The 47,944-nt window shown below is 47.4% G+C and carries 41 protein-coding genes, 16 tRNA genes, 1 rRNA gene and 2 riboswitches (1 of these 60 running past the window's edge); of the genes, 14 read left to right on the plus strand and 44 right to left on the minus strand.

The annotated features are described in order from the left end of the window. Positions 1 to 928, plus strand: partial view of an NCS2 family permease gene (locus tag RBB45_RS08225; protein ID WP_009795035.1) — the 3' portion only. 374 nt of this gene lie to the left of the window's left edge; the window shows 928 of its 1,302 coding nt (coding positions 375–1,302); the start codon falls outside the window, past its left edge; its stop codon occupies positions 926 to 928. A 418-nt stretch (positions 929 to 1,346) separates the two neighbouring features. Here RBB45_RS08225 and RBB45_RS08230 read toward each other — a convergent pair whose 3' ends face one another. Beyond that, entirely contained in the window at positions 1,347 to 2,102 is a 756-nt protein-coding gene (locus tag RBB45_RS08230) for a SurA N-terminal domain-containing protein (protein ID WP_009795034.1), read from the minus strand. A gap of 356 nt (positions 2,103 to 2,458) precedes the next feature. Between RBB45_RS08230 and RBB45_RS08235 the strand changes: the two genes are divergently transcribed. Then, positions 2,459 to 3,028 (plus strand): YitT family protein, encoded by a 570-nt coding sequence (locus tag RBB45_RS08235; RefSeq protein WP_224949857.1) that lies wholly within the window; start codon positions 2,459 to 2,461, stop codon positions 3,026 to 3,028. Positions 3,029 to 3,057: 29 nt separating this feature from the next. On the opposite strand, the gene RBB45_RS08240 is transcribed toward RBB45_RS08235, so the two are convergent. The 8 genes from RBB45_RS08240 to RBB45_RS08275 all read right to left on the minus strand — a co-directional run bounded on the left by RBB45_RS08240 (position 3,058) and on the right by RBB45_RS08275 (position 16,119). Then, a complete protein-coding gene (locus RBB45_RS08240) occupies positions 3,058 to 3,798 on the minus strand; it encodes a class I SAM-dependent methyltransferase (RefSeq protein WP_035403173.1) in 741 nt (246 codons plus the stop codon). Positions 3,799 to 3,908: 110 nt separating this feature from the next. Beyond that, positions 3,909 to 5,297 (minus strand): L-cystine transporter, encoded by a 1,389-nt coding sequence (locus RBB45_RS08245; RefSeq protein ID WP_306009415.1) that lies wholly within the window; start codon positions 5,295 to 5,297, stop codon positions 3,909 to 3,911. A 268-nt stretch (positions 5,298 to 5,565) separates the two neighbouring features. After that, positions 5,566 to 8,436, minus strand: coding sequence for a hybrid sensor histidine kinase/response regulator (locus RBB45_RS08250; RefSeq protein ID WP_306009416.1), 2,871 nt, complete (start codon positions 8,434 to 8,436; stop codon positions 5,566 to 5,568). Then, complete coding sequence (locus RBB45_RS08255) at positions 8,423 to 8,794, minus strand: response regulator transcription factor (protein ID WP_009795029.1); 372 nt, start codon at positions 8,792 to 8,794, stop codon at positions 8,423 to 8,425. The genes RBB45_RS08250 and RBB45_RS08255 overlap by 14 nt, the downstream gene beginning before the upstream one ends. Beyond that, positions 8,791 to 12,045 (minus strand): hypothetical protein, encoded by a 3,255-nt coding sequence (locus RBB45_RS08260; RefSeq protein ID WP_306009417.1) that lies wholly within the window; start codon positions 12,043 to 12,045, stop codon positions 8,791 to 8,793. The genes RBB45_RS08255 and RBB45_RS08260 overlap by 4 nt, the downstream gene beginning before the upstream one ends. Then, positions 12,042 to 13,454 carry a glycosyltransferase family 2 protein gene (locus RBB45_RS08265; protein WP_306009418.1) on the minus strand — a complete coding sequence of 471 codons (1,413 nt, stop codon included), beginning with the start codon at positions 13,452 to 13,454 and terminating at the stop codon, positions 12,042 to 12,044. The genes RBB45_RS08260 and RBB45_RS08265 overlap by 4 nt, the downstream gene beginning before the upstream one ends. Further along, positions 13,454 to 14,500, minus strand: a complete 1,047-nt coding sequence (locus RBB45_RS08270; RefSeq protein ID WP_306009419.1) for a HEAT repeat domain-containing protein — start codon at positions 14,498 to 14,500, stop codon at positions 13,454 to 13,456. The genes RBB45_RS08265 and RBB45_RS08270 overlap by 1 nt, the downstream gene beginning before the upstream one ends. After that, the gene (locus RBB45_RS08275; RefSeq protein ID WP_306009420.1) at positions 14,500 to 16,119 is read right to left on the minus strand and encodes a diguanylate cyclase; all 1,620 of its coding nucleotides are present in this window, start codon (positions 16,117 to 16,119) and stop codon (positions 14,500 to 14,502) included. Before RBB45_RS08275 ends, RBB45_RS08270 begins: the two co-directional genes overlap by 1 nt. A 72-nt stretch (positions 16,120 to 16,191) precedes the next feature. Beyond that, positions 16,192 to 16,274, minus strand: a riboswitch (cyclic di-GMP riboswitch). 292 nt (positions 16,275 to 16,566) lie between these two features. On the opposite strand from RBB45_RS08275, the gene RBB45_RS08280 reads away from it, so the two are divergent. Beyond that, positions 16,567 to 17,835, plus strand: a complete 1,269-nt coding sequence (locus RBB45_RS08280; protein WP_306009421.1) for an ATP-binding protein — start codon at positions 16,567 to 16,569, stop codon at positions 17,833 to 17,835. Between the two features lie 9 nt (positions 17,836 to 17,844). Here RBB45_RS08280 and RBB45_RS08285 read toward each other — a convergent pair whose 3' ends face one another. Then, positions 17,845 to 18,357: a GNAT family N-acetyltransferase gene (locus RBB45_RS08285; protein ID WP_306009422.1), complete on the minus strand. Its 513-nt coding sequence runs from the start codon at positions 18,355 to 18,357 to the stop codon at positions 17,845 to 17,847. A gap of 2 nt (positions 18,358 to 18,359) precedes the next feature. Then, the gene (gene proC / locus RBB45_RS08290; protein WP_306009423.1) at positions 18,360 to 19,178 is read right to left on the minus strand and encodes a pyrroline-5-carboxylate reductase; all 819 of its coding nucleotides are present in this window, start codon (positions 19,176 to 19,178) and stop codon (positions 18,360 to 18,362) included. Positions 19,179 to 19,344: 166 nt separating this feature from the next. Between proC and RBB45_RS08295 the strand changes: the two genes are divergently transcribed. From RBB45_RS08295 to RBB45_RS08340, 10 genes are all read left to right on the plus strand, one after another. Then, entirely contained in the window at positions 19,345 to 19,947 is a 603-nt protein-coding gene (locus RBB45_RS08295) for a DNA-3-methyladenine glycosylase (protein WP_306009424.1), read from the plus strand. Positions 19,948 to 20,078: 131 nt separating this feature from the next. After that, complete coding sequence (locus RBB45_RS08300; protein ID WP_009795020.1) at positions 20,079 to 20,726, plus strand: spore coat protein; 648 nt, start codon at positions 20,079 to 20,081, stop codon at positions 20,724 to 20,726. A gap of 157 nt (positions 20,727 to 20,883) precedes the next feature. Continuing rightward, positions 20,884 to 21,576, plus strand: coding sequence for a DUF1538 domain-containing protein (locus tag RBB45_RS08305; protein ID WP_306009425.1), 693 nt, complete (start codon positions 20,884 to 20,886; stop codon positions 21,574 to 21,576). Next, on the plus strand, positions 21,573 to 22,298 hold the full coding sequence (locus tag RBB45_RS08310) for a DUF1538 domain-containing protein (protein ID WP_306009426.1): 726 nt from the start codon (positions 21,573 to 21,575) through the stop codon (positions 22,296 to 22,298). The genes RBB45_RS08305 and RBB45_RS08310 overlap by 4 nt, the downstream gene beginning before the upstream one ends. Beyond that, positions 22,299 to 22,967: a P-II family nitrogen regulator gene (locus RBB45_RS08315; protein WP_009795017.1), complete on the plus strand. Its 669-nt coding sequence runs from the start codon at positions 22,299 to 22,301 to the stop codon at positions 22,965 to 22,967. 80 nt (positions 22,968 to 23,047) lie between these two features. Further along, positions 23,048 to 23,878: an aldo/keto reductase gene (locus tag RBB45_RS08320; protein ID WP_306009427.1), complete on the plus strand. Its 831-nt coding sequence runs from the start codon at positions 23,048 to 23,050 to the stop codon at positions 23,876 to 23,878. A 361-nt stretch (positions 23,879 to 24,239) separates the two neighbouring features. Further along, positions 24,240 to 24,455 (plus strand): hypothetical protein, encoded by a 216-nt coding sequence (locus tag RBB45_RS08325; RefSeq protein WP_094768379.1) that lies wholly within the window; start codon positions 24,240 to 24,242, stop codon positions 24,453 to 24,455. Positions 24,456 to 24,679: 224 nt separating this feature from the next. Further along, the gene (locus tag RBB45_RS08330) at positions 24,680 to 26,119 is read left to right on the plus strand and encodes a TerD family protein (RefSeq protein ID WP_148950909.1); all 1,440 of its coding nucleotides are present in this window, start codon (positions 24,680 to 24,682) and stop codon (positions 26,117 to 26,119) included. 142 nt (positions 26,120 to 26,261) lie between these two features. Beyond that, positions 26,262 to 26,349, plus strand: a riboswitch (cyclic di-GMP riboswitch). A 79-nt stretch (positions 26,350 to 26,428) separates the two neighbouring features. Beyond that, positions 26,429 to 26,641 carry a hypothetical protein gene (locus RBB45_RS08335; RefSeq protein WP_094768381.1) on the plus strand — a complete coding sequence of 71 codons (213 nt, stop codon included), beginning with the start codon at positions 26,429 to 26,431 and terminating at the stop codon, positions 26,639 to 26,641. A gap of 158 nt (positions 26,642 to 26,799) precedes the next feature. Next, positions 26,800 to 26,937, plus strand: a complete 138-nt coding sequence (locus tag RBB45_RS08340) for a hypothetical protein (RefSeq protein WP_022543523.1) — start codon at positions 26,800 to 26,802, stop codon at positions 26,935 to 26,937. 104 nt (positions 26,938 to 27,041) lie between these two features. Here RBB45_RS08340 and yhbH read toward each other — a convergent pair whose 3' ends face one another. The 8 genes from yhbH to queG form a co-directional block, all read right to left on the minus strand. After that, positions 27,042 to 28,211: a sporulation protein YhbH gene (yhbH, locus tag RBB45_RS08345; RefSeq protein WP_009795010.1), complete on the minus strand. Its 1,170-nt coding sequence runs from the start codon at positions 28,209 to 28,211 to the stop codon at positions 27,042 to 27,044. Between the two features lie 184 nt (positions 28,212 to 28,395). Beyond that, positions 28,396 to 29,523 (minus strand): polysaccharide deacetylase family protein, encoded by a 1,128-nt coding sequence (locus tag RBB45_RS08350; RefSeq protein WP_224949846.1) that lies wholly within the window; start codon positions 29,521 to 29,523, stop codon positions 28,396 to 28,398. Positions 29,524 to 29,637: 114 nt separating this feature from the next. Further along, positions 29,638 to 29,811, minus strand: coding sequence for a hypothetical protein (locus tag RBB45_RS08355; RefSeq protein ID WP_009795008.1), 174 nt, complete (start codon positions 29,809 to 29,811; stop codon positions 29,638 to 29,640). 186 nt (positions 29,812 to 29,997) lie between these two features. Then, entirely contained in the window at positions 29,998 to 31,893 is a 1,896-nt protein-coding gene (locus tag RBB45_RS08360) for a PrkA family serine protein kinase (RefSeq protein ID WP_009795007.1), read from the minus strand. A 795-nt stretch (positions 31,894 to 32,688) separates the two neighbouring features. Then, positions 32,689 to 33,438 carry an oxygen-insensitive NADPH nitroreductase gene (gene nfsA / locus RBB45_RS08365; protein ID WP_306009428.1) on the minus strand — a complete coding sequence of 250 codons (750 nt, stop codon included), beginning with the start codon at positions 33,436 to 33,438 and terminating at the stop codon, positions 32,689 to 32,691. A gap of 135 nt (positions 33,439 to 33,573) precedes the next feature. Continuing rightward, positions 33,574 to 34,047, minus strand: a complete 474-nt coding sequence (gene trmL / locus RBB45_RS08370) for a tRNA (uridine(34)/cytosine(34)/5-carboxymethylaminomethyluridine(34)-2'-O)-methyltransferase TrmL (protein WP_022543522.1) — start codon at positions 34,045 to 34,047, stop codon at positions 33,574 to 33,576. Positions 34,048 to 34,154: 107 nt separating this feature from the next. Next, positions 34,155 to 35,036 (minus strand): amidase domain-containing protein, encoded by an 882-nt coding sequence (locus RBB45_RS08375; protein ID WP_022543521.1) that lies wholly within the window; start codon positions 35,034 to 35,036, stop codon positions 34,155 to 34,157. Between the two features lie 127 nt (positions 35,037 to 35,163). After that, positions 35,164 to 36,294, minus strand: coding sequence for a tRNA epoxyqueuosine(34) reductase QueG (queG, locus tag RBB45_RS08380; protein WP_009795002.1), 1,131 nt, complete (start codon positions 36,292 to 36,294; stop codon positions 35,164 to 35,166). A gap of 115 nt (positions 36,295 to 36,409) precedes the next feature. On the opposite strand from queG, the gene RBB45_RS08385 reads away from it, so the two are divergent. Continuing rightward, positions 36,410 to 37,075, plus strand: coding sequence for a B3/B4 domain-containing protein (locus RBB45_RS08385; RefSeq protein ID WP_094770015.1), 666 nt, complete (start codon positions 36,410 to 36,412; stop codon positions 37,073 to 37,075). Positions 37,076 to 37,168: 93 nt separating this feature from the next. Here RBB45_RS08385 and RBB45_RS08390 read toward each other — a convergent pair whose 3' ends face one another. From RBB45_RS08390 to rrf, 25 genes are all read right to left on the minus strand, one after another. Further along, positions 37,169 to 38,209, minus strand: a complete 1,041-nt coding sequence (locus tag RBB45_RS08390) for a Gfo/Idh/MocA family protein (RefSeq protein ID WP_101551114.1) — start codon at positions 38,207 to 38,209, stop codon at positions 37,169 to 37,171. 11 nt (positions 38,210 to 38,220) lie between these two features. Continuing rightward, the gene (locus RBB45_RS08395; RefSeq protein ID WP_224949838.1) at positions 38,221 to 39,249 is read right to left on the minus strand and encodes a Gfo/Idh/MocA family protein; all 1,029 of its coding nucleotides are present in this window, start codon (positions 39,247 to 39,249) and stop codon (positions 38,221 to 38,223) included. A gap of 2 nt (positions 39,250 to 39,251) precedes the next feature. Continuing rightward, entirely contained in the window at positions 39,252 to 39,986 is a 735-nt protein-coding gene (locus tag RBB45_RS08400; protein WP_009794998.1) for a ThuA domain-containing protein, read from the minus strand. Positions 39,987 to 39,997: 11 nt separating this feature from the next. Next, positions 39,998 to 40,753, minus strand: coding sequence for a response regulator transcription factor (locus tag RBB45_RS08405; protein ID WP_306009429.1), 756 nt, complete (start codon positions 40,751 to 40,753; stop codon positions 39,998 to 40,000). Beyond that, on the minus strand, positions 40,731 to 42,530 hold the full coding sequence (locus RBB45_RS08410) for a cache domain-containing sensor histidine kinase (protein ID WP_101551119.1): 1,800 nt from the start codon (positions 42,528 to 42,530) through the stop codon (positions 40,731 to 40,733). The genes RBB45_RS08405 and RBB45_RS08410 overlap by 23 nt, the downstream gene beginning before the upstream one ends. A 137-nt stretch (positions 42,531 to 42,667) precedes the next feature. After that, positions 42,668 to 43,951: an ABC transporter substrate-binding protein gene (locus RBB45_RS08415; RefSeq protein WP_306009430.1), complete on the minus strand. Its 1,284-nt coding sequence runs from the start codon at positions 43,949 to 43,951 to the stop codon at positions 42,668 to 42,670. Positions 43,952 to 44,025: 74 nt separating this feature from the next. Beyond that, complete coding sequence (locus RBB45_RS08420; protein ID WP_009794994.1) at positions 44,026 to 44,853, minus strand: carbohydrate ABC transporter permease; 828 nt, start codon at positions 44,851 to 44,853, stop codon at positions 44,026 to 44,028. Next, positions 44,853 to 45,794, minus strand: a complete 942-nt coding sequence (locus RBB45_RS08425; RefSeq protein ID WP_094770017.1) for a carbohydrate ABC transporter permease — start codon at positions 45,792 to 45,794, stop codon at positions 44,853 to 44,855. Before RBB45_RS08425 ends, RBB45_RS08420 begins: the two co-directional genes overlap by 1 nt. 234 nt (positions 45,795 to 46,028) lie before the next feature. Beyond that, positions 46,029 to 46,102 (minus strand) — tRNA-Gly (locus RBB45_RS08430). Positions 46,103 to 46,175: 73 nt separating this feature from the next. Beyond that, a tRNA-Leu gene (locus RBB45_RS08435) sits at positions 46,176 to 46,257 on the minus strand. 45 nt (positions 46,258 to 46,302) lie between these two features. Then, positions 46,303 to 46,376, minus strand: a tRNA-Cys gene (locus tag RBB45_RS08440). 8 nt (positions 46,377 to 46,384) lie between these two features. Next, positions 46,385 to 46,459 (minus strand) — tRNA-Gly (locus RBB45_RS08445). A 3-nt stretch (positions 46,460 to 46,462) separates the two neighbouring features. Continuing rightward, a tRNA-Gln gene (locus RBB45_RS08450) sits at positions 46,463 to 46,537 on the minus strand. Between the two features lie 41 nt (positions 46,538 to 46,578). Beyond that, positions 46,579 to 46,654: transfer RNA gene (locus RBB45_RS08455), tRNA-His, on the minus strand. Positions 46,655 to 46,665: 11 nt separating this feature from the next. After that, a tRNA-Trp gene (locus RBB45_RS08460) sits at positions 46,666 to 46,739 on the minus strand. A 7-nt stretch (positions 46,740 to 46,746) separates the two neighbouring features. Beyond that, positions 46,747 to 46,831, minus strand: a tRNA-Tyr gene (locus RBB45_RS08465). 9 nt (positions 46,832 to 46,840) lie between these two features. After that, a tRNA-Thr gene (locus RBB45_RS08470) sits at positions 46,841 to 46,916 on the minus strand. Positions 46,917 to 46,926: 10 nt separating this feature from the next. Continuing rightward, positions 46,927 to 47,002, minus strand: a tRNA-Phe gene (locus RBB45_RS08475). Positions 47,003 to 47,151: 149 nt separating this feature from the next. Beyond that, positions 47,152 to 47,227, minus strand: a tRNA-Asp gene (locus tag RBB45_RS08480). A 146-nt stretch (positions 47,228 to 47,373) separates the two neighbouring features. Further along, positions 47,374 to 47,447 (minus strand) — tRNA-Met (locus RBB45_RS08485). A gap of 17 nt (positions 47,448 to 47,464) precedes the next feature. Beyond that, positions 47,465 to 47,540: transfer RNA gene (locus RBB45_RS08490), tRNA-Val, on the minus strand. 4 nt (positions 47,541 to 47,544) lie between these two features. Continuing rightward, positions 47,545 to 47,619, minus strand: a tRNA-Glu gene (locus RBB45_RS08495). 15 nt (positions 47,620 to 47,634) lie between these two features. Further along, positions 47,635 to 47,727 (minus strand) — tRNA-Ser (locus RBB45_RS08500). A gap of 5 nt (positions 47,728 to 47,732) precedes the next feature. Continuing rightward, positions 47,733 to 47,807 (minus strand) — tRNA-Asn (locus RBB45_RS08505). A gap of 24 nt (positions 47,808 to 47,831) precedes the next feature. After that, positions 47,832 to 47,944: ribosomal RNA gene (gene rrf / locus RBB45_RS08510) — 5S ribosomal RNA — on the minus strand; the annotation flags it as partial.

The following is a 47,944-nucleotide window of genomic DNA, read 5'->3' on the forward strand; positions in this document are numbered from 1 at the left end:
TGAAAATCTGAAGCATGGCATCACGGCCGGGATCGGCTTGTTCATTGCCTTTATCGGACTGCGGCTTACGGGCATCATTACAAGCCATCCGACCAATCTGGTAGCACTTGGGGACCTTCATCAGCCATCTGCCGTGCTTGCGCTTATCGGCCTGGCCGTCACACTCGTCCTTATGGTATTGAATGTAAATGGCGCAATGTTTTTCGGAATGATCGCTACCGGACTGATTGCCTTTTTCACCGGCCAGCTCAGCTTTGAGCAAGGATTTGTTTCACTGCCGTCACTTCCTGATGGCCTGATCATTGCCAATCCGCTGTCAGCATTTGCGGAAGTCTTCCAGCATAGTCTGTATGCAGTCGTCTTCTCTTTCCTGCTTGTTACGATCTTCGATACAACAGGAACAATGATCGGCGTGGCCCAGCAGGCCGGGCTCATGAAAGGCAATACCATGCCGCGGGCGAGGGAGGCGCTTCTTTCTGACAGCATCGCTACCACAATCGGTGCAATGTTCGGTACAAGCCCGACCTCCGCATATATTGAATCTTCTTCAGGAGTAGCCGCAGGCGGCCGGACCGGCCTGACCTCCCTGACTGTAGCTGGTCTGTTTGTCCTTGCAGCCTTTTTCGGTCCGCTCGTAAGCGCGGTATCCGGACTTTCGGCCATCACTGCACCAGCACTGATCATTGTCGGCAGCCTGATGATGGGGAGCATTTCGCATATTAAATGGAATGAGCTGGATGAAGCATTCCCTGCCTTCCTGATCATCCTGAGCATGCCGCTGACATCAAGCATCGCAACAGGCATCGCACTTGGCTTCATCTCCTACCCGCTGATGAAAATCGTAAAAGGAAAATGGCGCGACGTCCACCCGCTTGTTTACCTTTTTGCCGTATTGTTCTTTTATCAGCTGGCGTTTTTGCCGCATTGACAGAAATGCGGAAAAGCCTTGCTCAGCCCCGACAAGCATAAGACGCGCCAGAATAAAAGGCGTTCTTTGCCTTTAATTCTGGCGTGGCTTATGACTCGAGGGGCTAGGCTTTGGAGCTGGACCAATAGAAATGCGGAGGCACTGTTCAGGTGCGACAAGCATAAGACGCTTTGGAATTGAAGGCGTTCTTTGCCTTCGGTTCCAAAGTGGCTTATGACTCGAGCACCTAGGAGCCGGAGCTGGACAAATCGAAATGCGGAAAAGCCTTGCTCAGCCCCGACAAGCATAAGACGCGCCAGAATAAAAGGCGTTCTTTGCCTTTAATTCTGGCGTGGCTTATGACTCGAGGGGCTAGGCTTTGGAGCTGGACCAATCGAAATGACAAAAAGAGCAGCTGCATATGCAGCTGCTCTTTCTTTTATATCAGTACTTCAACCTTGGCATCCTTTTTCAGATCTTCAACCTGTTTGACCAGTACTTCCTGTTTCTTTTGGTCGTTAAGCTGTTCCTGGATTTTTGTTTTTATTTCTTCGTATTCCGGAACTGATTGCCCTTCAGGTGTTGATGCTTTCACTTGATCATAATATGCTTTTACTTCTTCTTCTGTAGCGGCATCTGCTTTAATTTCTTTATCGATATACTTATTTGATACGATAGAATCGCTGATTTGCCCCTTCAGCTCTTCTTCAGTCAATCCCGCATCCTTTAGGGCAGCGGCAAATTTCTTGTCATCGCCTTCGTATTGTTTCTTTATTTCATCCAGCTGGCCCTGCACCTCTTCTTCTGAGGCCTTGTAGCCTTTTTCAGCGGCTTCCTGCATGATTAAGCTTTGTCCGACCAGGCTGTCTATTGTCTGCTGCTTAATTTGTTCTGAGGCTTCCTTGGTAGTTGGATCCTGTCCGCTCATCTGGTAGCTCATTTGAGCATTCTGGAGCATACCGTTAAAATCCTTGCCCAGAATTTTATCATCATTGACAACAGCAACGGTTTCTTTTTCATCGACTTTTTGCTTGTCCAGTTTTTCCTGCATTTCCTTCATGCTGGCCTCCTGGCTCTTCTCTTCCTGCTTGCTTGCATTCTTATCTTCTGATTGAGCATTGTCCTCGTTCCCGCCGCAAGCAGTTAAAACGGCAGCGGTCAAGACTGCCAGCATCGTCCATTTAATCTTCTTCATGATCCGTCCCCTTTCGCCCTCCTGATAAGGGCTATTTCTATAATTTTCTTATATAGTGGGCATTATAGCTGATATTTTCGCGAAAAGATACCAATCACCCATTACCAACTTTTGGAACATGGGCAGCAGCGCCCGACAAATATAGGAGTACGGGCTGTATCTTCCTGTTATTTTCCTCCCTCTTCTACTGAAAATTACTGCCTTGTCAGCAGCTGCAGGAGCAGGATTGAACAGAAGCCTTCCAGTCTCAGCTTTCAATTTATGACCCTTAAGGTGACGTTCTAAATGTACAATTCGCACATACTTTTCTTTATAGGACAGGACAAGATAAGGTGATGTGAGAGATGGTACATAAAATGACTGCTATCATAATGGGAAGCTTTCTAATGGGGATTGGCATCAATGGCTTCATCATTCCTCATCATCTGCTGGATGGCGGTTTTATCGGGCTTGGCCTGATTCTGCACTATTATTATGATTTCCCCCCGGGCCTGTCTTTGGTATGCCTCAGCATCCCTGTTTATACAGCGGCCTGGTTTTATCACCGCAAGTATTTCTTTTACAGTTTGTCCGGTCTGCTGGCTTCCTCTATTTTTATTGACCTCTTTGAACCTATCAAAGGAACCATGCCGCTGGGGATACTGCCAAGCGCTGTTATTGGAGGAATACTGGTCGGCTGCGGAATCGGACTCATGCTCCGGTATGACACAAGCACATGCGGCTCTGATCTGCTTGCACAGCTTCTCTCAAAAGCATTTTCTGTCAATGTGGGTCTGATCATCTTTATGATGGATGCGCTGATTATTTCATCAGGAATCAAAGCAGTCGGATGGACGCATTTTTTCTATTCGTTCCTGACCATCATCAGTGTGGCAATCCTGACGATCATGATGAATCGGGGCCGGCATTCAGCAGCAGGGGCATAGCCCCGGCAAACTGGCTGAAGGAGCCTGTATCAGGCTTCTTCAGCCAGTTTGCATACATAGACCAAGGATTCAGACCGGGCAGTCAGAGCCCTTTTGTCCCAGCCTCCATAGACCTGGATTATCTCCAGGCGGCAGCTTTCAAGCAGACGTTCCATTTCCTGCGGATATGTATATCTCAGAAAAATATTCTTTACTGTCTCTTCCAGATCGCTCCTTCGGATTGTCTGGTAATGCTGGATCTGTGTTAACTTGTCGTATTTGCTTATCGTAGAAACCTTTATTTGCTCCCCGCTTTTTCCAGTGATGGTTTTCCAATATTCCTCTCCTTCAGGCTGAAGCAATTCTTCTGCAGAAGGAAAACGGGTATCGAAGATAAACAGCCCGCTTTTGTCCAGATGGTTTACAACGGCTTCCAGCAGTCTGTTCTGGTCTTGATTGGTCAAAAAATGCTGAAAGGAATTGCCGGACATGTAAACTAGCCCAGACTTCAAATCCAGATCCACCGATCTTACATCCCCGCAGATCCATTTGATGGGAAGCCCTTTCGCTTTTTCAGCCGCCCTGCCGAGCATGCCTTTATGTATATCGACGCCTGTCACTTCAAAACCCTTTTCAGCCAGCGGGATAGCGAGCCTCCCTGTCCCGCATGCCAGGTCGATGACCGGCCCCCTTTTACCTTCCAAAAGCTCCAGCAGCAGATGCAGCTCCCCTGTCCAGCTGTTCTCAATATCATATAAAACAGGATCTTCATATTCTTCAAAGTTATCCATTTTCACGTCCGAACTCCTTTTTTTCCTTAATTGTAATGGGACATGCGTTCTTCTGCCACTCATTTCGTTTTTATACAGAAAAAGCCGAGGGAGCCCCCCGGCCTTTCCAATCAAGCTTCTGCTTCAATTTTATTAGCAGCATCATTATAAGCTGCAGTATCAATGTCCCCAGTCAAACGGCTTGTGAGAATGCCGGATGTCATGCTTCCGGATACATTGACCGCTGTCCGCCCCATATCAATGAGGGGCTCGATGGAAATGAGCAGGCCTGCAAGCCCTACCGGCAGATTGAGTGCTGAAAGGACAAGCAGTGCCGCAAAGGTAGCTCCGCCGCCTACGCCTGCTACGCCAAAAGAACTGATGGCGACGATGGCGATGACAGACAGCAGGAATGACGGTGAAAGAGGGTCGATCCCTACTGTAGGCGCAATCATGACTGCCAGCATCGCCGGATAAATTCCGGCACATCCGTTTTGGCCGATAGTAAGGCCGAATGAACCTGAGAAGTTGGCTATCCCTTCAGATACCCCGAGTGACCGCTGAGTTTTAATATTCAGCGGCAGTGCTCCAGCACTCGTCCTGGATGTGAAGGCAAAAGCCAGGACAGGGAAAGCTTTTTTCATGTAAGTGACAGGATTTAGGCCTGCCAATATCAGCAGCAGCAGGTGAATCAGGAACATAACAATGAGAGCTGCATAGGAAGCAACGACAAATTTGCCAAGATTCAGGATGCTATCAAGATCGCTGGTAGCCGCGGTCTTTGCCATGATGGCCAGAACCCCGTATGGCGTAAGGCGGAGAATCAATGTAACGACCCTCATGATAATGCTGTAAAAAGAATCTACTATTCTCGCAAAAAGCTCCGCATGCTCAGGTGATATCCGTTTTACGCCAAGATAGGCAATCCCCAGGAAGGCGGCAAATATAACAACAGAAATGGTGGACGTAGGCCGCGCACCTGTGAAATCCAGAAATGGATTGGCAGGCAGAAGATCCAGTATTTGCTGCGGGAAAGTGCGGTCCTGAATTTCCCCGTACCGCTGCTCAAGCTGTTCAGCCCTTGCAGATTCCGCTTCTCCCTGTGTAATCTGCACTGCCTCCAGATCAAAGCCAAGCGCGGCAGTGATGCCGACAGCAGCCGCAATTGCCGTGGTCCCAACCAGGATCCCAAGGATCAGGGTGCTGATTTTTCCAATATTATTGGTCAGCTTCAGTTTCGTAAAAGCAGCCAGGATTGAAATAAAGACGAGCGGCATGACAATCATTTGCAGAAATCTGACATATCCTCCCCCGGCAAGATTGAACCACTCAGCCGACTCGGCGATTACTTCCGAACCGGATCCGTAAATGAACTGCAGGGCAAAGCCGAATATAATCCCCGCTCCAAGTGCAGTGAATACACGCTTGGAGAACGATATATGTTTTTTCTGCATCACATATAGCCCATAAATCAATAAAAGCATAATGGCAATATTCACTATAATATATACCGCAGACATACTATCCCTCCTAATATTTTCTATAAACACACTTTATTTCATATATTCCCATCTGTCAAATCGGGATTGCCTGGATATCCTCCTTTCTTGCAATATATTTTAAAGCACTTCTTATATATGAGCTCTTGCGCAAATATATGCGCACTGCAGCTTGGTTAAGATTGCTTCTATCTAAGAGGACTACTATATAATAATGAGGCTGGGACAGCAAACAAGCACCCTCAATCTGCAGGCAGAACCTGCAGCCGGGGTGCTTGTTTGTCTGTTCTTATTTTTCAGGAATGAGAATCTGCCCAACCTTGCCGATTTTGAGGAGAGTCTGCATGATTGCCCTGGACAGCTGGCTCGGCTTGTAAGGCTTGACCAAATAATCATTCGCACCAAGCGAAAAGCCTTTTTCTTTTTCATCAAGAGCCGTGGAAACAATGATAGGTATGTTCTTAAGCCTGTCATTTTCCTTTATCTGCTCCATGATCCTCCAGCCATCCACCTGTTCTTCCTCCAGCATGATATCAAGCACGATCGCATCAGGTGTATGGCGGGCAAGAAAATCCAGGGCTTCCTGTCCCCTTTTATAATGAACTACCTGGAAACCGCTGTCAGACAGCTCCTGGATAATCAGCTCCGCCAGGCTTTGGTCATCTTCCACTACCATAACGCGGTAGCCTTCTGCAGAGGCTTTCGGCACTGATATAGCCCCTGGTTCCTCAGCAGTTTCAATCAGAGGAAATGAGAGTGTGAAGATGCTTCCTTTTCCATAACTTGAGGCAACGGAAATGCTGCCGCTGTGCGCCTTCATGATTTCCTGGACAATCGAGAGCCCGAGCCCTGTACCGCCGATCCTTCTCCTGTCGGAATTATCCACACGGTAGAATTTGGTGAACAGTTTATCCAGCGCATCCTCCGGTATACCGAGGCCCTTATCTTCCACTTCTGCCAGAACAGACTTATCTTCCTGATAGAGCCTGATGATTATATCCCCGCCGCCTGGAGAATATTTGACAGCATTGGAGATCAGATTGGTGAATACCTGCTCCACCTTGCTCTTATCTCCCAGGATCACATCATTTCCTATAGAACGGTCATCAATTTTTATCTTGTGGATATCTGTATTGATCTGCTGTTTTTCTATAACCTGCTCAATGATTGGCAGGAGCCTGAGATATTTCTTCTCATATGTCTGTTTTCCGGCTTCCATCCGCTGGACATCAAGGAAATCATTGATGAGGGAAGTCAGCCTCCTGGCTTCATTATAAATGGTCGTCAAATATTTTTTCTGCTTATCAGGCTTCAGCTCTCTGTTCAGCATCAGTTCGGTGAAGCCGAGGATGCTCGCGAGCGGTGTGCGCAGCTCATGGCTGACAGTGCTCACAAACTCAGATTTCATTTGATCGACTTCAAATTCTTTTGTTATGTCGCGATGCACCAGCACGGTGCCGATCCTTTCATCTTCCTGCCCGAGGCCTTCGCAGTACATTTTGATGACCTGCCCCGTTTGCTTCATTTGATAGATGATGCTCTCCATCTCACAGCTGTCACTATGAACCGCATTTTGAAGGAAAGCCAAAAATTCATCAGGCTGCTCAACCTTATTTGCCATTTCGGCCGACCAAATTTCCCATGGGAGATTTTCCAGCCTTCCGGCAGCACCCGGGCAGGTGAACATCTCTTCCAGCTGGCGGTTCGCCTGCAGGATGGCCCCTGAGCGGCTCACCATCTGGATGCCCTCCTGGACTGTATTCAGGATATCTTTGTTAAGCTTCCGTTCTTCCTCTGACTGGCTGTATAAGCTGATATTGTCCAGACTGATTCCTACCTGCCTGGATAATGCTTCATATTCATCCATCTGCTTCTCCGAGAATGGAGATCCGAAGCGGCTGAACAGCATCACTGCTATAACCTCGTCCTTTGAGGAAATGACTGGAAGATATAAATCATAGCTGTAGGACACTTCCTCATGATAACCCTTTTCTCCAGCCAGCAGCTCCCTCTTTATGGCAAAGGATTTTTTTGACTGGATCAGCCTTTCGTGAAGCCCGTTTTCAATGTGGTCCATAAACTGCTCCACACCTGATGCTGAAATGGCGTAAGCCGCTGCTGCCTTTGTGTTCAGGAGTCCGATCATCCCTCTATCGGCACTGATGATTCCGCACATATTGACCACAATGCTGTCAAGGATGCTTTGAAGGTCCAGGGAGCTGGAAATTCCATTCGTCAAGTCATTCCTCCGCTTCAGCTTCAGCTCGTTCTCGCGCAAAGCTTCGAGCATCTCCTCCAGCTCAGTCTGCTGGGCCTGGAGCTCATCCTGCTGGGCGAGCAGCTCCTCATTCTGGGCAGTCAGGTCCTGTTCTTTGTCCTGCACACTCCAGACCATTTTCTGGAATGCGACCGATAATGCGCCGAGTTCATCCTCTCTGCTGGATTCGACGGTTATCACTGCTTCGCGCCCTGCCGCAATCTCATTGGCGGCAGCTGCAAAGTCAGCAAGCGGCTGTCCGACTCTACGGAACATTACCCGGGTAATCCGTGCCAAAAGGACAAGGATGACAAAGCTGAATAAGACAAAGCCTATCTGGATATAAGATTGCTTCTCCATCAGGCCTTCCGCTTCTTCATTAAGCTGGTCATTTATTCCCTGCAGATATTTAAGCGAATCATCCTGGAAAGTATTTACCCTCGCAGTCGCTCCGGTGCTTGCCAATCTCTTGACCTCTTCTATTCTCCCGGTTTCAAAATAGTTTACCGTTGCAGGCAGTTTTTCAATAAAATAGTAATCAATAAACTCCCTTACTTCTCTCGCATATGCCTTATCATCCTGGGAGGCAGCAAGTTCATCCAGCTGCTTCCCCATCTTTCTCAGCTCCGGCTGCTTTGACTGTGCGCTGATCCTCATATCATCGTTGTCAAATGCCAAATAGCCTCTTACATCGAAGAATACACGATTGAAGGTACTGTCGATTTCCTGGACGAGCGCTTCCTTTTTAACGAGTTCAGCCCGCTTTTCATTATAAGAATCGCTGAGGTTCTGCTGCAGGATGACCAGCACAATCGTTCCGGCAATGAAAAAGAAAATAAAGACACCCATTAACCCGGCAAACTGCCTCGATAGGCTCTTTTTAAAATAATCATTGATTTTCATTCAGTATTTCCTCTACCTTTTCAAGGAGCTCCAGCGGGCTGAACGGCTTGGCCATAAAATAATCGGCCCCTGCTTCCAGCACCCTGTCCTGCTCAAACTGCTGGCTTTTTGCTGACAGCATGAGAATCTTGACATGATTTTTTTCACTATTGGCCCTTATCTTTTCGATGACCTCAAGCCCCGTGTATACAGGCATCATATAATCAATGATCAGGAGGCTGTAATCTCCTGACTGAAATAAATCCAGCGCCTCCTGTCCATCTGCTGCCTCATCCACTTCGAAATCGCCGTCTTCCAGCGTATCCACAATCAGCATTCTCAGTATATCTTCATCTTCTGCCAGTAAAATTCTGTTCATTTCGCTCCTCCTCCAGCAGCTGCTTTACTGAATGCATCTTTCATGATCCAGTAGGACTGCTTTAGCCTTTCATGGTGTTGCGGCTCCTCCCAGCTTTTCCAGGAATATTTGAAAGAATCTTCTTCCTTTATTACTCCATCAGTCATTGCCGGAGCGGTGCCTGCCAATTTTCCATTTTCTGTGACGGCTGCACCTATTGTGATAGACTCGATGATGCTGCTTCCGGATAGGCCGGATTGCCAAAGGTCTCCCTGTATTTCCCGGCTGCTTGGATCCTTTACATTCAGGAGCAGCCACGGAATCCTCAGCTCCAGCGTTTTCCTGTCATCACTTATACTTATATCGGTCAGGGAGTTGAAATCTTCACTTTCCGGATTGGCATTGCCGAACATAAGTTTTCCTGTTTCATAGGAAGAAAACGGAAGGGTTTTTCCGGTAGATGGAATCGTCAGTTCTTTATTCAAAGCCAATCTGATCGGATGGAAAATCCCATTATCCTTTTGAGCTGCATATGGTCTTTCCGGGAGCATATTCAGCAGCTCTCCGTACTGATAATAGAAAGTGTCATAATAGCTGTCTACCATCATATTCGATGTATCTTCCCCTGTAAGATTAATAGAATAATCGACCCCGAAATCGGCAGCAGCTTCAGCTTCGTTTCCAAGCGGGACAGTGCTCTGCCCCTGATCCTTGATAGTATCAAGCAGCAGATGCGTGCTGTCCCTTCCCCAATCCAGAGGCCTGCTGTAGTCGAGGCGGAGATAAAGGTATTCTTCATTTGATGCCGCATATAAAGCCTTTATTGCATCTTCTTTTTGGCTGCTTTTAAAGAGGGGCTCTGCACCAAGCTTATCCCAATCGCCTGTGAGACCATCCGGATAGATGCCAGCTTCATATTTGCCGGGCTCAAACGCCAGCAGCCCAAAGTGCTGCTCGTTCGTCTGCATATTGGACCAGAACGGCCGCCTGTCAGGATTGTCATAATCCATCGTATTCCAAGTCCGCTTGAACCACTCATCCTGCCAAGTAAATACAAGGCCGCCGGCGTAGCCTTCATCCATAATAGATTCGAAGAGGCGTTTGTTTATTTCCCCCTGCTCTTCTTCCGAATGATGCCCCTGGTCCATCCCGTCTACATTTTCATGGGTCATTCCCCTTGAAGCAGGAACGCCGAACTCAGCCACCAGGACTGGCATAGAGTGGACCTTTTTTAAATCATTCAGATATCCGGCATAGTTATTTTTTTCTCCCTGTGAATCTATATAATTCACATACTTCTTTTCATAATTAAGGAAATCGGGATAGTAAGGATAGATATGGTAGGAAGCAAACATCCCGGCTATAAATCCTTCCGCCGGCAGGATATGATTCGGATCCACCACTGCTTTGTCTTCATCCTCCGAAGGCTCGGCCGGATGGTCCAGAAGATCAGTGGTCACCCAGTTTGTAAAGCTCATTGTATGCTGCCATCCATATTGCCCTGATTCGTACTCTGCCGTATAATCCATCATCCGGGCGATCCAGCCTTCGAACGGGGAGGCATTTTCAGTCTGAAAATATTTCCCGGAAAAAGAGCCCTTCCCTTCATTGCCTGCATTTGTCTGTAAGACTGCTTCAGGATCCCACTCGATCCCGATCATGAATCCCAGCACATACTCCGATATATCATACTTATATTCCCCTGAAGCATGGCCCGGCCGTTCCGGCAGGCTTGCGTTTCCGTGGACAATATCCACCATATGCTTCAATTCAGTTTTAAAATCATCTGTTACAAGTCTGCTGTAGGCATTTTGTTCACTGACAAGATTCTCTTCGTTCACCCACGCTCCATGGAATAAATACAGCGGGTGTTCAGCAGTTTGATTATATTCATAAAAAGCTTCATAGAAACCTGGCGGATGGAGGGTATAAACACGTACGGCATTACTGTTCATGGCTCCTATTGCCTTGAACCAGCGGAGATATTCATCTTTCGTAATGGCCGTTTCCCCTGGAAAAGAGCCTGGCTTTGCTATGCCCATGTTAACGCCTTTAATCAGGAGATTTTCCCACTTGCCGCCTTTACGGACTTGAATATACTCGCTTCCGGTCCTGCTGTTCGTTATGATCCCGTTCTGCCCGGCAATTTCCGGCTTTTCCTGCTCATGATGCAGGCCGGTGCCTCTTTCCAGGATTGTTTTCATCAACGGGACATACGTATTCCAATAGAAAGAATCCCGCGAGCTGAATTTCCCTTTCCAGACATCGAGACCCTTTGTCTGATAAATACCGGGAACCTCCGCTTCATCCGCAAAGTCCCCTGCAGAATAATAGGAAGAATATTTTGCATTCACATGCTGGATGACAGCCGGGATGACGGATGGGATCCCGTATCCCTCCAGTTCTTTTTCTGCTTCCTTTTTAAGGGGAAGCTGATAGGTTGCCAGCACTTCCTCCTGGTTATTCGCTTCAACAATATCAAACCAGTATGAATAGCGGGACTCCCCCTCTGCACCCAGCTTCTCATCCCCTGCTTCGGTGTAGCTGAAAAGGGCACCTTCTCCCTCGAGGTCCTCTTCGCCGAATACCACAATATGATTGTCTTTGTTGACCAGTACAAGGCCAGGGCCTTCATAATCCCAGCTCTTTTCCTGTTCCTTCACCCAGACAGGGACTTCATCAGATGACAGGTCAGGAAAATATCTGCCTATCCAGCCGCTCCAGCTGATATTCAGGAGCGAGGTGATTTTCTCCCGGGCAGCATCATCTGTCGGGTCTGCAAATGTATTGAATTCAGCAATCAGCGTCTTTCCTTCTGAATGAATAAGGGCATCCCTTAGCCTGTCAGCCTCTTCAGCCTGAAGGCCACCATAGATGCTGTCCGATCTTTCGCCCAGACTGTTGCTGCCGAAAAATTCCTCTTCATACACACCGTATTGGTCAGCGAGATAAAAGACATCATATTTTTCAAGATTCTCCGGAAGCGGCTTTACTTTATATTCATCTTCCCCAAGCGGCTTAAACCCGCTGTAGTCGCTCTTTACCTCATAATGTTCGCCATTTCTTCTCTGCCATTTGCCATTGTTCAGAATCCAGACAAGGCCTTTATGCTCCCGGTAAGTTTCATCAGGCACGGTTTTATCAATGATCAATGCCTCTAGCGTCTTGTCCGGTGCGAGCTGCCACAGCCAGAAAGGACTTGTCAGGAGCAAAAGAATGCCGACGACCACACCGAATACGGCAGCCTGTGATTTCGTAAACATTTTTTTCATTCAGACACACCTTTTCGTTTCATTTCTCCCCAGCTCTTATCTCCCCTGATCAGCTTCCAGATGCCCTCGCACCTCCAAAATACTGTTAGAGGGCGATACCATAAGGTTTCTGTCAGAGAGTAGAAGAACAGCTTCAGCAAATCAGACACCTTCGGATACTTGCGCAGGCTCCATTCTTCAAGCAAAACCGCTGCCATTGAAAAAATAGAACCGTAGAGGCAGGAAAGCAGGAAGATCAGAATGGCAAACTCCAGATAAATCCCCCCAAGGAACAGTGACAGCACCACATAGGCATAGCCAAGCAGCTCGACAATCGGCCCGAAAAATTCGACAACCCAGAAATACGGGAAGGAGATGAACCCGATTGCCCCATATTTCGGATTAAAGGTCAGCTTCCGGTGAGTCCACAAACTTTCGAACAGCCCCCTGTGCCACCTGCCCCTCTGCTTCCTCAGGAAAGTCGCGCTTTCCGGCACTTCCGTCCAGCAGACCGGGTCGGGGACATAGACGATCCGCTTCTTCAGCCCTTTTTCTTTAATAAGCCGGTGCACCCTGACCACAAGCTCCATATCCTCGCCGACAGTATCCGTTCTGTACCCGCCTGCCTCCAGCACCCATCGTTTTGAAAAAACGCCAAATGCACCCGAAATGATCAGCAGCAGATTATGACGGCTCAGCCCGATGCGGCCCATCAGAAAAGCCCGCAGGTATTCAATGATCTGCATGATGACGAGCGGTTCCCTGGCAAGCCCTACCTTCAGCAGGTTTCCATCCTTGATTTCACAGCCATTCGCAATCCTGATGCTTCCTCCGGATGCAATCACCTCTTCATTCGAATCAATGATCGGCTTCATCACCTTAAGGAACGCATCATGCTCCAGGACAGAATCCCCGTCCAGGGAACAGATATAAGGATAATGGGAGATATTCAAGCCGGCGTTGAGCGCATCGGCTTTTCCTCCATTCTCCTTATCGATCAAGTATAAATTAGGCAGCAGGCGGGACTGGTAAATACCTTTAATCTCCTTTGTCTCCACCTGCTTTCTGACAGCCTTATCCACTTTTATCATTTCATAGTGCCCTATCATCTTTGCCAGTGTTCCATCCTTCGATCCGTCATTCACAACCAGAATCTCATACTCAGGATAGCTGATGCTCAAAAGAGACCTGACACTCTGGATGATCCCAGCTTCTTCATTATAGGCAGGGACAATGATGGAAACAGGCTTTGTATAAATCTCACTCATATATTCCTCATAGATCCGGTCGCGCTTAAGACGGTATTCCCTTCGCAGCTGAACCATCGAAATAGCAAGAACAACTGTGTAAAAAAAGATGACAATCACCATATAAACAGCGATGAACCAGCCAAAAAACAAAGCGGCATTCTCCCATAAAACTGCCAGCATCAGCGCCGCTCCCCTTTTTGCATCCATTCCCAAGCCATATCCCTGGCATAAGGATCATGCGAACTATCAATTACTTTCTGCAATATTTCTTTCCCCTTTGAAAAAGCCAAGATAGACTGGCCTGCCTGTGATCTTACATACCAGGATGAATCGTGCAGCATTTCTGCCAGCCTTGGGAGCAGCCCTTCGTCTTTTAAGCTGCCGAAAAGCTTGGCGGCAAGCATCCGTTCCTGCCAGCTGGAAGATTCAGCGAGTTCCTCATAAGGGGTTATATCCTCTGTATATCCTATTGAAGCTAATGCCTTCAATGCCCGGAGCCTCATTTCCCCCGCCTCGGACATGAACACCTCTTCCACAAAACGAAGATAACCAAGCTGCTTGTTGACAGCAATCACATCCAATACAGCAAACTGCAGTCTTTCCGGAGAAGTTCTAAAGCCTTCAACAAATCGGCCAAAACCTTTGTCATCAAGCCGGATTAGAATATTCCTGAGATCAAATTCCGAGAACGGCAAACTCCGGGAATCCAGCAGCATGAATAGATTCTCACTCTGGAAATCTGCCAGGATCTTGAAGGCCTGGACTTTTTCAGAAGTTGAGCTTCCCCCGCTTTCGGCAATCCGCAGTACTTCTCCCTCCAGACTTTTCAAATGGAAATCCTCTATATGATAAAGCGAATTTATCCGCGTACTCCACTTTCTGCTTTGAAGTCCTTTGGCATAATGGCCCCTAAGATAGGACTCTGCAAAAAAAGAAAGATTTTCTTTTTCCTGCTCCCCTTCAAGGATATCCGCATAATGACCGAGGAGCTCCTCAGCAGCCAGCAGGCTTGCCCGGTCAGCCAGGGCAGCTTCCTCCAGCTGCTTCCCTTCATATAAAAAAGAAAACAGCGGAAGGTTCAGTTTTTGCTTCCAATCTTCAACCTTCCGCCTTGCTGTTATTTCAAAAGCTTTTCTAATCACGAGATACACCAGTATGACTGTCAATATTCCTGTAATGGAAAGGGCCGCTGCAGCGAGAACAAACAGTTCCTGATCTAGTCTCATTATGACATCCTCTGGATCAGGCGATGAATTCTTGCCTGCAGCTCAGTGATGCTGAACGGCTTTGTCACATAATCATCTGCCCCCAGCTTCAGTGCCCTGGCAATATCGTATTCCGTTTTTCTGCCTGTCAGCATTAAAACATGGATGCGGCTTGCATTCCGATTTTCCTTCACCTTCTGGAGAACTTCCGTCCCATCCATTACAGGCATGATTCCGTCCAGAATAAGGAAATGCTCCCCTTTCTGCTCCATACGGCCGGATTGAAGGAACTTCTGTCCATCCTCATACACCTGGATATCCAGGCTGGTATGCTCGAATTCCATGGATTGCAGAATTTTCATCAGCATGGTCCTGATGATTGCATCATCATCAATGACAGATACATTCAGAACCTTCCTTGAATGGCCGCCGATCAATTTATTGGCACTTTCCACCCTGGCCCGGCCGTTCCGTTTTGCTTCATATAAAGCCTGATCAGCCGTCTTGATTGCTTCTGCCACAGTAGCAGAAGGATCATGGACCATATATACACCGGCCGAGAAGGTCATTTTCAATTCCGCCCCGCCCTCTATGAACGTTCGGCTTGAGAAGCCGGAAAGTAGCCTTGAGACGACCTCCTTGCTGTCATGGTCATTGGTGCGCGGAAGCAGCAGGATGAACTCCTCTCCTCCATAGCGGAACACTATATCTCCAATCCTGACATGATCCTTCAGATACTGGGCAAACTCCGACAGGATACGGTCTCCGGCCGGATGGCCGTACATATCATTCACCTGCTTGAAATGATCCAGATCAAGGACGGCAATAGAAAAATACTGATTGCTCCGTTCCAGCTCTTTTAAATACCGTTTAAGAGAATCCTGCAGGAACCTGCGGTTGTATACCTGCGTCAATTCATCGATCAGGACAGACTGGTCAAATATTTGTTTCCTGTCCAAATGCCGCTCTACCTTTATAAGGAATTCTTCCAGGTCAATAGGTTTGGAAATAAAATCATCCGCCCCCAGCCTGTAAGCCTTTATTCTCGTTTCTCTGTCATTCATTATGCTGATCATCAGCTTTGGTATAAACTTTTTATTCGTATGCTTCTGAATATCCTCAAGCACATGGAACCCGCTTTTGCCCGGAAGATTAACATCGATGATAAGGCAGTCGGGATTCATATCAAAGAATTGGTCGACAGCTTTTTCAGGCTCGGTATTTGCCATAACCATCCAGCCCTTGCTTTCCAGTGCATCTTTAAGGAGGATCAGCATGGATACATCATCATCAATCACCTGGATCAATGGCATATTTTCATCCCTTGGAAGACTCTGTTTCTCCTCTTCTCTTTGGAAATGTTCATATTCATAGCTCAGGCCCATCAGTTCATATAAAAAATCCCGCAGCTCCCGGTTTCCCCAGACTTTTTCGCTGCTCTTTTCCACCTGGTCCATCAGTTTGCCTGCCACCTGATGGAGTCCGACGAGCTGCAGAGTTCCTGCTGTCCCCTTGATGGAGTGAAGAAAACGGTAAACATCTTCGTTGTTCACAGGAGTTTCCGCTTCCTGTTCAAACCAAAGAGTCATTTGATTCTTAATCTTTTGAAACAATAAAGTTTTGTATTTATCAAGCTTCATTATATGCACCTCTTTCATCCTAAGCATCAGCCAGGAAGCAGAGGCCCCGGCCAAAATAAAAACCAGCCATCATAGATCATTGGCCGGCTGCACTAGTCACTCCAAGCGGTTTAAAGTGCAAATAAAAACCGCTCATCACAGTGTCCTATATTCTTAAAACACCCTTGCATTTTCTGTCGAAACAGACAATTGCAAGCCAATTAAAATATATGATTCCTGTCATATTAAGTCAATATATATTTTATTCACTTGCCTTGAGTATACCGAAAAAACCAACAAGATGCAGACGCCAATATGCCGCCTGGAAAAAATGGTATATTATTACCATTATTCTCCCTGTCCGAATATGTCGCTTAAAGCGGTTTTTTGTCAATAAGATGATATTGTCGATTTGGACTGGTATTTGTAAAATTAGGAATATATAACTAAATATTGGAGGACTAAGCAATGGAGCATATTAAAGACCTGCTGTTTAACCTGCTGATCATTCTTATCGTCATGCTTTCTTTCCAGCTCCTTTTTGCCAGCCGCCTTCAATCGCTTTTTCTGCGCCACCGCGAGTATATTATTGCCGGCATCAGCATCATAACTGCTTCCCTTTGCCTGATCTGTTCAGTCAAGATGAACAGCAGCTTTATTTTTGATCTGCGATGGATTCCATTCCTGCTGGGAGGATTATACGGAGGTCCCAGAGTCATCCTCGCCCTGCTCATTTTTGTCATCTTTATCCGCATTCCCCTCGGAGGGATCGGGGCGGCCTATAATATTCTCACCGGTTTGTTTGCCGGCTTTATTGTATATAAGCTTCACCCATCCTTCATCGCCATGGACACACGGAGAAAGCTGCTTACCGTTTCATTCCTGTCTTTTCTCTTATCTATCGCAGCTTTCCTGCTCTTGCTATTTAGAGCTGGCGTGGAGGAATGCCTGGAATTCGTTGTTATCTATACGGTCACTCAGACGGTCGGGGCATTTTTGGCAGCCTACACCATCGAGCTGATTGTACAGAACCAGCAGCTGAACCGGGCGGTAATGAAGACAGAAAAAATGGAGGTCGTTTCCCACTTGGCTGCCAGCATCAGCCATGAAGTAAGAAATCCCCTGACCGTAACGAAAGGATTTCTCCAGTTATTAAAAGAAGAGGAAGAAGAACCAGGCGGGGGAAAGCGTTCCTATTATTTAGACACAGCCCTTGAAGAGCTGAACAGGGCGGAAGTGATTATCAGTGACTATCTTACATTTGCCAAGCCGCACTGTGAAGCAAATTCGTGTTTTTCATTAGAAGGAGAAATCAGAAAAGCGGTTGAACTGATCACACCCTACGGGAATGCTCATTCTGTGGAGATCTATTGCGATACAGACGAAGAATTATATATAAAAGGTGAAGATGCAAAGGTTCAGCAATGCCTGCTCAATCTGTTCAAAAATGCCATTGAAGCCATGCCTGGCGGAGGGATCCTCTCTATATCGGCAAAGCTGCAGGACGACAAAGCGGAGCTCCTGATATCTGATACAGGCAAGGGGATGACCTCCGGGCAGCTCAGCAGGCTGGGGGAACCGTATTTTTCAACAAAAGAAGGGAAAGGGACGGGGCTTGGAATGATGGTGGTCTTTCGGATCATTGAGGGAATGGGCGGAAAAATAAAAGCAGAAAGCATGCTGAATAAAGGCACCTCCTTTACCATCCTGCTTCCTGCTGAAAAATGTCCTGATTAGCAGCTGTTCTTACACATGATCAAATGATGGCGGGTACTTTACCGTCCCGCTGATTCCAGTTAATGATCCCTCCTTAAATTCCATAACCATAAATACCTCTTCCGGTACAGGAAAAGGTGAAAAAATCCCAAAAACTGTGGAAGGCCGGAACCCAAACCTCGGATAATAATCGGGATGTCCCAATACAACGGCATGAGCAAAGCCCTGAAGTTCCGCCTGTTTCAAACCTTCTCTTATAAGAAGGGATCCTATCCCTTCATTTTGCCGCTGGGGCATGACAGCAACCGGGGCAAGCGCCAAGGTAGGCACTTCCCCTTCCCCTGTATCAATCACTGCCTTGCTGAACATGATATGGCCCACGATATCCTTTCCATCTGCCGCTGTTAGCGATAGTTCGGGAATATACTCCCCCGAGCTTCGGATGGCTCTGACAAGGGCACTTTCGTTTTCACGGCTGAAAGCAAGCCTGTGGACATGTTCTGATCTGCTATAATCAGCTTCCTGCTCTGTCCTGATAATCATGACTATTCCGCCTGTTTTTTTGCCAGCTGCCTTGATTTGTCGGTGCAGCTTTGCATGGCCGAAATGACCGAAGACCGAAAGCCCTGTTTTTCCAGCTCAGCTACTGCTTCAATAGTGGCTCCCCCAGGCGTGCATACCTGATCTTTCAATTCACCCGGATGCTTGCCTGTCTCAAGCACCATTTTGGCTGCGCCAAGCACTGCCTGGGCTGCCAGCCGGTACGAGGTTTCCCTTGGAAGCCCCTGAAGGACGCCGCCATCAGCAAGAGCCTCAATGAACATATAGACATAAGCAGGTGAAGATCCGCTGATGGCAGGGATGCTGTCCATCAGTTTTTCTTCAATAAACTCAGCTTTCCCAAAGCTTTCGAATAATTCTGCAGCCTCCAACCGTTCCTTTTCAGTCACCTGCCTGCTGGCAGCCAGGGCGCTCATCCCCTCCCCGACAAGCGATGGGGTATTGGGCATAGAACGGATCGCTTTTATTTCCCTGCCGAAAGCAGACTGTAGAAAGGCAAGGCTGATCCCTGCTGCTATGGTGATGATGATAGCATCTTCAGGAACGCTCCCGCTGATTTCCTCAATCACTTCCATATGAACATCAGGCTTTACTGCCAGAAATAAAAAATCAGCCTGTTCAGCTGCTCTCTTATTATCAAGGGTCACTTCAATATCATATGTATTTTTCACATAGGCAAGAGTACTCTCCGTCCTTGCACTTGCAACTATATCATCCGGCCGGGCGATCCCTGATTTCAGCATTCCCCCGATGATTGCCTGGGCCATCTTTCCGCACCCTATAAAACCGATTTTCTTATCCATTTTTCCACTTCCCTACATAAATTGCTCCCTATATTATACTTCCTCGCCTGCTTCAATTCCAACTTCCGGTTATATCAGGGTGTTAGAGGGTAAAATGGGAATGCTCCGCGCTTAACTGTGCGGAAAATTCTTTCTGCAGCAATACCTGAAGGAGCGTTGAATCATAATGGATAGGACACCACTTCCGGCCGAATTTTACACACAGCCGACCCTTGAACTTGCCAAGGCTCTTCTTGGCTGTCTTTTGATAAAGGAAACACCTGATGGTACAGCCGCTGGATATATTGTAGAAACAGAAGCCTATAAAGGCCCCGCAGACAGGGCTGCACATAGCTATAATAACCGCCGGACCAAGCGGACAGAAGTCATGTACGCCGGTCCGGGGTTCGCCTACACATACCTTATGCATACACACTGTTTGTTAAATGTCGTCAGCGCTGAAAAGGACAAACCGGAGGCTGTTCTCATCAGGGCCATAGAACCTGCTGAAGGAATTTCCCTGATGAAAGAGCGGAGAAAGATGGATAATCTGAAGAATTTGACCAACGGGCCAGGGAAGCTTACGAAAGCCCTTGGCGTCACTATGGAGGATTATGGACGCCTCTTTTCGGAGCCTCCCCTTATTCTTGCTGAAGGCTATACCCCTGCTGAGATAGCTAAAGGAAAAAGGATTGGAATTGATAATTCCGGCGAAGCAAAAGACTATCCGTGGCGCTTCTGGGTAAAAGGCAGCCCATATGTTTCCCGCCATCAGATAGAATCCTCATGATGGATGTTTATTCCTCTTTTAGCTGCAACTGCCCCGCATGATTGCTCTACGGAATAACCACAATAGTTATGTATGGTCTTCACCATCACAGCCCTTCATGAGGGGAAAAATTACAAACTGGGGGTAGTCAGATGCAGCAGTTTAACCAGCAAGGACAGTCAGGAATGAACACAAATGAACAGATCCCGGCACATATGAATCATGGCGGACACGAGATGCTGGACATGAAAGAGGTCCTTTCAAGCACCGTAGCAGCAATCGATCAATACCTTATGTTCAGCGGGCAAATCCAGGATCCGCAGCTTAAGGAAATTGCAAACCGCCAGAGGCAGTTTATGATCACCCAATACAACACCATGGTTGACTGCTTCACTACCGGCCAAAAGCCGGCTGTATCGACTACAACCTATATGATGGGCGAAACACATGACGTCATCTACGGACTACAGCCATCCCAGCCTGCTGCACCAAAACAGTCAGCTTCCGAGATTGGCGACCAATGCTATTCAGGCTACCTGCTTGCTTTAATGAAAGGTGCAGCCTCCCAGCTGTCAATGGCCGCATTGGAGTGCACAAACCCAGTCGTAAGGCGTGTGCTTGCTGATAGTGTTCCCAATTATGCAGAAATGGCTTACGAGCTGTTCCTCTACCAGAACCAGAAGCATTATTACCAGGTTCCCCAGCTTGCGCCGCAGGATACAGAACAGCTGCTTGGAAGCTATACCCAGGCAGGCGGACAGCAAATGATGAACCAGCCTAATATGAATACCCTTCAATAACCGCTGCAGGCGCCCCAATGGGGTGCCTGCTTTTTTTATCCGCCACCGCAATTAATTGGAAAATATTTTTTTCCCCAGGCTGTTACTGCAACTGTAAAACTGGGTAAAAAAGCAGAAATAAAAAACAAAAAAATTGTTAATAAAGGCGGCGCTTCATGTGAAAGAAATTAAAGAATCCATCAAAGAAACATTGCTTGCCATCCTTCCCGTCTCTGCTGCAGTCATCCTTCTGCAGCTTGTCCTGATCCAATTGCCTTTCAAGGACTTTCTTCCATTCCTCTTTGGCCTTTTCTTTGTCATCCTGGGACTGATGTTCTTCCTCATCGGCGTCAATATCGGCCTTCTTCCAATAGGCGAAATGATTGGGAAAATCCTGCCGAAGTCGAATAAAGCGTGGGTCATCATCCTCACAGGATTCATCCTTGGAATTGCCGTCACGCTGGCAGAGCCTGACGTCAGGGTACTGTCCACACAGGTTGACCAGGTATCCGGAGGAAAGATATCGTCCATTTCCCTCATATTATCCGTGGCTGCCGGAGTCGGTCTTTTTGTCGGCCTTGCTATGATCAGGACCATTTACAAAATCCCTGTCACCGCCATTTTGATAGCCGGCTATGCCATCGTCTTTATTGTCAGCCTCTTCTCCCCATCGTTATTTGTGCCGATTTCATTTGATGCGGGAGGCGTAACGACAGGGCCCCTCGCCGTACCCTTCATCTTGGCACTCGGAGTAGGTGTGGCCCAGGTTTTCCGGAACAAACAATCCTCGGGCGATTCATTTGGCCTTGTCGGCCTTGCCAGCATCGGACCGATCCTGGCCGTTCTGCTGCTGGGAGGGATCTTTAAATGATGGACAAGCTATTTCATGGTTTCGGCAGCACTCTGACAGAGGTTGCTTTGGCCCTTGCTCCCCTTCTTCTTTGCTTCATCATATTTCAGATATTTTTTCTAAAATTAAAGAAACAGAAGGTCATCCAGATCCTTGCCGGTTTTCTGTCTGCTTTTGCCGGACTGGCATTCTTCCTTCACGGGGTCCATCTCGGCTTTATGCCAATCGGGGAGGAAATGGGAAAGAAGCTGGGTAATCTTCCATATTCCTGGATCATCATTCCAATTGGATTTGTACTCGGATTTGTCACTACATTGGCAGAACCAGCTGTAAAAATATTAAACAAACAGGTTGAAAAAGTAACATCGGGATACATCTCAGAAAAAATCATGCTCATCACCCTTTCAGGGGGAGTCGGTCTGTCCATTGCCCTTGCCATGCTCCGCATCCATCACGGCTTCTCTCTCTGGTACTATCTTGCGCCGGGATATGCACTCGTGCTGATCCTGATTTATTTTTCCAACACCAGCTTTATAAGCATCGCCTTCGATTCGGGCGGTGTAGCAACAGGGCCGATGACCGTTACTTTTATCCTGTCAATGGCTGTCGGCGCTGCCGCAGTAACTGAGGGGCGGGATCCCCTGACAGATGGCTTTGGCCTGATCGCCCTGGTCGCCCTTAAACCGATACTGGCAGTCCTGATCCTGGGGCTCCTGTTCAAGAGGAAGGAAGGTGCTTCTTAAATGATCTACAAGCTTTTCATCGCCATCGTAAAAAAAGGCACTGCAAAAAAAGCTGTCCGGCTTGCCCGGGGATCCGGGCTTGCTGCTGCGGCAACTGTATATGCAAGGGGAATTGGAAAAAATGAGCAAACCTCGTTTCTCGGATTGGAGATCAACCACGAGAAAGAAGTCATCCTTATGCTGATCAAGGAAGAATCCGCTGAAGAAGTCATTACGGAAGTCAGCAGCCATCTCCATTTTGAAAGGCCCGGTACAGGACTTGGATTGCTTATCAATATTAACGGATTCATCGGCGTCCAGTCCCCGGAAGTCCCCGCTGATGCAGAAGCAGAGGAAGGAGCGGCCAATATGAAGCCAGCCGATAAAGAATACGATTTGATTGTGACCATTGTAAAAAGCTCGGAAGCCGAAAAGATTATAAAGGCCTCAAAAGATGCCGGGGCTGACGGGGCAACCATCATTTCCGGCAGAGGGATCGGCATCAACGAAAAAGCCACTTTATTCAATATGCTGATCGAGCCTGAAAAAGAGATTGTGCTGACCATCATCCACAGCGGACGGACACAGGAAGTATTCCAGGCAATCTGCGATGCTGTCGAGCTGAATGTTCCTGGCAATGGGATTTCCTTTATCCTTGATGTCGATCAGGTAGCAGGCATCAATCATTAAATTTCTGAGCATATCAATATAGTAAATATCCCCATTTGTGAGAAAATAAAAAGGCAATTAAATTTCCGGGAGGTAACAATATGCCAAAAAGCTTGCAGGACACAACAAAGCTGCATAATGGAGTGGAAATGCCCTGGTTCGGACTCGGCGTTTTCAAGGTCCAGGAAGGATCCGAAGTCATTGATTCAGTCAAAGCAGCCATCAATAACGGCTACAAGAGCATTGACACAGCAGCCATCTATGGCAACGAAGAAGGCGTGGGACAGGCTATAAAAGAATCAGGTGCCCCGCGCGAAGAGCTATTCATCACGACTAAGGTCTGGAACTCTGAGCAGGGCTATGACTCTACACTGGCTGCATTCGACGAAAGCCTTTCAAAGCTTGGCTTGGAGTATGTCGATCTGTACCTGATCCACTGGCCTGTCAAAGGCAAGTATAAAGACACTTGGAGAGCCTTAGAAAAGCTGTATAAGGATGGCAGAGTCCGTGCAATCGGGGTCAGCAACTTCCATGTACACCATCTGGAGGATCTGCTTGAAACAGCGGAAGTCGTGCCGATGGTCAACCAGGTTGAATACCACCCGCATCTGGCCCAGCTTGAGCTCCGCGAATTCTGCAAACAAAAAGGGATCCAGCTTGAAGCCTGGTCTCCTCTTAAGCAGGGACAGCTCCTGGATGAGCCTGTTATTACAGAGATTGCCGAAAAGCACAAAAAGTCCCCTGCCCAGATCATCCTGCGCTGGGACCTTCAAAATGAGGTCATCACCATTCCGAAATCAGTCAAAGAACACCGCATCATTGAAAATGCAGACATCTTTGACTTCGAACTTTCCTCAGAAGACATGGAAAAAATCGATGCCCTCAACAAAAACGAACGCGTCGGTGCCGATCCTGATAACTTCAATTTCTAATAATATGCAAAAGGGGTATGGAATGGGTTCATTCTGTATCCCTTTTTGTCTTAATAGCCTCTGAATGTTGGCTGTTGATTTCCGTTCCAGGCACTTCGCTTTCCGCGGGGCGGCGCTGAGCCTCCTCACGCTTACGCGCTGCGGGGTCTCAGCTCTGCCGCTGCAATCCCACAGGAGTCTACGTGCCTTCCACTCCAATCAACAGGCTTATCAAACTTTTTTTCATTCTAACCCAGTTAATACAAATCCCTTTTCGATATAATCGCAACTTTAACTTCGCTCACCCAGTTAGCAAAATATAACTGTTTATCTCCCCCTGCAAAGGGAAAGGAATAATATCAAACCTAAGGAGGACTAATCCATGAGCAAAAGAAATTCCCTGACTGGGGTAGTGGCACTGGGTGCGCTTGCGTATATGTTCAGGAACAAGGAATCTCGGGATAAGGTTATGAATAAGGTAAAGTCTACATTCGGTGAAGACAATATCAGCAAAGTCAAATCAAAGCTTCCATTTTTGAATTCTGACCAAGGAAACACCCGCCAGGACCATTCAGGCCCGGCTTATGTCGACAGATAATAAATTGCCCAATCATGAGGCAGCTCCCCCAATCAGGGAAGCTGCTTTTTTCATTGAACGAACCTCCTCCCCCTGAAACTTTTCCTTCCTTGACCCGTATGATAAAAAGAGGCATGTCCGCACAGCCAAAGCTGTAAACCGCTTTAAGAACTGTGTTATATTGGGAATATATGATTCTATCAAGAGACGGCTTACGCCGGTCCTGGAAAAGAAGGAGTGAAATTATGGGAGTGACGCTCAGCAAAGGGCAGAAGGTCGATCTGACCAAGAACCGCCCCGGGCTTCAAAATGTTGTTGTTGGATTAGGCTGGGATATCAGCCGTCAGGGATCCAACTATGATCTGGACGCATCTGCTTTCTTATTAGGCGCATCAGGAAAAGTACATAGTGACCTCGATTTCGTATTCTATAATAACCCTAACGGCGGGAATGGCTCTATCCTGTACAGCGGCGATAACCGTACAGGTGCGGGCAATCAAGATGATGAACAAATCAGAATTGACCTGCGGAGGGTGCCGGACTCGATCCACCGGATTGCCTTTACAATTACCATCCACGATGCTCAGGCAAAACAGCAGAACTTCGGCCATATTGAAAATGCTTATGTACGGATTTTTAATGAACAAAATAATGAAGAGCTTATCCGCTTTAACCTTGGCAGGGATTTTACCGTTGAAACGGCCATCGTCGCAGCAGAGCTATACAGGCATAATGGCGAATGGAAATTTAATGCCATCGCCAGCGGCTTTCAGGGCGGCCTGGCTGCCCTCTGCCGTAATTTCGGCGTGACGGTGGATGATGAACCGGCTCCCCAGCCTTCACATGGCAATCAGCCTTTCGGGCAGAACCAGACTTACCAGCAGAGCTTTTCACAGCAGGCTCCTGCAGGGCAAAATTACCAGCAGGGCTATAACACAGGCAGCTCCCAGCAGAACTATAGCTCAGGAAGCTATCAGCAGACACAGCCGCAAGCTTCCTATTCGTCCCCTTCCTATGGACAGCCTTCCTACTCTTCCTCACAGGGATATGGGGGAGAAGAAATTGCATGCCCACGCTGCCATTCCACAAATGTACGCACCGGCGAAAAGGGCTTCGGCCTCGGTAAAGCGGCAATTGGCGGCCTGATCCTCGGGCCTGTCGGATTATTGGGCGGCTTCATTGGGAAAAAACAGCTGAAGTTTACCTGCAACAGCTGCGGCAATGCCTGGTCTCCATCCCAGACCGATTACGCCGAATGGGCCAACCAGCAAAAAAGAAAAGCCCAGGACCTCTTTAACCGATTCAAGAGCCAGGACGTCCTTGAGGCCATTGTAGCAGCATGTGCACTTGTAGCTATGGCTGATGGAAGGCTGGATCCGGCAGAACGCCAGAAAATGGTTGAATTCGTCAACCAGAGTGATGAACTTCGGGTATTTGATACGCAGAAGGTCATTCAGCAGTTTAACCTGTACGTCCAGAAGATTGAACGCGATCCTTCGATCGGCAGGGCAGAGGCATTCAGAGCGCTTGGCAGGATACGGACGAAACCGGAAATCGCCAGGCTAGTGGCCCGCTATTGTATCGCAATCGGCTTTGCAGACGGACATTTTGATCCGAATGAGCAGCAGGCAGTCAGTGACATCTGCCGGGAGCTCGGGCTCAATCCGGCAGAGTTCCTTTCTTAATCTCACAGCCTGGCCAACCGGCCAGGCTGCTTCTTTTCTGCAATTCCCCATAGGTCATCACTTCCCTCTACAACGGAGAGTGGCTAAAGTAAGAATATTAACAATAAACAAACTCTTTATTTTTCCCCTGATTTAGTGCTAATCTTACTAAGGGCAAATTTTACGAAAGTAAAAGACGCAAAGCCACGGGCCTAAAACAAGTTATTTGTCATGGCAGCCGGGCCGCCAAGAATATCATTCTTGTAAACTTTTATAAATCATACACCCTTTCTAATTTGCCTAATCCATTTATTAAAGAGAGGGATATCAATGTTTTACCCGACATTTTTATGCAAAGAGACTAATCAGAGGCATCTGGTCAAAGACTCGAATTTCTGTGAATGCGGCTATAAGTACAAAGGCTTTACCACATTCATCAAAAAAGATTTCAAAAAAATCCAATTTAAGCAGAGTGATGATATCGATTGCCCTGTCTGCAAAAGCTCAGTGCTGAAAGAAGAGAAAGCAGTCTGCTATTCATGAGCAGCTGCTTTTTTCTTTTCCCCTTCCCAAATCTTTATTTCCTTCATAATGCGCCAAATCAGGTTTAGGAGTTCCAAAAAAGTGGCAAAAAGAAAGTAACTAACTCATTTACTTTAATTAGGTGCTACTCTTCAAATACGAAGCAAAGGGGAATCTTCATGGCGGAAAATCCAGCACAATCCAAATTGGCATTAAATTCTTCGATCTCCTTAAAAGGGATTGTGAAAGCTGTATTCACTGACACAGTCCACGTCCAGATCGGCGGGAAAATTATCGCAATCCCGCTGGAGAAATAAAAGAACACCTTCATGGAAAGCCAACGAAAGCCGCTTTTTATTAAACGGCTTTTTTTGTGCGAATGGACAGTAAAACCGGCAGGCATTGCGCCCGCCGGTTCTGTTTATGCATAGATTTTATTTTCTTCGTTTTGGAAGAAGCTCTTCATCGCATGGAAAACATCAGCTTTCTGCTTGAGGATATAGTATCGGAAGTGTTCATTTTTTATATTCTTATAAGCGGACATGAGGGTCGAGTGGCGGTTGTACTGATTGACTTCACCGTACCCGAACATGCTCGATACCGCGATCAGCTCTTCAACAAGCTTCACACAGCGGGCATTATCAGAGGTAAGATTGTCGCCGTCGGAAAAGTGGAAAGGATAGATATTGAATCTTCTTGGATTATATTTTTCATTGATCAGTTCCAGAGCTTTGCGGTAGGCTGATGAACAAATGGTTCCCCCGCTTTCCCCTTTTGAAAAGAAATCTTCCTCTGATACGACCTTCGCTTCTGTATGGTGGGCAATGAACTCTATTTCCACCGTCTCATACTTTGTCCGTAAAAACCGGGTCATCCAAAAGAAAAAGCTTCTGGCCATATATTTCTCCCATAATCCCATCGATCCGCTCGTATCCATCATTGCGAGCACGACTGCCTTTGAATCCGGCTTTACAATTTCGTTCCATGTCTTAAACTTCAGATCCTCCTGATAGATCGGATAGAATGCCGGCTTGCCTGTCATCGCATTCCGTTTAAAGGCGGTCATCATTGTCCGCTTTTTATCAATATTGCCCATTAATCCTGTTTTGCGGATATCATTGAATTCAATATTCTCAACCAGATGCTCTTCCTGTTCCTTCCTCTTCAGGTTCGGCAGCTCCAGCTGCTTGAACAGTGCTTCCTCAAGCTCCATCATGGACACTTCAGCTTCAAAATAATCCTCACCCGGCTGGTCGCCTGCACCCTGGCCTTTCCCGGGGCCTTTCTGGCCGCTGGAGCCGTCTCTGGCGACCACATCGCCTACCTGGCTGTCTCCGTCTCCCTGGCCTACATGTTTGTTTTTATCATAGTTATAACGAATTTTATATTCGTCAAGAGAGCGAATCGGAATTTTCACGACTTCACGGCCATTGGACATAATGATGCTTTCTTCTGTTATCAGATCTGGTAGATTGTTCCGGATCGCATCCTGTACCTTTTCCTGGTGGCGCTGCTGATCATCGTGGCCTTTGCGATGGAGGGACCAATCTTCTTCGGAAATCACAAACTGGCGGTTGTTGATGTCGGTCATTATAACCCCTCCTTGAAAAAATTTCATGGATTCATTGCACACATTTGCCTTTAGCAACATACAATATCCCGAGTGTCAAAAGGAACGTGAAATATTAATTACTCTATACTATGCGAGACATCGAAATAATTTACAAATAATTTTGACAATAAGACAAATGCCTATGCTGTCGGACAAGCCTTTTTTAGAGCCTCTCATCCTTCCAGAAATTCATTGAAAAGTGGGCATTGGGGTTATAAGCCTGGCATTCATATCCTTGTGAGTATAGGTAATCGATGATCTGCGGCAGCATGGAAACCGTCCCGCTGTTCACATGCATCAGGATGACTGGGGGCTTCCCGCCTGCAGCCGCCGGCTGAAGCCCTTTTTTCACATTTTCAAAGATAGTCTTCGGACTGCTCCTTGCATATTTCCAGTCTAATGTATCAATATTCCAGTCCCACATTTTATATCCCTTCTGCACAAGGGCGTCCCTGAACGGCCCTGTCATATAAGGCTTGCTTCCATAAGGCATTCTCACCAGCCTGGAGTCAATGCCTGTCAGGCTCAATATTGTTTTCCTGGTCTTATCCATTTCCAGGGCGGGATTTTGCGGGTTTCCGGCATAAAGCTTGTTTTTATCATGGGTAACACTGTGCAGGGCCGGATAATGCCCTTCCTCCACCAGCCGCTTAACAGAAGCCGGGTTGGCTCTTGCCTGCGGCTCAATCATAAAGAATGTCGCTTTTGCCTTCTTATTCTTCAAAATATCAAGGATGGGTTCCATTCCCCTTGCAGGTCCATCATCAAAGGTTAAGTACACCGCCTTTTTTTTCACATAAAAATCTTTTAGAGCCGCTCTATTGGCGCCCATGAATTGTTCGTTTGCCATTTTCGCTCCTTTGTTCACCAGACGGACGACAGGGCCGGCTGAGAGGTATTCAACTCTATAGCCAAAAAACTCGCCGGCTGACCTGATCGGTATGAATAGGCTGTTTTCCCGGACCACCGCTTTCCATTCGGCCGTTTTTCCCATGGACGTTGAGGCCTGCTGTTGTTTTACAGAATAGCGGATCCATGATTTGCCCTTTTTGATCGTATAGCTATCAGGATTTTCTATAGAGATGCTGGCTCCAATGGCTGCTGCCAAATCTTTAATAGGCATATAGGCTGTATGCTCCAGCACAAACGGAGGGTTCTGCTTCAAATTCAAAACAGAGTCATTCACGCCGACTGCACATATATACTCATTCCTTTGTGCGGCAGAAGCCTGTCCTTCCTGCAGTACAAACAGCACAATCGCTATTAAAATAGCAGCCACCCATTTTCTCATCCCTGCTTCTCCCCTGACTAATAGCTTTTAATTGCTATATCTATTAAGGGTCAGGTTGAAATAGAACCCCGGAAAAATGCGGTCAAAAAAACTCCTGCAGCTTCAGCGCAGGAGTCATTTTTCGTTATCTTTATACTGGATAGGGTCAGGCTGCTTTCCATCCTCTTCAAGCTCTTCCCCAGTCCTGAGATGCTCCATCTGCTTTCCTAGATTATGCATCTCTTCTACATTCTCAGCCATGGAGCTGTTTCTTGGCACAAAGTCCTTGTCCAGTTCCTTTTTCTTCATCTCAATCACCTCTATACACCCTTTTCCCCTGTCCGCCTCAATTGAAACTAATTCTTGATCCTGGGAGTGCATAGGAACAAAAGAGCAGGCGCCTTGATCAAGAATTGATAAATATCCATAAGACTTACAATTTATAAATTCTTAACCAGCCAAAAAGGCCGGCAATTCTATGCCGGCCTTTGCTCATTATCTGTTCAGCAAACTTCCAACATACCGCAGCAGCTCATTTGCAGAAGTAGAATTATAGCCGTGCTCATCAATGAGTCTTGCAACAACTTCATTCACCTTTTTCAGCTGCTGCTCGTCAGGAGTCTTGGAAGAAGTTGTAATCTTCACAACATCCTTCAGGTCTGCAAACAGCTTCTTCTGGATCGCTTCGCGGAGACGGTCATGCGAATTGTAGTCAAACCGCTTGCCTTTCCTTGCATAGGCAGAGATGCGGATCAGGATTTCCTCCCTGAATGCCTTTTTCGCATTTTCCGAGATGCCGATCTGCTCTTCAATCGACCTCATCAGCTTTTCATCCGGATTGATTTCCTCTCCTGTCAGAGGATCGCGGAGCTTCGCTTTATTGCAATATGCCTCCACATTGTCCAGATAATTGTCCATGAGTGTTTTGGCGGATTCTTCATATGAGTAGACAAATGCTTTCTGGACTTCCTTCTTGGCAATATCATCATACTCTTTGCGGGCCAGTGAAATGAAGTTCAAATAGCGTTCCTTCAGCTCAGCGGTGATCGACGGATGCTGATCAAGCCCTTCTTTCAGGGATCTCAAAACATCCAGCGCATTGATTGAGGTAATCTCTTTCCGGATGATTGTGGATGAGATCCGGTTGATGACATAACGCGGATCAATTCCGCTCATACCTTCATCAGGATATTCCTTTTGCAGCTCCTCCACGTCTGCGCGGTTGTAGCCTTCCACGCTTTCTCCGTCATAGAGCCTCATTTTCTTCACCAGGTCAATATCACCCTTTTTAGGTTCCTTCAGCCTCGTCAAGGTCGTAAACATCGCTGCCACCTTAAGCGTGTGCGGTGCAATATGGACATCAGAAACATCGCTCTCACTGATCATTTTTTCATAGATTTTTTCTTCTTCTGTCACCTTTAGATTATAAGGGACAGGCATGACAATGATCCGGGAATGAAGCGCCTCGTTTTTCTTATTGGAAATGAAGGAACGGTACTCTGTTTCATTTGTATGCGCCACAATCAGTTCATCCGCAGAAATGAGCGCAAACCGCCCTGCCTTGAAATTGCCTTCCTGTGTGAGAGAGAGCAGATGCCAGAGGAATTTCTCATCGCATTTCAGCATCTCCTGGAACTCCATCATCCCCCTGTTCGCCTTATTCAGCTCCCCGTCAAACCGGTAGGCCCGCGGGTCAGACTCTGAACCATATTCGGCAATCGTGGAGAAATCTATGCTGCCGGTAAGATCGGCAATATCCTGGGATTTCGGATCAGACGGGCTGAATGTTCCGATCCCGGTCCGTTTATCCTCTGAGAAAAAGATCCTCTCAACCACAACGTCTTCAATCCGTCCCCCATACTCCTGCTCAAGCCGCATCATATTCAGCGGAGACAGATTCCCTTCAATTCTGATTCCATACTCATCGAAAAAGTCCTTGCGCAGATGATGCGGAATCAAATGGAGCGGATCTTCATGCATCGGGCAGCCTTTGATTGCAAATACTGCACCCCTGTCGGTCAGGGAATACGCTTCAAGCCCGCGTTTTAGCATCGTGACGAGCGTTGATTTCCCTCCGCTCACAGGACCCATCAGAAGCAGGATCCTTTTCCTGACATCAAGCCTTTTAGCAGAAGGATGGAAATATTCCTCCACAAGCCGTTCAAGCGATTCTTCAAGCCCGAACAGCTGATTGCTGAAAAATTTATAACGCTTTTTCCCTTTATCGTCTTCGACACCGGCATCCTTTATCATACTGTATACCCTGGAATGTGCTGACTGGGCTACCCATGGCTTCTCTTTGACAATGTCTAAATACTCCCTGAATGTCCCTTCCCATTTAAGCTTTTCCTCTTCGTGTCTGTACATCTCGATTTTTTTTAAAATATCCATAAGGACCTCCCCCTGTCGCATTATCAGAGACGATTAATATAATCTATGCGCTTGGGCAATTAAACATTCTATAACCCGGAAGAAAAGCAGAATTCCCCTCGCCTTCAGGGTCCCTCAAACTGCCAGCCGTGCCGCATTTCCCCGGATATTCTCCATAAAATATCCACAGTTTTTCATTCACACCATGCCGGAATTGGGCTATAATAAGATTACATAGGTATGCAAAAAGGAATCCCTACATAAAAAGGAGGCCAACATCATGGGCTTGATTTTGATCATCGGCGTAACTATCGCGTTCCTGTCAGCCATCTTCACTGCCGGCTACAACGACAAACCAGGGATGAATAAGTAAGAAGAACGTTATACAAAAAAGGACCGGAATCTTGGGATTCCGGTCCTTTTTTTTTTGTCAGCAGAACTAGATGTGCCTGATGGAGTGCGGCCCTATTTGGACGAGGCTTTTCTTTTCTGGTTGTGTGTCATGCATTGATGAGGGCTCTTTCTATGCATGACTTGCCTTTTTAGTGCTGGGTCATGCAGCGATTGGAACTCTTTCCATACACGACTGCCCTTCCCGAGCACAACTCATGTATCCCGGAACGCTCCCCGAATACATGACTGCCCTTCCCGAGCACAGCTCATGTATCCCGGAACGCTCCCCGAATACATGACTGCCCTTCCCGAGCACAACTCATGTATCCCGGAACGCTCTCCGAATATATGACTGCCCTTCCTGAGCACACACATGTATCCATAAGCCAATCCTGCAGCCAATCCTGCAGCCACTCCCTGCAATCACTTCAAATCCAGCTTATTCTTATTCACAAAATCCTTCATATACATCCTCACCGGCTTTTCGAGCATAGCTGCCATCTGGCCGGTCCAGGTGTCTTTCCTCATGTTTTGCGTGCGTTCGGCATAATAAGCTGACACCGTTTGATTATAATCCTCGAGCTGCTGTTTATACTTTTCATGATCCTGCTGGTAGCCATTTTCGTGATAGACATGCTCTAAAGGAAGCCTTGGCTTTTTGTCGGGATCCTGGGCCGGATACCCTACGCTCAGGCCAAAGAGGGGGATGACCCTTTCTGGTGTACCCAGCACCTTGGCAGCTTCCTCAAGCTGATTGCGGATGCCGCCGATATAGCAGACGCCAAGGCCCATTGATTCTGCGGCGACTGTTGCATTCTGGGCCGCGAGTGCAGCGTCAATCATCGCAACCATGAATTTTTCCTTGCTTTCAAGGGACTCGCTTAAATCCTTCCCTTCCATTTCAGAAAGGACATGATGGCGGTTCAGGTCCGCACAGAAAACGAAGAAGTGCCCGTTATGCGCTACATAGGACTGGTTTCCCGCCAATTCAGACAGCTTCTGTTTCTTTTCTGGATCAGTTATGCCGATGATGGTGTATGCCTGAATGAAGCTTGAGCTGGAAGCGGCCTGGGCACAGGATACAATCGTTTCCACCTGTTCCCTCGTAAGCTCCCTTTCCTCAAATTTTCTGATTGACCGGTGGGCCAGTATTGTTTCTACCGTTTCGTTCATGGTATGTACCTCCTCAAGTGAATATCTTCATTTTAACCTAATCCCGGTACAATATCATAAATGACTGCTCGGCGCCTTCCCAACTTAAGCTGCAAAAAAAGAAGGCCACATCCCCCTGGATATGGCCTCGATCCTTTATGTTAAATGCCGGTAATCCTGCTGCCTCAGTGCTTCGTAAATAAGAATGGCAGCCGTGTTGGACAGATTCAATGACCGCACATTGCCAGTCATCGGAATGCGGAGGGCGCGGTCCTTGTTATTTTCCTTGACCTCTGCCGGAAGACCTGTCGTTTCTTTGCCGAAAATGAAATAATAATCTTTTTCCTTGTCGCTGTATTCAAAGCTTGTATACGGCTTCTGCCCGAATTTGGTTAAATAGAAGAATTCGCCGCCGGCATTTTTTTCATAAAACTCATCCAATGAATCATAATAAAGGATTGTTACATGCTGCCAATAGTCAAGCCCTGCCCGTTTGAGCATTTTGTCATCAGTGGAAAATCCAAGGGGCCTGATCAGGTGCAGGGTTGTATCTGTCGCTGCACAGGTACGGGCGATATTGCCCGTATTGGCCGGGATTTCCGGCTGGTATAGTACTACATGTATTGCCACGTCCATCACCTCATCAAGTGAAACTTTATCTGCGGAGTATATTATCCCCCATACTCAAAAAAACTCTACCAGCTATTATACCACTCTTTATCTCTCATACAACCAGGTCAGGATTCATCATCGATGCTGATGAACTTGTATTTAATATTTGGTGTATAGGCGGTTGAATCTTCGTATGCCCAGTTGCGCATCCGGCTGTTAAAGGTATGGGCGTTGACAAGCGGTGTCCCATCGCTCTGCTTGGCTGTCACGATTGTCGTATGGTCAAAGCGGCCATCGCCCTGGAAGTCATAGCAGATCACATCGCCCGGCTGCAATAGCTCTGCACTGCCTACCTCCTTTCCCTTCAGCCCTGTCCGGGAGCCCGGCAGATACCAGCGCAGCGAGTTGGCGACCGTCCAGCTGTAGCTCCAATTATCGCTCCTCATCCACCAGCCCTTTGAACGGTTCGGATAGCCCCTCATAGGCGCTTCACCAGCATGGAGGCACTGCGAAATATAATTCGTGCAGTCAACCTCGAACTTCTTATAGGCAGGGTTATAGTCATTCCACCATCTTTCCGCATACTGGACAGCCTTCAGGCGGTCATATCTGAATCCCGCCCTTTCCCCATCAGCAGCAGGCTCCGCCGGAAGTGCTGCCGGCTCTTCCAAATGAAGGAACGGATTCTTTTCACCATCGCCGACCAGCACCCCTTTATAAAATTCAGCCTCACGCTGCTCGACTTCCTCCTCCAGATACAATCCGTCCTTATCCTTTATCAAATATTGAAAGTGGACATGATAATGGACAGTGCTGAGTTCATCTGCATCCTGTCCTGCTTTTTCAATAATCTTCCCTGAAGCTTTCGCTTTAACAATTTCCCCGGCTCTTCTTGAGAGAATATCCTTTTTCCTTTCAATTTTCGGGCAAGTGCGAAAGTCATTGCGGGAATGGGACACACACTGCTGAACCCTCTGCTCCAGCAGCTCCTGAAGCTGTTTTTTCATATATGCATTCCTCCCATCATTCATTCATATGAAAGAAAATGCCGAATCATTTCTTAAAATAGATCACAGCCTATATGCCGGAGGATATCTATTTTCTTATATGAAAAAAAGAGAGGCTCCCCTCTCTTTAGCTGAACATATATAAGCTGTTTTCCATTTCCCTGCGCACTTCTTCGTCCGTCTCCTTTACAAGGGCAGCCTCGACCGCTTCCCTTGCCTTCAGCCCGCCGATCTTCCCGAGTGCCCAGGCAGCCGTTCCCTTTATAACCGGCCTTGGATCCGATACCATCACTTGGATCAGATCATCCACAGCTGATTCATCCTTGTAATGGGCCAGGGCAATGATGGCATTCCGCTGGATCGGCTTCTTGCCTCTCCATGACCCCGATACATGGCCGAACTTATCCTTAAACTCCCTGTTGCTCATATGAAGAAGAGGCTTTAACAGCGGTTTGGCAATTTCAGGATCCGGCTCCATTTCTTCATGGAAATGAAAATCCATGCCCTTATTTTTCGGGCAGACTGTCTGGCATGTATCACAGCCATAAAGCCTGTTGCCGATTTTCACCCTGAATTCTTCCTCAAGAAAGCCCTTTGTCTGTGTCAGGAAGGCGATGCAGCGCTTGGAATCCAGCTGGCCGCCGCCGACAAGCGCGCCTGTCGGGCAGACATCGACGCAAAGATTGCACGAACCGCACCCGTCTTCGATTGGTTCATCCGGCTCGAGCGGAAGATTTGTGATCATTTCTCCCAAATATACGTAAGAGCCGAATTCTGGCGTAATGATGGAACAATTTTTGCCGCTCCACCCAATACCGGCCCTTTCAGCGACCGCCCGGTCCACAAGCTCGCCTGTATCGACCATTGATTTGAGCCTCGCCTCAGGCAGCCTTTCACGTATATATGCCTCAAGCTTCCCGAGCCGGTCCCGCAAAACAGTATGATAGTCCGTCCCCCAGGAGGCCCGGCAGAAAATGCCGCGCCGCTCACCCCTTTTGCTGACAACGCGGGTCTTCATCTTTGAAGGATAAGCAAGGGCAATGGAGATGATGGACATCGGCTCATCTAGCAATAGGGCCGGTTCTGTCCTTTTATCAATATCAGGCTCTTCAAAGCCAGATTGGTAATCAAGCTCCTGCTGTCTGATGAGCCTGCTCTTCATCTCCCCGAAAGTGCTGGCAGAGGCGAATCCGATCTTATCAATGCCGATCGTTTTGCTGTAATCGATGATATCCTGTTTAAGCTCTGAGTAGTTCATATCCTCCCGCTCCTTTCACCATTGTGTTTTGTATATAAAAAGGCAAATCGCCAAGATATTTATTCGCATCCTTTCTATGATAAACTATTTTAAAGGATTTTTGGAGGTGAAAGGTTTGGAAATCAGTATATCGTCTGATTTAAGGCAGAAGGTGCCGGGTTTCAAGGCCGGCATCATTGAGTATGAGAATATTGTCGTCGGAGATTCCCCGCAGATGCTGAAAGGGCGGCTGCAGCTGTTCCAGGAGTCAATTTTCTTTGAGCTCGAGCATAAGAATGTGACAGAATTCGAAGGAATCCAGGAATGGAGGCAGGTGTTCAAGCAGGCGGGAAAAGATCCGAACCGCTACCGCCACTCAGCAGAGGCCCTATTCAGGAGGATCAAGAAGCAGAATTACCTTTCCACCGTGAACAGTGCCGCGGATCTGAATAATTTTTTCTCGCTGGAATATCAGTCTCCTATCGGCATCTATGATAAAAGCAAGCTGGAAGGAAATGTCCGTTTTCGTCTGGGGCATGAAGGAGAAGAATATACGGGCTTGAACGGCAGGCCGAATTCACTTGAGAACCTCATTATCACCGAAGATCATAACGGTCCATTCGGCAGCCCGTTTGTCGACTCCAATCGAGCGCCTGTTACAGAGGAAACAACTGAAGCTGTACAGATCATCTATTTCAGGCCATCTCTTGAAAAAGACAGCTGTGCCAGATTGGCGGAATCCCTTATGGGGATGTTTTTGCAGGTTCATGGAGGAGAAGGGGAATTCTGTATTGTTGGATAAGAAAAAAGCAGAGGCATTAACATGCATCTGCTTTTTTCTCATTTGGCATCCATCAGCTGGCAGTCATGTCCAGAATATGATGCCGCATCCTCCTCATTCCAGGACAATGCTTTTGCCTGTTTCACTGCTTTTATAGATGGCATCAATGATCTTCGATACACGCAGGGCCTCTTCCGGCTTAACAATAAGCTGTTCTTTTCCCAGACAGCTATTGAGAAAATTCCTTGCCTGCGGTATGCCGGGATCCTCCTCCCCGGGAAGCCACTCTGCCTCACTATTCAGGAGCATCCCATTTTTCAGCTGGTTCAGCTGGAATGGAAATACATCAATTCCTCCGGTAAGCCCGGAAATGCCAAGGCTTTCTTCATCATTTTTGATATTGGCCATCCAGGAAGTCTCGAACAGGAGGGAGGCGCCATTCGCAAAGCGGATATAGGCTGTCACATGGTCCTCGACTTCAATGGTTTGATGATCATAATCTCCCCAAAGATTCACCTGGTTTTCCATCCTGCTGAGTTGATTGTAGGCTGTGCCCGTTACCTCAACAGGTTCCGGGCTGCCGAGCAGCCATAAAGCAAGATCAAGGAAATGGCAGCCATAGTCAATCATGGCGCCTCCTCCCTGCAGCTCTTTATTGGTAAAAACGCCCCAGCCCGGAACCTTCCTTCTTCTCAGTGCCTTTGCCCGGGCAACGATCGGCTGGCCGATTTCGTTTTCCTCTATGACCTTTTTAGCAGCCCTTGCTTCTTTCATAAACCGATAATGATAGGCAATCGCCAGCTGTTTGCCTGATTTCTTAGAGGCCTTAATCATTTCTTCGCATTCTTCTGCAGTCATTGCCATGGGCTTTTCACAGAGAACATGCTTTCCTGCTTTCAATGCTGCCACAGAGATTTCGGCATGATATCGGTTGGGTGTGCAAATCACAACAGCGTCCACAATCTCCAGCATATCCTGATAATCCCCAAAGGCGTGAGGCACCCCGAATTTCTCTGCTGTAAGCCTGGCAGTCTCTTCATGGATATCACAGATTGCTTCAACAGAGGCCAGCTCTGATAATGTCAGCAGTGCGGGGATATGGCGGCTCTGCGCAATCCCGCCGGCTCCGATAATTCCAACACGCAGCTTTTCCATACAATCCCCCCTTAAGGCAATCTCACTATTTTCCCGGACTGGCCCGACTCCAGCGCAGCAAGGACAACCCTTAAGGATTTCAGTCCCTCTTCCCCGCTCACTGGAGGCTCTTTGTCTTCCGCAATACTGTCAATGAATGTACTGATAACATGGGACTGCGTCTGCTTTCCTTCTTCATTCGTCTGAATGCCGCCAAGCTCATATTTCAGTGTTTCTCCGTTCTTGTACTGGATGACGAGGGAATTGACAGGGTCGTCCTCAAGCCTGAGGATCGCATTCTCAGCATAGATGATAGTTGAATTATCTTCTTTTGATACGTAGGACCAGCTGGCTGCCAGGGTTCCGATCACACCGCTTTCCGTTTTTAAAATGCAGACAGCTGTATCGTCCACATCGCTGTTTTCCTTTGAGCTTGCTTCCACAAAAGCGCCGGCCTGTGTGATCTCCTCTCCCAGCAAATAGCGGATCAGGTCGGTTTTATGTACTCCAAGGTCTCCCATCGCTCCAATAAACGCCTCGCTTTTCCGGAAAAACCAGCTGTCCTTCCCATCCGCACTCCAGCCCTCTGGTCCGCCATGCCCAAAAGCGGTCCTGAAGCTGTATACCTTGCCCGCTTCCCCGCTCGCTATAAACGCACGGGCTTTCTGATGGGAAGGCACAAACCGCTGATTATGGCCGATCATAAGCTTTTTCCCATATTTCCTTGCCGCTTCTATCATGCTCTCCGCTTCCTCCACCGACACAGCCATCGGCTTTTCGCAAAGAACATGCTTCCCGGCCTTCAGGGCAGCTATGGAGATGGGTGCATGCAGATAATTCGGTGTGCACACGCTCACTGCATCGATTTCCGGATTTTCCAGCAGATCCTCATAGCTGGTATATGCTTCAGCATGATACAGGGCAGCCATATCCATCGCCCTTTCCTCCACAATATCACAGACAGCCATGATTTCAGCCCTGCCGTTCAGGTGATATTCCGGCAGATGCCTGTGCTTGGCGATGCTGCCGCACCCGATGACCCCAATCTTAATCTGTTCCATCCTTACCCCTCCCCGTTCTTCCCTTTTATATGCTCCAGCGGCTTGGCATTCCCATACTTCACCTCAGGCTGACGGGATCCTTCTGCCCACCTGACAGCATTAATGATGACCTTTTGAACATCTTTGTTAAAATAAGTCGGATAGGTTTCATGCCCAGGCCGGAAATAGAATACTTTTCCTTTCCCGCGCTGATAGGTGCAGCCGCTCCGGAACACTTCTCCGCCCTCGAACCAGCTGACCATCACGAGCTGGTCCGGAGCAGGGATATCAAAATGCTCACCGTACATTTCCTCCCGCTCCAATTCGATATACTCCCCCAGCCCTTCCGCAATCGGATGGCTCGGATCCACGACCCAGATCCGTTCCTTTTCGTCTGCTTCCCGCCATTTCAAATCACAGGAAGTTCCCATCAATGATTTAAATATTTTTGAAAAATGGCCTGAATGAAGGACGATCAGCCCCATGCCGTCCAGCACCCGCTGTTTCACCCTGTCAACAATTTCATCCGGGACCGCATCGTGGGCGATATGCCCCCACCAGATCAGTACATCTGTATCTTCCAGAACCTCCCGGGTTAATCCGCATTCATCGTCATCAAGCGTCGCTGTCCTTACTTCAAAGGACTCACCTTCCAAAAAGGAGGCAATCGCTCCGTGTATCCCATCAGGATAAACGGCCCTCACTTCCGCGTTTTTTTGCTCATGCTGATTTTCATTCCATACCGTCACTTTTGCCATTGTTCTTCCTCCTATCTGCTGCCCGGCGGCAGATTCCGATATTCATTCGGTGTATAGCCGGTCAGCTTTTTAAAAACCTTGCTGAAATATTTTTCATTCTGGTATCCAACCTGATAGGCAATCTCGTAAATTTTCAAAGATGGGCTGCCAAGCAGCTCCTTTGCCTTTTCCATCCGGATATTGGTCAAATAATCTGTAATGGTTGCGTGGAAGTCCTGTTTGAATTTCCTGGATATATACTCTCTGCTCAAATAAAAACGGTCAGCGATATCCTGCAGTGTGATATCAAGATGATAATTCTGCACCAGAAACTCTTCGATTTGCTTGATGTTATTGTTCTCTTTCTGGGCTGCTTTGCTTTCCCTGGGCTCTCTAAAGGCCCCTGTCAAACGTGAAGCTGCAAGGTCATTGACTGCCCTTTTGAGCGTTTCATTCAGCAGTTCCGGATCAATCGGCTTTAAGATATAATCAAAGCTTTTATAATAGATGGCGTTCCTCATATACTCGTAGTCATCATAGCCGCTGACAACGATCGTTTTCACCTGGCATTGGGAACCATGGATCCACTTCAAAAGGCTGATGCCGTCACACCTCGGCATATTCATATCGGTAAAAATAATATCAGGCTGCACTTCGCCGATCAGTCTGATAGCCTCTTCCCCGTCCTCTGCCTCAAAGATGGAGCTGATTCCATGCTTTTCCCATTCTGCAAGCATAAGAAGCCCTTCCCTGACATGCTTTTCATCATCGATGATGATTGCCTTCATCCACTTCGCCCCCCGGGTGCAGCGGAAGCTTCATGGAAACGATAAAGCCTTTGCCTCCACGATTTCCAAGCTGCAGGATTGCTTCTTCTCCGTAATAAAGCATCAGCCGTCCATACACATTCCTAAGCCCGATGCTCGTGCTGTCCCCTTTGGCCTCAAGCGGCCCGCCTTTAATACAGCGCCATATATCCCCCAGCCTGCCATCATCTGCGCCTCCGCCATTATCACTTATATCTATGCATAGAAATCCGCTGTCTTTATAACATTCGATATTCAGCTCGCCTGTCCCTTCACCCGGAGTAAATCCATGCTTAAAATAATTCTCAATGACCGGCTGCAGCAGCATTTTAGGAACTTTGACAGATGAGACCTCTTCACCTGCATCAATCCTGTAGATAAACTTTTCGCCAAACCGCTCTTTCTGCAGGAGCAGGAAGGCCTTTGTATAATTAATCTCTTTTATCAGCGGCACCCGGTCCTCCTCCATGTCCATCCCGTACCTCATGATTTTTGAAAGATGGGTAATCAGGGTATAAATCTGGGGAACTTTGTTTTTCAAGGCAACCGTTCCGATCGACTGGAGGGCATTGTACAGGAAATGCGGGTTGATCTGCGACTGGAGCACCTTCAGCTGATTGGTTTTATTCTCAATCTCCAGCTTATATTCCCTGTTGATGAGATGGTTTATTTTCTCGATCATCTCATTGAACCTCATTCCAAGGATGCCGATTTCATCCTTCCCGAATGAATCATATTCAACATTCATGTCCCCCCGCTCTACCTGGCTGATGCTCCTTAGCAGCACCCGGATCGGGGAGGTGATTCTAAAAGAAACGAATAAGGTGGCAAGGATAACCAGCGTTAACCCGATAATGCCGAAAAGGATGTTGATTTTCGCAACGCTAAAAGCGCTTTCATACAAAGTTGTATCCGGGACCCGCTTCACGAGGAACCAGCCGCCCGCACTTTCTTCCATCTGCTCGTAAATCATCATGCCGCTGAAATCATCTTTCTTCCATTCAAGTGTCCCCGCCTTATTTCCTGAACTCACAATGGCATCCACCCATTTTTCGGGCACCTGTCCGCTTGCAGCATCCTTGTCAGAGCTATAAATGAGAAGGCCATCCTGAGATACAATATAAAATTCCTCGCTTCCCGGAGTATAAAGATTCCTGCTGAGATTCACGATGTCATCCGGAGCGATCTCAAGAGTAATGTAGGCCAGCACATTGTCTGATGGAATATTTGTAAACGCACGATGCACTGCCATGATATTCCGGGAATTCGTCTGTTCCATCAGCGGTTCAATATACATATGCGAGGAGCTGTCCCTGGCTCTATTGAAGGCCTCTGCGCTTTTGGCGCTCCTTCCTTTCATGAAGACGACTGTAGACCTCCTGGAAGCGGAGATGACCCTGTCTTCGTCTGCAAAGGCTATTTGGACCCTGTTAATGGTATCCCCGGCATAAAGGATGGTTTGGACCACATTTTTCATGATCCCGATTGTTAAATAATTGTCCTCATCTTTAGAAGACCTCAGGAAATTTAAGAAGCCGGGATTATTGTACAGAGACAATGTCAATCCATTCAGCTCATTCATATAGCTCTCCAGGTTGATTTTGCCCTGATAAAGAAGCTTGCTGTTTTCCTCTACAGCCTGATTTTTCAAAAACTCCTTCGTATGGAAGTAGGTAATGATAATCGATGTGCCGAAAGGAATGATTGTGATCAGCAGCAGCAGGACGATCAGTTTATTGCGGATACTGTTCTTAATCATAAATAGTCCTCCCCAGGCCCTGATAATGTAAGTATATATGGGACAGGGTGAGACATGCTGAAGATTTTTTCATTTATGGAAAATAAAAAGCATGCCCTGTTGCAGACACGCTTTTTATCCTGGCAGTGATCTCTGCTTTACTTTAAGTTATCCCAGTTTTTCTGGAACCTCTCTAGCAGAGTATCATAATCAATTTTACCTGCAGCATATTCCTGGATGCTAGCGGCGAATTCCTTGTTCGCTCCATCCGGCCATCTGAACCATGTCCACGGAATTGTTTTCTCTTCTTTGGAGTACTCAAGGATTGACTGGCCAAGATCGCCAAGACCTGATGCCTCAATATTGTCAAAAGCAGGGATGAAAGCAAATTCCTCGGTTAAATAGCGTTTTCCTGTATCAGAAGATACCATCCATTCCAGGAACAATTTAGCTTCATCCAGGTGCTCGGAATTCTTATTCAGAACCCAGTTATTCGGGACCCCAACAGGGAGGCGGTCAGCATTTTCGTCATCTGAGATCGGAATCGGCAAAAAGCCCATATTCATATCAGGATTAACCTCATAGATCATATTTTCAGTCCAGTTCCCCTGCTGCAGCATGGCAGTCTGGCCTGCGGCAAATTGGGTGACCTGCGTGTTATAGTCAGTGGTCAATGGATTATCATTTCCAAAATTGATTTCTGTATCAAGCACTTCTTTAAACTGCTTGAATTGCTCATTATCTGTAAACTTCTCTGTACCATCATAAAGTCCTTCAATAAAGGCAATAGGATCTTCCTGCTGAGCAAAAGGGATATTCAGCAAGTGCTGCCCGATGACCCACCATTCCCCATATCCAGCTGAGAAAGGTGTAGTGCCGCTGTCCTTCAGTTTCTCAGCAGCATCCTTGAGCTCTGTAATATTGGCCGGAGGCTCCTTAATGCCTGCTTTCTCAAACAAATCTTTATTATAGACAAATCCGTATCCTTCAAGGTTGACCGGCATGCCATAAAGCTTGCCGTCTGTATCTGTCATCGGCACTTTGCCGATCGGGAGAAGATGCTCAACCCATGGCTCATTGGATAGGTCGGCCAGATGCTCCTTCCACAGTTCCAGTTCTTTAAAGCCGCCATTGTTGAAAATATCCGGCTGTTCGCCAGAAGCAAATTTCGCTTTCAGCGCAGCACCGTAATCGGCACCGCCGCCAACAGTTTCCAGCTTTACTTTGATATTGGGATGCTCGGCTTCGAACTCAGTGATCATCTCCTGAAGCTGGTCGGCAATTTCAACTTTAAATTGGAACAGGTTGAGAGTAACCGTCTCTTCCCCGGTATCCTTTGTCCCCTCTTTATCATCAGTTCCAGAAGTGCTTCCTGACGAACAGCCGGCCAAAATCCCGAATGTGAAAAGCAGGGACAGGCAAATAAGCAATAAGCGTTTCATTGTCATTGACCTCCTTGAATTCTATTTATATATCATTTTAGCGGCACATTCTAGCCGCCGCTAAAATTTGATATCTATTTGATGGAGCCTGATGCTATGCCTTTAATAATATGCTTTTGCAGGAACAGGAAGAAGATGATGACCGGCGTAATGCCAAGTACAAGCGCTGCCAGGCCCATATCCCACTGTTTTGTATATTGGGCAAAGAAGGAGCTGGTGGCGAGCGGGATTGTTCTCAGCTCGGCATCCTGCAGCACCAGGAGCGGAAGAAGGAAATCATTCCAGATCCATAAGGTATTAAGGATGACAACCGTCACTGTAATCGGCTTTAAAAGCGGGAAAACGATCCTCCAAAAAACCCCGAACTGGCTGCACCCATCAATCAGCGCCGACTCTTCTATCTCCCTTGGAACCGTTTTGACAAATCCATGGTAAAGGAACAGGGAAAGAGGAACGCCAAACCCGAAATACATCATAATCAGTCCGGGAATGCTGTTCGTCATATTCAGGGCGCCTCCGAGCTTCATAAGCGGGATCATAACCGTCTGAAAGGGAATGACCATTGCTGAGACAAAAAGGATAAACAGAATCTTGCTGAAGCGCCCGGGAGTCCTCACCATTTTCCATGCAGCCATTGAACTGATGATTACCAGGCCAATATTGCTGAGCACAGTGATGATCAGTGAATTCCAGAATGCCCTCGGAAAATTAATGATTTCCCAGACCTTCGAATAATTAGCAAATAACACTTCCTTTGGAAAAGCAGCTGCATCCAATAAGATTTCCGCAAAGCTTTTGACTGAATTAACCGCCACAAAATAGAAGGGGATCAGAAAAATCAGCCCAAGAATGATGCCGATTATCTCCAGCAGAAACGTCCTTCCTGTATACTTGCGATTCATCAGGCTTCAACCTCCTTCCTTTTCGTCATAATTACCTGAACCGATGTAAACACGGCGACAATCAGGAAGAAAAGAATCGATTTGGCCGTCCCGAGACCATAGCGGTTATTTTGGAAAGCCTCCTGATAAATGTTGATGGCTACAGACTGTGTTGAATTGAACGGTCCCCCATTTGTAAGAGAAAGATTTAAATCAAAGATCTTAAACGCCATTGATATAGTCAAAAAGAAACAAATAGTGAAAGCCGGAATGATCAGCGGCATAATGATGCGGGTAAGAAGCGTCCAGTTTGAAGCCCCGTCAATCCTTGCCGCCTCAAGAAGGGAATGGTCCACTCCCTGCAGGGCTGCGATATAAATCACCATCATATAGCCGCTCACCTGCCATGCAAACACAATGACAATTCCCCAAAATGCTGTAGTCTCATCCCCCAGCCAGGCAAGCTTGAAAAACGCCAGGCCAGTCAAATTTCCGATGGAAGCAAACGCTTTGACAAAGATAAACTGCCAGATGAACCCAAGCAGCAGTCCTCCAATTACATTCGGTATAAAGAAGACGGTTCTGAGAATATTCCGTGTCTTCAAGGCCGCGTTAAGTAGCAGGGCAAGTCCAAATCCAATTAAATTGCTGATAACCACTGAGGCCAGCATGAACTTGGTTGTAAACAAGAAAGATTGGAAAAAGTTCGGATCATCCTTGAAAATTTTGATATAGTTTTGCAGCCCGACCCATTCGACAGCTGAGCTTACACCATTCCATGAGGTAAAGGAATAATATAAACCCATAAGGAATGGTATCACCTGAATAAGGACAAAGAATATAATGGCCGGTCCGGTAAAAGCCGCATAAATTAATATACTTCGAAGACGTGCTTTTCTTTTGCTTGTTCTCTTTGTTACAGCGTCCGCCTTTATGGGAGCCAACTCTGTTTTTGCATCCAATTTTACTCTCACCGCCTTTTGTAATCGCTTTCTTTTATTATAGGAGGCTATCAAATAAAAAGGGGCAACATAATTGACCAAAAGAGGGGGAAAATTTTGACTTCTTCATAGAGAAGAAAGACTGGCTGACATCTTACCGTAACCCACGGGTCATGCCTTATCGGGATCAAGACAAAGAAAAAACGCAATGCTTCGTTTTCTGGAAACGAAACACTGCGTTGATGAAATTATGTATGGAGCGGGTGATGGGAATCGAACCCACGACATCAGCTTGGAAGGCTGAGGTTTTACCATTAAACTACACCCGCATCGAAAATTGCTGAAATTTGTCGATGCCTTTTCAAAAATAAAAACAGGAAACCCTGTATAAAAAGAAAATGATACCGGTGGCCGGGGTCGAACCGGCACTCCAGAAGGAACACGATTTTGAGTCGTGCGCGTCTGCCAATTCCGCCACACCGGCATATCATTTAATTTATCGTTCATTCTCCATTTCCTGTAATTGGAATGGAGGCGGCAACCGGAATCGAACCGGTGATAAAGGTTTTGCAGACCTCTGCCTTACCTCTTGGCTATGCCGCCAGAACGTTTGGAGCGGAAGACGGGATTCGAACCCGCGACCCCCACCTTGGCAAGGTGATGTTCTACCACTGAACTACTTCCGCAAATGGCTGGGCTAGCTGGATTCGAACCAACGCATGACGGAGTCAAAGTCCGTTGCCTTACCGCTTGGCTATAGCCCAATAATATGATATGCATAGAATGCAATATTGTGATTAAAAAATGGGGCGACTGATGGGAATCGAACCCACGAATGTCGGAACCACAATCCGATGCGTTAACCACTTCGCCACAATCGCCATAATAAAATTGGCAGGGGTAGTAGGAATCGAACCCACACTGGAGGTTTTGGAGACCTCTGTTCTACCTTTAAACTATACCCCTGTATGAATGGTGGAGGGGGACGGATTCGAACCGCCGAACCCTGAGGGAGCGGATTTACAGTCCGCCGCGTTTAGCCACTTCGCTACCCCTCCACGTTAAGGTGGTGCCGGCTAGAGGACTTGAACCCCCAACCTACTGATTACAAGTCAGTTGCTCTACCAATTGAGCTAAACCGGCTTACAAACAATGGTGGCTCAGGACGGAATCGAACCGCCGACACAAGGATTTTCAGTCCTTTGCTCTACCGACTGAGCTACTGAGCCATAATAAAATTTTCATCCAAAACCTTTTATACTTTAAGTCCTTTGTTCGTCAGTTCTTACGAACTTCCTCACAGATTGCCGCAGGAGCTGTTCAATGAAGGTAGCAATCTGCTCTACCGACTGAGCTACTGAGCCTAATTAAATTTAAATGGCGGTCCCGACGGGAATCGAACCCGCGATCTCCTGCGTGACAGGCAGGCATGTTAACCGCTACACCACGGGACCATTTTATAAATTTGGGTCTTGATTATGCCCGAGAAGCCTGCAGGACTGACTCTTCCTCTTCCAGATGACTCAAGGAAGCAAATCCGTTGAGGCAACTCGCAGCATATTCATTGCAGTGTCGCTCGTCGCTACACCACAGGACCAGATTGCGGGGGCAGGATTTGAACCTGCGACCTTCGGGTTATGAGCCCGACGAGCTACCGGACTGCTCCACCCCGCGACAATAAAAAGTTATAATGGTGGAGGATGACGGGATCGAACCGCCGACCCTCTGCTTGTAAGGCAGATGCTCTCCCAGCTGAGCTAATCCTCCGAAATGGTGACCCCTACGGGATTCGAACCCGTGTTACCGCCGTGAAAGGGCGGTGTCTTAACCGCTTGACCAAGGGGCCATTATATAATTTAAATGGCGGAGAGCAAGGGATTTGAACCCTTGAGACAGCTATAAACCGCCTACACGATTTCCAATCGTGCTCCTTCGGCCACTCGGACAGCTCTCCATAATTGGCTCCGCAGGTAGGATTCGAACCTACGACCGTTCGGTTAACAGCCGAATGCTCTACCACTGAGCTACTGCGGAATGATAGTATATTAGAATACTTTCGCCCGGCAGCGTCCTACTCTCACAGGAGGAGAACCTCCAACTACCATCGGCGCTGAGAAGCTTAACTTCCGTGTTCGGTATGGGAACGGGTGTGACCTTCTCGCTATCGCCAC

It is taken from the genome of Bacillus sp. MMSF_3328 (genome assembly GCF_030733525.1).
In the GTDB taxonomy this organism is placed as follows: Bacteria; Bacillota; Bacilli; order Bacillales; family Cytobacillaceae; genus Bacillus_AB; species Bacillus_AB infantis.

What these genes read in the sequence shown, in the direction of transcription:
- RBB45_RS08230 (WP_009795034.1), bottom strand. Translation starts at nt 2,102, where the DNA reads ATGAAGAAGATTAAATGGACGATGCTGGCAGTCTTGACCGCTGCCGTT.
- RBB45_RS08235 (WP_224949857.1), top strand. Translation starts at nt 2,459, where the DNA reads ATGACTGCTATCATAATGGGAAGCTTTCTAATGGGGATTGGCATCAAT.
- RBB45_RS08240 (WP_035403173.1), bottom strand. Translation starts at nt 3,798, where the DNA reads ATGGATAACTTTGAAGAATATGAAGATCCTGTTTTATATGATATTGAG.
- RBB45_RS08245 (WP_306009415.1), bottom strand. Translation starts at nt 5,297, where the DNA reads ATGTCTGCGGTATATATTATAGTGAATATTGCCATTATGCTTTTATTG.
- RBB45_RS08250 (WP_306009416.1), bottom strand. Translation starts at nt 8,436, where the DNA reads ATGAAAATCAATGATTATTTTAAAAAGAGCCTATCGAGGCAGTTTGCC.
- RBB45_RS08255 (WP_009795029.1), bottom strand. Translation starts at nt 8,794, where the DNA reads ATGAACAGAATTTTACTGGCAGAAGATGAAGATATACTGAGAATGCTG.
- RBB45_RS08260 (WP_306009417.1), bottom strand. Translation starts at nt 12,045, where the DNA reads ATGAAAAAAATGTTTACGAAATCACAGGCTGCCGTATTCGGTGTGGTC.
- RBB45_RS08265 (WP_306009418.1), bottom strand. Translation starts at nt 13,454, where the DNA reads ATGCTGGCAGTTTTATGGGAGAATGCCGCTTTGTTTTTTGGCTGGTTC.
- RBB45_RS08270 (WP_306009419.1), bottom strand. Translation starts at nt 14,500, where the DNA reads ATGAGACTAGATCAGGAACTGTTTGTTCTCGCTGCAGCGGCCCTTTCC.
- RBB45_RS08275 (WP_306009420.1), bottom strand. Translation starts at nt 16,119, where the DNA reads ATGAAGCTTGATAAATACAAAACTTTATTGTTTCAAAAGATTAAGAAT.
- RBB45_RS08280 (WP_306009421.1), top strand. Translation starts at nt 16,567, where the DNA reads ATGGAGCATATTAAAGACCTGCTGTTTAACCTGCTGATCATTCTTATC.
- RBB45_RS08285 (WP_306009422.1), bottom strand. Translation starts at nt 18,357, where the DNA reads ATGATTATCAGGACAGAGCAGGAAGCTGATTATAGCAGATCAGAACAT.
- proC (WP_306009423.1), bottom strand. Translation starts at nt 19,178, where the DNA reads ATGGATAAGAAAATCGGTTTTATAGGGTGCGGAAAGATGGCCCAGGCA.
- RBB45_RS08295 (WP_306009424.1), top strand. Translation starts at nt 19,345, where the DNA reads ATGGATAGGACACCACTTCCGGCCGAATTTTACACACAGCCGACCCTT.
- RBB45_RS08300 (WP_009795020.1), top strand. Translation starts at nt 20,079, where the DNA reads ATGCAGCAGTTTAACCAGCAAGGACAGTCAGGAATGAACACAAATGAA.
- RBB45_RS08310 (WP_306009426.1), top strand. Translation starts at nt 21,573, where the DNA reads ATGATGGACAAGCTATTTCATGGTTTCGGCAGCACTCTGACAGAGGTT.
- RBB45_RS08315 (WP_009795017.1), top strand. Translation starts at nt 22,299, where the DNA reads ATGATCTACAAGCTTTTCATCGCCATCGTAAAAAAAGGCACTGCAAAA.
- RBB45_RS08320 (WP_306009427.1), top strand. Translation starts at nt 23,048, where the DNA reads ATGCCAAAAAGCTTGCAGGACACAACAAAGCTGCATAATGGAGTGGAA.
- RBB45_RS08325 (WP_094768379.1), top strand. Translation starts at nt 24,240, where the DNA reads ATGAGCAAAAGAAATTCCCTGACTGGGGTAGTGGCACTGGGTGCGCTT.
- RBB45_RS08330 (WP_148950909.1), top strand. Translation starts at nt 24,680, where the DNA reads ATGGGAGTGACGCTCAGCAAAGGGCAGAAGGTCGATCTGACCAAGAAC.
- RBB45_RS08335 (WP_094768381.1), top strand. Translation starts at nt 26,429, where the DNA reads ATGTTTTACCCGACATTTTTATGCAAAGAGACTAATCAGAGGCATCTG.
- RBB45_RS08340 (WP_022543523.1), top strand. Translation starts at nt 26,800, where the DNA reads ATGGCGGAAAATCCAGCACAATCCAAATTGGCATTAAATTCTTCGATC.
- yhbH (WP_009795010.1), bottom strand. Translation starts at nt 28,211, where the DNA reads ATGACCGACATCAACAACCGCCAGTTTGTGATTTCCGAAGAAGATTGG.
- RBB45_RS08350 (WP_224949846.1), bottom strand. Translation starts at nt 29,523, where the DNA reads ATGAGAAAATGGGTGGCTGCTATTTTAATAGCGATTGTGCTGTTTGTA.
- RBB45_RS08355 (WP_009795008.1), bottom strand. Translation starts at nt 29,811, where the DNA reads ATGAAGAAAAAGGAACTGGACAAGGACTTTGTGCCAAGAAACAGCTCC.
- RBB45_RS08360 (WP_009795007.1), bottom strand. Translation starts at nt 31,893, where the DNA reads ATGGATATTTTAAAAAAAATCGAGATGTACAGACACGAAGAGGAAAAG.
- nfsA (WP_306009428.1), bottom strand. Translation starts at nt 33,438, where the DNA reads ATGAACGAAACGGTAGAAACAATACTGGCCCACCGGTCAATCAGAAAA.
- RBB45_RS08375 (WP_022543521.1), bottom strand. Translation starts at nt 35,036, where the DNA reads ATGAAAAAACAGCTTCAGGAGCTGCTGGAGCAGAGGGTTCAGCAGTGT.
- queG (WP_009795002.1), bottom strand. Translation starts at nt 36,294, where the DNA reads ATGAACTACTCAGAGCTTAAACAGGATATCATCGATTACAGCAAAACG.
- RBB45_RS08390 (WP_101551114.1), bottom strand. Translation starts at nt 38,209, where the DNA reads ATGGAAAAGCTGCGTGTTGGAATTATCGGAGCCGGCGGGATTGCGCAG.
- RBB45_RS08395 (WP_224949838.1), bottom strand. Translation starts at nt 39,249, where the DNA reads ATGGAACAGATTAAGATTGGGGTCATCGGGTGCGGCAGCATCGCCAAG.
- RBB45_RS08400 (WP_009794998.1), bottom strand. Translation starts at nt 39,986, where the DNA reads ATGGCAAAAGTGACGGTATGGAATGAAAATCAGCATGAGCAAAAAAAC.
- RBB45_RS08405 (WP_306009429.1), bottom strand. Translation starts at nt 40,753, where the DNA reads ATGAAGGCAATCATCATCGATGATGAAAAGCATGTCAGGGAAGGGCTT.
- RBB45_RS08410 (WP_101551119.1), bottom strand. Translation starts at nt 42,530, where the DNA reads ATGATTAAGAACAGTATCCGCAATAAACTGATCGTCCTGCTGCTGCTG.
- RBB45_RS08415 (WP_306009430.1), bottom strand. Translation starts at nt 43,951, where the DNA reads ATGAAACGCTTATTGCTTATTTGCCTGTCCCTGCTTTTCACATTCGGG.
- RBB45_RS08420 (WP_009794994.1), bottom strand. Translation starts at nt 44,853, where the DNA reads ATGAATCGCAAGTATACAGGAAGGACGTTTCTGCTGGAGATAATCGGC.